At 46.4% G+C, this 57,671-nt stretch carries 48 protein-coding genes and 2 pseudogenes (2 of these 50 running past the window's edge); 20 read left to right on the top strand and 30 right to left on the bottom strand.

All coding sequences use genetic code 11. The features are described 5' to 3' along the window. From ACO0KW_RS05920 to ACO0KW_RS05885, 8 genes are all read right to left on the bottom strand, one after another. Nucleotides 1-53 carry the 5' portion of a hypothetical protein gene (locus ACO0KW_RS05920; protein ID WP_423051557.1) on the bottom strand. 340 nt of this gene lie to the left of the window's left edge, so 53 of the gene's 393 nt are visible here — the first part of the coding sequence; its start codon is at nucleotides 51-53; its stop codon lies off the left edge, out of view. Between the two features lie 146 nt (nucleotides 54-199). Then, a complete protein-coding gene (locus tag ACO0KW_RS05915) occupies nucleotides 200-550 on the bottom strand; it encodes a hypothetical protein (protein ID WP_423051555.1) in 351 nt (116 codons plus the stop codon). Further along, entirely contained in the window at nucleotides 543-962 is a 420-nt protein-coding gene (locus ACO0KW_RS05910) for a hypothetical protein (RefSeq protein WP_423051553.1), read from the bottom strand. The genes ACO0KW_RS05915 and ACO0KW_RS05910 overlap by 8 nt, the downstream gene beginning before the upstream one ends. 185 nt (nucleotides 963-1,147) lie before the next feature. After that, complete coding sequence (locus ACO0KW_RS05905) at nucleotides 1,148-2,680, bottom strand: hypothetical protein (RefSeq protein ID WP_423051551.1); 1,533 nt, start codon at nucleotides 2,678-2,680, stop codon at nucleotides 1,148-1,150. A 149-nt stretch (nucleotides 2,681-2,829) separates the two neighbouring features. Beyond that, nucleotides 2,830-3,054 carry a hypothetical protein gene (locus ACO0KW_RS05900; protein WP_423051549.1) on the bottom strand — a complete coding sequence of 75 codons (225 nt, stop codon included), beginning with the start codon at nucleotides 3,052-3,054 and terminating at the stop codon, nucleotides 2,830-2,832. A 315-nt stretch (nucleotides 3,055-3,369) separates the two neighbouring features. Beyond that, nucleotides 3,370-3,693, bottom strand: coding sequence for a hypothetical protein (locus tag ACO0KW_RS05895; protein WP_423051547.1), 324 nt, complete (start codon nucleotides 3,691-3,693; stop codon nucleotides 3,370-3,372). A gap of 192 nt (nucleotides 3,694-3,885) precedes the next feature. Further along, nucleotides 3,886-4,194, bottom strand: coding sequence for a hypothetical protein (locus ACO0KW_RS05890; RefSeq protein WP_423051545.1), 309 nt, complete (start codon nucleotides 4,192-4,194; stop codon nucleotides 3,886-3,888). 17 nt (nucleotides 4,195-4,211) lie between these two features. Beyond that, nucleotides 4,212-5,474, bottom strand: coding sequence for a replication initiation factor domain-containing protein (locus ACO0KW_RS05885; RefSeq protein ID WP_423051543.1), 1,263 nt, complete (start codon nucleotides 5,472-5,474; stop codon nucleotides 4,212-4,214). 653 nt (nucleotides 5,475-6,127) lie between these two features. On the opposite strand from ACO0KW_RS05885, the gene ACO0KW_RS05880 reads away from it, so the two are divergent. Next, the gene (locus tag ACO0KW_RS05880; protein WP_423051541.1) at nucleotides 6,128-6,571 is read left to right on the top strand and encodes a Cro/Cl family transcriptional regulator; all 444 of its coding nucleotides are present in this window, start codon (nucleotides 6,128-6,130) and stop codon (nucleotides 6,569-6,571) included. 317 nt (nucleotides 6,572-6,888) lie between these two features. Further along, nucleotides 6,889-7,486 (top strand): annotated as a pseudogene (locus ACO0KW_RS05875) (substrate binding domain-containing protein); the annotation flags it as partial. A gap of 119 nt (nucleotides 7,487-7,605) precedes the next feature. Here the strand turns inward: ACO0KW_RS05875 and ACO0KW_RS05870 are convergent. The 4 genes from ACO0KW_RS05870 to ACO0KW_RS05855 form a co-directional block, all read right to left on the bottom strand. After that, the gene (locus ACO0KW_RS05870; RefSeq protein ID WP_423051539.1) at nucleotides 7,606-9,987 is read right to left on the bottom strand and encodes a molybdopterin cofactor-binding domain-containing protein; all 2,382 of its coding nucleotides are present in this window, start codon (nucleotides 9,985-9,987) and stop codon (nucleotides 7,606-7,608) included. 4 nt (nucleotides 9,988-9,991) lie between these two features. After that, on the bottom strand, nucleotides 9,992-10,456 hold the full coding sequence (locus ACO0KW_RS05865) for a (2Fe-2S)-binding protein (protein ID WP_423051537.1): 465 nt from the start codon (nucleotides 10,454-10,456) through the stop codon (nucleotides 9,992-9,994). A gap of 66 nt (nucleotides 10,457-10,522) precedes the next feature. Then, nucleotides 10,523-11,875, bottom strand: a complete 1,353-nt coding sequence (locus ACO0KW_RS05860; protein WP_423051535.1) for a cytochrome c — start codon at nucleotides 11,873-11,875, stop codon at nucleotides 10,523-10,525. A gap of 165 nt (nucleotides 11,876-12,040) precedes the next feature. Next, a complete protein-coding gene (locus ACO0KW_RS05855) occupies nucleotides 12,041-14,647 on the bottom strand; it encodes a hypothetical protein (RefSeq protein ID WP_423051533.1) in 2,607 nt (868 codons plus the stop codon). Between the two features lie 702 nt (nucleotides 14,648-15,349). On the opposite strand from ACO0KW_RS05855, the gene ACO0KW_RS05850 reads away from it, so the two are divergent. Further along, on the top strand, nucleotides 15,350-16,747 hold the full coding sequence (locus ACO0KW_RS05850; protein ID WP_423051531.1) for a hypothetical protein: 1,398 nt from the start codon (nucleotides 15,350-15,352) through the stop codon (nucleotides 16,745-16,747). A gap of 24 nt (nucleotides 16,748-16,771) precedes the next feature. Here ACO0KW_RS05850 and ACO0KW_RS05845 read toward each other — a convergent pair whose 3' ends face one another. Together ACO0KW_RS05845 and ACO0KW_RS05840 are read right to left on the bottom strand one after the other, a co-directional pair. After that, a complete protein-coding gene (locus ACO0KW_RS05845) occupies nucleotides 16,772-19,036 on the bottom strand; it encodes a helicase C-terminal domain-containing protein (RefSeq protein WP_423051529.1) in 2,265 nt (754 codons plus the stop codon). Next, on the bottom strand, nucleotides 19,033-20,682 hold the full coding sequence (locus ACO0KW_RS05840; protein ID WP_423051527.1) for a VRR-NUC domain-containing protein: 1,650 nt from the start codon (nucleotides 20,680-20,682) through the stop codon (nucleotides 19,033-19,035). Before ACO0KW_RS05840 ends, ACO0KW_RS05845 begins: the two co-directional genes overlap by 4 nt. A gap of 1,088 nt (nucleotides 20,683-21,770) precedes the next feature. On the opposite strand from ACO0KW_RS05840, the gene ACO0KW_RS05835 reads away from it, so the two are divergent. The 3 genes from ACO0KW_RS05835 to ACO0KW_RS05825 all read left to right on the top strand — a co-directional run bounded on the left by ACO0KW_RS05835 (nucleotide 21,771) and on the right by ACO0KW_RS05825 (nucleotide 25,662). After that, complete coding sequence (locus ACO0KW_RS05835; RefSeq protein WP_423051525.1) at nucleotides 21,771-22,748, top strand: threo-3-hydroxy-L-aspartate ammonia-lyase; 978 nt, start codon at nucleotides 21,771-21,773, stop codon at nucleotides 22,746-22,748. A gap of 166 nt (nucleotides 22,749-22,914) precedes the next feature. Beyond that, nucleotides 22,915-23,373, top strand: a complete 459-nt coding sequence (locus ACO0KW_RS05830; protein ID WP_423051523.1) for a (2Fe-2S)-binding protein — start codon at nucleotides 22,915-22,917, stop codon at nucleotides 23,371-23,373. Nucleotides 23,374-23,403: 30 nt separating this feature from the next. Continuing rightward, a complete protein-coding gene (locus ACO0KW_RS05825) occupies nucleotides 23,404-25,662 on the top strand; it encodes a molybdopterin cofactor-binding domain-containing protein (protein ID WP_423051521.1) in 2,259 nt (752 codons plus the stop codon). Between the two features lie 179 nt (nucleotides 25,663-25,841). Here ACO0KW_RS05825 and ACO0KW_RS05820 read toward each other — a convergent pair whose 3' ends face one another. Further along, entirely contained in the window at nucleotides 25,842-26,273 is a 432-nt protein-coding gene (locus tag ACO0KW_RS05820; RefSeq protein WP_423051519.1) for a hypothetical protein, read from the bottom strand. A 289-nt stretch (nucleotides 26,274-26,562) separates the two neighbouring features. Between ACO0KW_RS05820 and ACO0KW_RS05815 the strand changes: the two genes are divergently transcribed. Then, nucleotides 26,563-27,249: a hypothetical protein gene (locus tag ACO0KW_RS05815; RefSeq protein WP_423051517.1), complete on the top strand. Its 687-nt coding sequence runs from the start codon at nucleotides 26,563-26,565 to the stop codon at nucleotides 27,247-27,249. A 69-nt stretch (nucleotides 27,250-27,318) separates the two neighbouring features. Here ACO0KW_RS05815 and ACO0KW_RS05810 read toward each other — a convergent pair whose 3' ends face one another. The 13 genes and pseudogenes from ACO0KW_RS05810 to mltG all read right to left on the bottom strand — a co-directional run bounded on the left by ACO0KW_RS05810 (nucleotide 27,319) and on the right by mltG (nucleotide 41,418). After that, on the bottom strand, nucleotides 27,319-28,920 hold the full coding sequence (locus ACO0KW_RS05810) for an ABC-F family ATPase (protein WP_186943385.1): 1,602 nt from the start codon (nucleotides 28,918-28,920) through the stop codon (nucleotides 27,319-27,321). 177 nt (nucleotides 28,921-29,097) lie between these two features. Further along, nucleotides 29,098-31,140, bottom strand: a complete 2,043-nt coding sequence (locus tag ACO0KW_RS05805; protein ID WP_423051514.1) for a 3-hydroxyacyl-CoA dehydrogenase NAD-binding domain-containing protein — start codon at nucleotides 31,138-31,140, stop codon at nucleotides 29,098-29,100. Between the two features lie 108 nt (nucleotides 31,141-31,248). Beyond that, nucleotides 31,249-31,968 carry an ABC transporter ATP-binding protein gene (locus tag ACO0KW_RS05800; protein ID WP_423051512.1) on the bottom strand — a complete coding sequence of 240 codons (720 nt, stop codon included), beginning with the start codon at nucleotides 31,966-31,968 and terminating at the stop codon, nucleotides 31,249-31,251. Beyond that, nucleotides 31,965-32,714: an ABC transporter ATP-binding protein gene (locus ACO0KW_RS05795; RefSeq protein WP_423051510.1), complete on the bottom strand. Its 750-nt coding sequence runs from the start codon at nucleotides 32,712-32,714 to the stop codon at nucleotides 31,965-31,967. Before ACO0KW_RS05795 ends, ACO0KW_RS05800 begins: the two co-directional genes overlap by 4 nt. Further along, nucleotides 32,711-33,940: a branched-chain amino acid ABC transporter permease gene (locus ACO0KW_RS05790; RefSeq protein ID WP_423051508.1), complete on the bottom strand. Its 1,230-nt coding sequence runs from the start codon at nucleotides 33,938-33,940 to the stop codon at nucleotides 32,711-32,713. The genes ACO0KW_RS05795 and ACO0KW_RS05790 overlap by 4 nt, the downstream gene beginning before the upstream one ends. 2 nt (nucleotides 33,941-33,942) lie before the next feature. Next, nucleotides 33,943-34,902 carry a branched-chain amino acid ABC transporter permease gene (locus tag ACO0KW_RS05785; protein ID WP_423051506.1) on the bottom strand — a complete coding sequence of 320 codons (960 nt, stop codon included), beginning with the start codon at nucleotides 34,900-34,902 and terminating at the stop codon, nucleotides 33,943-33,945. 7 nt (nucleotides 34,903-34,909) lie between these two features. Continuing rightward, the gene (locus tag ACO0KW_RS05780; protein ID WP_423051504.1) at nucleotides 34,910-36,124 is read right to left on the bottom strand and encodes a branched-chain amino acid ABC transporter substrate-binding protein; all 1,215 of its coding nucleotides are present in this window, start codon (nucleotides 36,122-36,124) and stop codon (nucleotides 34,910-34,912) included. 401 nt (nucleotides 36,125-36,525) lie between these two features. Further along, a pseudogene (locus tag ACO0KW_RS05775) lies at nucleotides 36,526-37,407 on the bottom strand (23S rRNA (adenine(2030)-N(6))-methyltransferase RlmJ); the annotation flags it as partial. 187 nt (nucleotides 37,408-37,594) lie between these two features. Further along, on the bottom strand, nucleotides 37,595-38,119 hold the full coding sequence (locus tag ACO0KW_RS05770; RefSeq protein WP_423051502.1) for a GNAT family N-acetyltransferase: 525 nt from the start codon (nucleotides 38,117-38,119) through the stop codon (nucleotides 37,595-37,597). An 89-nt stretch (nucleotides 38,120-38,208) separates the two neighbouring features. Further along, on the bottom strand, nucleotides 38,209-38,598 hold the full coding sequence (locus tag ACO0KW_RS05765; RefSeq protein ID WP_230408689.1) for a PilZ domain-containing protein: 390 nt from the start codon (nucleotides 38,596-38,598) through the stop codon (nucleotides 38,209-38,211). 60 nt (nucleotides 38,599-38,658) lie between these two features. Further along, nucleotides 38,659-39,702 (bottom strand): DNA polymerase III subunit delta', encoded by a 1,044-nt coding sequence (holB, locus tag ACO0KW_RS05760; RefSeq protein WP_423051498.1) that lies wholly within the window; start codon nucleotides 39,700-39,702, stop codon nucleotides 38,659-38,661. Continuing rightward, the gene (tmk, locus tag ACO0KW_RS05755) at nucleotides 39,699-40,388 is read right to left on the bottom strand and encodes a dTMP kinase (protein WP_423051496.1); all 690 of its coding nucleotides are present in this window, start codon (nucleotides 40,386-40,388) and stop codon (nucleotides 39,699-39,701) included. The genes holB and tmk overlap by 4 nt, the downstream gene beginning before the upstream one ends. A gap of 34 nt (nucleotides 40,389-40,422) precedes the next feature. Then, nucleotides 40,423-41,418 carry an endolytic transglycosylase MltG gene (gene mltG / locus ACO0KW_RS05750; protein ID WP_423051494.1) on the bottom strand — a complete coding sequence of 332 codons (996 nt, stop codon included), beginning with the start codon at nucleotides 41,416-41,418 and terminating at the stop codon, nucleotides 40,423-40,425. A gap of 103 nt (nucleotides 41,419-41,521) precedes the next feature. Here mltG and ACO0KW_RS05745 point away from each other — a divergent pair, with 103 nt between their 5' ends. From ACO0KW_RS05745 to ACO0KW_RS05735, 3 genes are all read left to right on the top strand, one after another. Then, entirely contained in the window at nucleotides 41,522-42,553 is a 1,032-nt protein-coding gene (locus ACO0KW_RS05745) for a YgfZ/GcvT domain-containing protein (RefSeq protein ID WP_423051492.1), read from the top strand. 9 nt (nucleotides 42,554-42,562) lie between these two features. Further along, a complete protein-coding gene (locus ACO0KW_RS05740) occupies nucleotides 42,563-42,853 on the top strand; it encodes a DUF4936 family protein (RefSeq protein WP_423051490.1) in 291 nt (96 codons plus the stop codon). 136 nt (nucleotides 42,854-42,989) lie between these two features. After that, nucleotides 42,990-43,253 carry a hypothetical protein gene (locus ACO0KW_RS05735; RefSeq protein WP_423051488.1) on the top strand — a complete coding sequence of 88 codons (264 nt, stop codon included), beginning with the start codon at nucleotides 42,990-42,992 and terminating at the stop codon, nucleotides 43,251-43,253. 87 nt (nucleotides 43,254-43,340) lie between these two features. Here ACO0KW_RS05735 and ACO0KW_RS05730 read toward each other — a convergent pair whose 3' ends face one another. Together ACO0KW_RS05730 and ACO0KW_RS05725 are read right to left on the bottom strand one after the other, a co-directional pair. After that, entirely contained in the window at nucleotides 43,341-44,651 is a 1,311-nt protein-coding gene (locus tag ACO0KW_RS05730) for a homoserine dehydrogenase (protein ID WP_423051486.1), read from the bottom strand. A gap of 36 nt (nucleotides 44,652-44,687) precedes the next feature. After that, a complete protein-coding gene (locus ACO0KW_RS05725) occupies nucleotides 44,688-45,944 on the bottom strand; it encodes a pyridoxal phosphate-dependent aminotransferase (RefSeq protein WP_423051484.1) in 1,257 nt (418 codons plus the stop codon). Nucleotides 45,945-46,235: 291 nt separating this feature from the next. Between ACO0KW_RS05725 and ACO0KW_RS05720 the strand changes: the two genes are divergently transcribed. From ACO0KW_RS05720 to ACO0KW_RS05675, 10 genes are all read left to right on the top strand, one after another. Continuing rightward, nucleotides 46,236-48,242, top strand: a complete 2,007-nt coding sequence (locus ACO0KW_RS05720) for a recombinase (protein WP_423051482.1) — start codon at nucleotides 46,236-46,238, stop codon at nucleotides 48,240-48,242. Nucleotides 48,243-48,362: 120 nt separating this feature from the next. Further along, entirely contained in the window at nucleotides 48,363-48,740 is a 378-nt protein-coding gene (locus ACO0KW_RS05715) for an Mth938-like domain-containing protein (RefSeq protein ID WP_423051481.1), read from the top strand. Beyond that, nucleotides 48,737-50,404 (top strand): glycosyltransferase family 39 protein, encoded by a 1,668-nt coding sequence (locus ACO0KW_RS05710; RefSeq protein ID WP_423051479.1) that lies wholly within the window; start codon nucleotides 48,737-48,739, stop codon nucleotides 50,402-50,404. The genes ACO0KW_RS05715 and ACO0KW_RS05710 overlap by 4 nt, the downstream gene beginning before the upstream one ends. A 58-nt stretch (nucleotides 50,405-50,462) precedes the next feature. Further along, nucleotides 50,463-51,590: a DegT/DnrJ/EryC1/StrS family aminotransferase gene (locus ACO0KW_RS05705; RefSeq protein WP_423051477.1), complete on the top strand. Its 1,128-nt coding sequence runs from the start codon at nucleotides 50,463-50,465 to the stop codon at nucleotides 51,588-51,590. Between the two features lie 20 nt (nucleotides 51,591-51,610). Next, the gene (locus ACO0KW_RS05700; protein ID WP_423051475.1) at nucleotides 51,611-52,567 is read left to right on the top strand and encodes a glycosyltransferase; all 957 of its coding nucleotides are present in this window, start codon (nucleotides 51,611-51,613) and stop codon (nucleotides 52,565-52,567) included. Nucleotide 52,568: 1 nt separating this feature from the next. Beyond that, nucleotides 52,569-53,519: a formyltransferase gene (locus ACO0KW_RS05695; protein ID WP_423051473.1), complete on the top strand. Its 951-nt coding sequence runs from the start codon at nucleotides 52,569-52,571 to the stop codon at nucleotides 53,517-53,519. Between the two features lie 115 nt (nucleotides 53,520-53,634). Next, nucleotides 53,635-54,675, top strand: coding sequence for a bifunctional UDP-4-keto-pentose/UDP-xylose synthase (locus tag ACO0KW_RS05690; protein ID WP_315481081.1), 1,041 nt, complete (start codon nucleotides 53,635-53,637; stop codon nucleotides 54,673-54,675). Between the two features lie 85 nt (nucleotides 54,676-54,760). Next, nucleotides 54,761-55,705, top strand: a complete 945-nt coding sequence (locus ACO0KW_RS05685) for a polysaccharide deacetylase family protein (protein ID WP_423051470.1) — start codon at nucleotides 54,761-54,763, stop codon at nucleotides 55,703-55,705. A 41-nt stretch (nucleotides 55,706-55,746) separates the two neighbouring features. Continuing rightward, a complete protein-coding gene (locus ACO0KW_RS05680; RefSeq protein WP_423051468.1) occupies nucleotides 55,747-56,256 on the top strand; it encodes a peroxiredoxin in 510 nt (169 codons plus the stop codon). Between the two features lie 116 nt (nucleotides 56,257-56,372). Continuing rightward, nucleotides 56,373-57,671, top strand: partial view of a PhoH family protein gene (locus ACO0KW_RS05675; RefSeq protein ID WP_423051466.1) — the 5' portion only. It continues 396 nt past the right edge of the window; 1,299 of the gene's 1,695 nt are visible here — the first part of the coding sequence; the start codon lies at nucleotides 56,373-56,375; its stop codon lies off the right edge, out of view.

Genomic DNA, 57,671 nt, shown 5'->3' with positions numbered 1-57,671 from the left:
TTAATTAAAAGGCAAAAGAAGTCTTTTAATGTGGGGTCGCCGCTGTTTGACATGTAAAGGAAAATGCTTACACGGAAACAAACCGCTTTCGACCTTCGAGGCTCGCGCTGAGACGCGACAACGAACACGGACAAAAAAAAGCCCCGCATTAACAGGGCTGGAATTAAGCGAAGGATCGACCGTGCCGGACAGCTTGAATTCAATGGATAATTTGACGACGATTTTGGACGGAGATATCTCCGCTAACGACCTTCCAAAAAGAACCAGAATCAAGAGCAGCAAGATAACCCGTAGCACGATAGGACATAGAGCCAAATTCAGGAAAAAATTCTCTAATCTTAATTCCTAAAATTTCCTCGTATTTGCGGAGCGTCCTTTTTTCATGCCAAACGACAAGTACCTTCCAACCGAAAAAATCACCAATGAACAACATGCCAAAAGCTTTTTGAAGTTCATCAATATTGCCAGCGTATTTATCAATAGCGATATTTGCGACATCAACTAACTCCTGAGAACGTTGCTCAGAATGTAATTTTACGTATTTAGACATTTGAATCCCCTTTAGTTAAATTTTCACGCTTCACCTTTTGAACTTTAAGAATAATTAAAAGTTCTGTGTTTCTTGAGTTGGCATTTTTTGCGGCGAAGCTGGAAAGCCAAGGGACAGGAAACGAAGACCGACCATTTGATTCCTTAGAGTCAGTCAAGCCACCCAAGACAAAAACTTCACCGTCAGTTAAATCAATATCACTTTTGGCTTCACGTTTGATTAATGTAGGACTGTTATTTATGCCCGTCTCTGTTTTAACAAAGCTGGAAATCGTTTGTTGAAAATTTACACGAATAACATCTCTAAACACTTGCGGTTTGAAATCAAGAATAACGCCTGAACTTTGCCGCCATATAAGACGCCTTCCTGACGATGTATTGAGCCGCACCACGTTGAAACGCTGTGCTACCAATGACAGCAATGCTATCAGCAGCAGCCCATCTAATCGCGCTCGTTGCCATAATTCTCGTGAGCACCATGCGACCGCCGACAGCGATAATTAGAGGTAGGACTGCTTTTGCTTCTTGCATCATCATAAAAGAGCTATTAAGAACGAAGGAAATGCAAAGCAACACAGAGATAAATTTTTTCTTCATATCATGCTTTCAGGACGACGAATAAAGAAATCAAAGAAAAACAAACCACCGATAAAGAGCCGACCAATTGACGGACATTTTCGGCTAATTGACAATGCTGATCGAAGACGAAGGTATGCCCCCAAAATTCCAAAGTCTCAAAACGTGGACACTGAACGGAACCATGAGAAAGTGACAGATTTTTGAATGTAGGAAGCAACCCGAAAACCTTCGTGATAACACTGTTAGCCGTCGGCGTATCTTCGAGCGTTGGCGCAGAAATGTTAGGATTACCGCCGAGCCATGCCGTAGAACCAGACCCGCCCACACTTCCACCAGACGAACCACCGGAACTAGGAGGCGAATAATAATTAGGCGTACCCGTAAAATCAGTTGCGACACTACCGCCGAACGGGGGAGGAGGAGTTTGAGAAGGCACAGTGCAAACACCGTTAACTTCCGTATTCGGTAAAACACAAAAACAAGCATTATTTTGTAAGACAGTCGGAGGCGTACAATTGACAAACAAACTGACGGGCTCAACGAGTGACCGAAATAAAACAGGAGTCGTAACGCTAGAAATATCACTATTCGTAATTGCCGACAAATAAGGAGCGCCGTCATAATTAGGCTGAATCCTTGTCACATTCCATAGCTGAGAAATCCAACTCGCAAAAGTTTGAATCGAAATGTATTCACCATCAAAACGATGATCTGCCAGAATTTCGGCCATCGTGCCATTTACAACAGCGCCAGCACCGCCGATAAAAGTCACGCTCGAATCAGTTGCGTAATCATTTAAAATCGATCCGTAGTAGTTCATATCTACCGAAAAAACATAATGAAAATAGTAGTTATTACCGGATACCACTAATTCACGCGTTGGAAATTTTACGTCATTAATTTTTGCTTGTTTCGCCGCGTTCCACATTAGATATTGCAGTTGAGCGTCCGCACATAAACGAACATCATTACAAGCGATGGTGATTTGCACATCAGGCTTAGACGCCTGTGTAAAGTCTTTCCCAGTAAAACTACGGGTAAAACGAGCAGATGCAGGAGCAACGGGAAATTGAGAACAACCGCTTATACACGCCTGCCCTATTTTTGACGAATATGTATTTGATGGTGGTGCAGGTGTCCAATATCCATCGGATTCGACTGTGTAATTAAACGTAAAAGTCCAAGACGAAAATGGAACCATAGGCTGTGAGTCAGGAACGCCCTGAATCGTCGCTAAAGCCAAATTAGGAGTAATGGAGAAATAAGACTCATTGGTTAAAATAATATAGGGAGACGCGACAGGAATCATCGCAAAAAAACCACGCAAAAAAGATGACCCAGCGAGTGAATAGTATGGATAGACAGAAGAACCAGCATCAATCAATTTTCTTTTAATAGCCATGACCGTGCGATTAACAACGAGGTCGCTAGAGTCCTGACCGCCCGCAATTAATTTAGCGCGAACAACAGACGCAGCAGCAGTATCCCAAGCAACTTGAGCGAGACTATTAAAAGAAAACAGAGCGAGAATTAATGCGAGAAAAATTTTCATGTTAGTCATTCATCCCGACGACAATAGCCCAAGCGCAAACAACGCCAAGCACCAGAGCAAACAATAAATACGCATCACCCATAATTTCCCCCTATTCGCAAGAAAAAAAAGCCGCTCACTGAACGGCTTTTCATTTGGACTTTCCGCGATTAGCGAATCATGCCCAAAACTGTCTTTACACCTTTGATAGTGACGCGCAAACCTACGAGCGCAACACCAACAGCCATAATTGCGACCAAGACATCTGTAAAGCTAATTGCAGATGTCAACGAAGACAGAGATGTCGCTGGAGGAGTAGCAGAAGCAATGCCAGCAGCTAAAGCCAAAGAAACACCCGCAACCAATTTACCCACAGAAAAATGTGCTTTTTTCATTTTGAAACTCCACAAAGTTAAATAAACGGAGAACCGCCCCGCAACGGATTAGCCACGACGGACTAAATCTATAATTGCCCCCACATACCGACCAGCAAGGAAGCAAGCTAAAACCAAGAAAAAACTATAATCAAATGCCTGTTTGAAATCGGCGGGAGCTGGCACATCACCGTCGAATTCTTCTTGAGTCACCAACTGATAAGCACAAGTGGATGACGAAGGAACAAAAACAAGTTCGTCGCCTCCGCTAGTTGTAATCGTTTTTGTAGCTACGCAAACAGGCATTTGATTAGCGCTTTCTTAAAAATAGAAAAATCATTTTCGAATTCGTTTAACTTCGTAAATATGAAAATGAAGAATGTTCATATCTTGCGGGCGATCCTCAATAAACTTCATCGGTTTTACCCAGCCAATTCCATCAACACCTAAAATACTTATGGCATTTTTCCAATACGATGGACTAGGCAACAACTTGCAAATAATTTCATCACCAACGGTGAAAAAATGTGCATAAGTTTGCCAAACGATGAAATCAAATTTAAATAATAAACAAGCGCAATCAACGCGCAAACGATCACCCACCACGGTGCAAGAAAGCACCTTTGCAACTATTGAACATGGTAAAGAAATCGCTTGCATGATTAGTCGTCCTCGAAAAACTCTGATACTTCGAAACCCTCTGAGCAGTGCACTGCCGCCGTCTCAACGGCTGAATCGTAATCATCAAAACGCCCTGCTTCTTTGAGCCTTGATGTGTACGAAACATCGCCGTAATGAGGGAATAAAAATAGCGCGCTTTCGTTGTCTTGGACGATGAAAACGCGACGCACTTTATGCTTTCGGTGCCTTTGCGACTTCTAACGGACGCAAGGCAACAAGTTGAGTTTTTTGAACTTTACCGCTCGTAACAATTTCAAAATCAGCGTCAGCTTCAAAAGGGAAATTTAAATGCTTATATTTTTCAAATTCGACAGAAGTACCAAAGCCATATTCAACAGACGCAGATCCTTTAGCGGTTCCTTTGGAGTCATCGAGACTGACCTCAACGAACACCTTTGTCGAATCGAAAGCCGTCCCATTGTCCATTTGACCCTTGTTGCACTTCATGCCTGTAACTTTTGCACGTGATGTAAATTTCATTTTGTACCCCTAAAAAATTAATGGCTGAATGAAAAGCCTTGACCCTCAGCACAGCCGAAGACTGAGGAAGCTAAATCTGTTAAATCTTGAAAAGGCGTGAAATTGCGCACTTCTTGACGATGTAAAGGAGTGAATCCTTGCGGGGCAATTTTGGCTAAACGCTTCGGGTAATCAGTGGAATCCGATTCGAGAAGGTCGAGCAATTCTTTGTCCGTGTCATATAAACCGCGCAGAACACGAAGATATTTCCCGAACTGTGTTTTGATGACTTCCATAGAAGCCTGTACGGTTATTTCTGCACGTTTTACTTTGGTTTCAAAACGATTGGCGTCAGAATTGCGTAAATTTTTAAGCCATTGATATTGGCAAAAAAACTGCTCAGGATTAATTAATACGTCGAGAGAAATCAAAGTGTCTTTACTCTTAATTTCTAGCTCTACACGTTGCCAGGAAGATGACTTATCGCCCAATTGCCTACCTTTGTCATAGCAACGAAGATAAAGATCAGAAGTCCTGACGCCGATAGCATGTGTAATGCCCGCTTCACGCCCGCGATTTGTGTGGATACACCCAATAATCTGATAACTAGACCAAGCATCTTTATTCTGCAAATGCTGTCTTTGTCTTACGAAGTCACCTCTGTGGTAAGCCTCTGCAAATTCTTCATGTGTACAAACGCCCTCGTAATAATCCGCAGCCAGATCTACGCGGGATAAACGTACATCCGCACCGTTCTTATTTAACAAAGTCAAATATTCATGTAATTTCACTGCTGAATCTGGAGAGGCATTTAGCCAACCATCGCCCGAAATTGTCACCAAAAAGCGGTTGTTTCTGTGACCTATACAGAAAAGACCCCATGATTCCCCGATCACGTATGAGTCACGGTGAAAATTCATTCCATGCGGATTTTTTTTAGAAATACCAAAGCCCTGACCGAATATTTCTTCCAACTTTGCCGACATAGCGCGAGCAATGTCATCGTCTGTAAAACATTTGTCACCGTCAGACTTGAGCCAGCCCGTAATATTTACGGAGAATGACAACCAATCTAAAAAAACAGCATTATTTGAACCGGAGCGCTTTAAAACTTGCTTCACTTCCCCGTCAGCTAAAGTAAGCGTCACGTAATCTGATAAATCATGTTCCCCTCTATTAGTACGGAGGGGTTGTTCTGACGCGCCCTTTTTCGGCTTGCGCTCCTCGCTTCGCTGCGGTGCGGAAGCCGAATCGTGTGCGATATATATGCGATCACCGATTTTTGATTTTGTGCAATACATTAGGATCACCGAGTTCTTAGTTAAATAATTTCCGTGACGCGTCACGAAAATTAAAGTTAAAATTTAAGAAATTTTTAACAGAGGTGTTCAGATGGACAGTGAAATCTTTTTTGCGAGCATCACGCTGAATTTTTTTCTTCTGATCGCAGTGATTGCGTACAAAATAAAATGCGACCGGATTCTCAGAGAATTTCACAGGCTCTTGAACACGAGGCCAAAACAACCGCCGCCAGACGAGCCTTACGCACACATACCGAAAAGCCCTCCTAACCCAAACGAACTGAGCCAGAACGCACTGGCAACATTGCAAGAGTTGGAAGAAGTCAATCCGAGACCAAAGCCCTACGATCCAAATACGGACGTTAGAAAGATTGGACGCTATGATCGACATTGGTAAAGTTTTCATAACTGTTCACCAACAGCCAAAAAATTAAATTTACGAGCCTTTACACGCGCTCTATACGCTTTTGCACGTTGCGCCGGAGTTTTCGCGTCAATTTTCGACGGGCGACCCCTGCGAGGTGTATCAAAAGCATCACGGGTAAACTTGTCATTTGGCTGTTTCATGATAAAGTTCTGTAAACTTCACGTCCGTTAATAATTAACTTTCGTTAAGTTAGATTAACGACTGTTAAGAGTCAAGGAGAATTTTTATGAAAAGCGCAAAATATTTAGATCTTGCAATGCAAAAATGCGGGTTTAGATTCGACAAAGAATTAGCTAAAAAACTAAATTTAACAGGCGCGGCAGTTTGTCAATATAGAAGCGGAAAACGCATAATGGACAACGAAACATGCGTTGCAGTAGCAATATTATTAGAAATTGATCCGCTAAAAGTGATCATGGATTGCGATATGGATAGAGCAGAAAGAAGCGGTCAAAAATCGCTATGGGAAGTTTTTATGACGAGGACACAGACAGTTAAAGAAGCTGGTGTTGCTGCTGCCCTCGCTTTGGTGTTTGTCACAAATATTTTGACACCAATCGAGGCGAAAGCCGCGCCAGCTATAGAAGTTAATCAGCAACAATTTATATTATGTCAAATTAATGATTTCAATTATGCGCAGATTATTAGCCAAATTTACCGCAGTATTTAGGTCGGCAAAAAGGACATTCCTTCCCAAGTTTACAGTGATCACGGCTGCAACTCAAAAATAATGAAATCTCTTCTTTTGAAACGACTGCTCACCACAGGCGATTTTTTGACTTCCACAATTCGATAATGCCGACGTCGGATTTTTTCGTTTGGTTTACATTTTCGCCGATTTCTAAGATGCCAGTATTCGCGCCTGATCGTTGAAAGGCAATTTTGTTTTTCCGTAACGCTCAAGGTCTCAAATTCAAACAATTCTAGTTGATGCAATTTATTTTGTAGTCGATACAATTTCCACATTAAAACAATTTTTTAAGATATAAAACATTTCTACTGCACCGGTCAACGCGCAAGCTTGCACTCACACCAGAGGTGGAACGCTACTATGCGGAAGTCCGACGCATCCTTGACGCCGTGAATGAGTCAGAATCGTCATTTAGGGAGAACGTCGATCCGTCTGGCTTGCTTCTCGTCGCCTGTCCAACTTTACTGGTCCATGCATTCGTGTTGCCGCATATCCCCCGTTTCCCTTGAACGCTATCGAGGATTGACACTGGATCTCTAGGTCAATGATCGCTTTGTGAGTCTGGTCAATGAGGGAGCTGAGCCGGCGATTTGGATTGACCATTTGGAAGACAGCGCACTACGCGCACGGCGCATCGGTTTGTTCTAGCGCGTGTTCGTAGCCAGTAGGGCCTATCTCGCTAAACGCGGCGTTCCCGTTACACCTGATGATCTACGTGGGCCCGATTGCGTGATCTACACCCTGCTGTCGTCAGGTACCACATGGCGTTTCCGGGATACCGAAGTTCCGGTATCCGGCAGACTCCGTGTCAACTCACCAGTGGCCGTACGCGAATCGGTCAATGCCGGATTAGGGATCGGACATGGGTCGGAAGGGCTTTTCGAGGAAGGGCTTTAAAAAGAAAGGCCTAAGAACGGCAACATGCAATTGCTTCTGACATCAAGCCATCTTCGATAAGCGGAAGGTAGGCTACGATAACGCTGAAGCTAAAAAAACCAATTTCAACAATTTTTTCAAACAGGAACGTGCTTCGCCAGGCTTATTAAAATCGCTTCGGGCCGTATCGGCAGATCGCGCAGGCGCGCGCCCACGGCGGCAAAAATGGCATTGCCTATGGCAGGCCCGACGACCGTGGTAGGCGGTTCTCCCATGCCGGTTGCCGCCAGCGTGCTCGCGACAAATTCAATCTCCATGTCTGGCACATCGGCCATCCGCAAGGGCTGGTAGGAATTCAAATTAGTGTCTTTGACTTCACCATTGATGAACTCTGTGCCTTCGTGCAGCGCCATGCTAACACCCCACAACGCGCCCCCTTCCGCTTGCGCCAACGCGCCATCGGGATGAATGATGGTGCCGGCATCGATAACCATAAATAGCTTTTCGACTTTGACCATGCCGCTATACCGATCTACCTTGACGCGCGCCACACAGGCTGTCCAGGTTGGCATGTCGCGCTCTTGGCCAAAGGTGCAGGCAATACCTAGACCGGTATCGGCTGACAAGGTGTTACCCAAACCGTTACCCCAACCAGCTTTATCAGCAACACGCTGCAAAACATTGGCCAGGCGCTTGGCACCGTCCACTGCGTTCGGTGTGCTGCCGGCATTTTTGCCAGTGGCATCGAGTAAAGAAAGACGGAATGCCAGCGGATCGGTTTTGCTAGCGATTGCCGCCTCGTCGATAAAACTTTCCACGGCCCAGTTAGTCCATCCTGGCGCGACTGATCGCAACCAGCCCGGGCGGAAAGTGCTATTGGCTAAATCATTTGAAATTGCCCGCACCTGATGCGCGCCCACGTTGTACCAATGATCAGCACCGGAGATCGAAAACGGATCGTAGGGTTGACCATTTTTACCCATGGGCATGAAGGCCGGGATCATCACCTGCGTTGGCCAGCCGGCGCAGGCATCGTGTTGCATCGCGGTCACCGCGCCAGTCTCGTTAAATGCCATGCGCAGGCGTTGCATCGAGGCTGAACGAGGCGAATCAAAACGTGCGTCGTCGGCGCGTGTGCACAGCATCTTGACCGGTCGCCCGATCGCCTTAGCAGCTAGCGCCGCGGGCACCGCATAATCACCGTTCAGCCTGCGGCCAAAGCCACCGCCGATCAGATAGGTATGCAGGATCACCTTGCTCTCGGCCACGCCCAAGGCCTTTGCCAGTACCGGCAAAATCAGCGACTGCCACTGGTTGCCGGTATGAATATGCCATATGCCGTTGTCTTCCAAAGCCAGGGCATTCACCGGCTCCAGCTGAAAATGCAAAACGGTCGCAGTACTATAACTGTGTTCAATCGTGCGTTTGGCTGCACTAAAGGCTGCGGCAACGCCGTCATCGGCCACCACAAGAGAGCCGAGTGCCGGATCATCAATCAGCTTGGTTGCATGCGCCTGAATATCTTTCTCGGAAACCTTGGCGCTCTCCCCCGCTTGCCACTCAATGTGCACTAGATCCGCCGCCAAGCTGGCTGCAGCGTAAGAGTCTGCGTACACCATCACCCACCCTGGCACCGTGCCGGATGGATCTTCTAGCGCGATGGTTTTGAGATAGCCTTTTATTTTTTTTGCCGCGCTGTCATCAATCGATAATACCTTGGCGCCATACCGTGTCGGCGGAATGCGCGGGCGGGCGTAGAGCATGCCATCGACCACTGCATCGATCCCATAAACAGCACGGCCATTGACCTTGTCAGGCACATCCAGTGCCTGCACGTTTTGCCCTATCAGTCGCCGTTCTTCCGGCGCCTTCAAGACCAATGCTTTTAATTGTTCCGATGAGTATTTGCGTGTGAGATTGCCCTTGCTGACGATATTGGCGTAAGAGATCATCTGACTGCCTGAACTGACCACGCCATTGCGCGCCTGGCAGCTACTCGCAGCAACACCCAAAAGCTTTGCGCCCTCTTCGATCAAGGCGATGCGACCGGCAGCGCCGGCGCGGCTTAAGGCATCAAAACTTTGCCACACCGACCAGCTGCCGCCGGTGACCATCGTGCCCCACTTGGGATCGCTGTCAACGTAACGCAAACGCACTGAGGCCCAATCGGCTTCCAACTCATCCGCCAAAATACGTGCCAGCGCGGTACCTATATGCTGGCCCATCTCGGCTTTGGCTATATTAATCGTCACCAGCCCTGTGCGATCAATCTCGAACCAGATGGTCGGATTAAATATTTTATGAGTATTTTCTTGCGTTGCCGCTGCTGCTGTGGCTGCTGCGAACGAGATATCGGTGCGCAAAAACGCCAGCGAAAAGCCGCTACTCACCGCGGCAATCATAAAGCCACGGCGCGCCAGCGATACCTGGCCAGCATCGTTCCCTAGTTTCTTCTTCGCAGCAGTAGTGAGCCGGTCACCGAGCTTGGGTGTTGTTGATTTTTCGTCAGAATTGCGCATTAATTTATGCCCCCCGCAGTTCTTGTGCAGCCAGCTTGATAGCTTGACGAATACGCACATACGCCATGCAACGACACAGGTTGCCGCTCATGACAGCATCAATATTGGCATCATTAGGATCAGGGTAATCCTTCAGCAAGCTAGCTGCCTGCATGATCTGCCCCGATTGGCAGTAACCGCATTGCGGCGCTTGCGTGGCGATCCAGGCTTTTTGTAAGGGGTGCTGGTCGTTCAGATCCAGTCCCTCTATCGTCAAGATGTCGGCATTCTCGACAGCGCTTACCGGCGTCATGCAGGAACGAATTGCGCGACCATCGAGGTGTACGGTACAGGCGCCGCACAGCCCGATGCCGCAGCCAAACTTAGTTCCTTTCAGGCCGATCTCATCACGAATTACCCAAAGCAGGGGTGTCTCAGGAGAGACATTGACTGAAATCGATTTACCGTTGAGCTTAAATTTGTTCATCATTTTTACCTGAATGGATGGTCCTCAAATACGACACGTTGATGAATATTTTTAGTTCTGGCGACACCATCATGGCGCACTGGCCTTACGTGCCGCGACAACACTTGCCTCAAGCCTGTCCCAAGGTGGTAAGTCGGTACGGCTGCGGCGCAGGTAGCTCGCCAATTGAACCAGATCTTCATTGGTCAGCGATGCGGCAAAGCCCGGCATGTAGGAACCGGGCGCAATAGCGACCATGTCGGGCGCCGCATCGAAGGTACCGCCAGCTCGTCTGGCTGCACCGGTTAAGATTACGCGCAACAGATTGCTAGGGTCAGCGGCAGTGAGTGCACTGTTGAGCCCTAGTTCTGGCCGGACACCGGTGGGAATGCCGTTACTATTGGAGTGGCATGAGGCACAGGCTGCTAGATATAAGTTGGCGCCACGCTGGGTATAGAGGCCATTGACTTGTGCTGATTTACCCATGATTTTGGCCAAATTCGTGGCTGCGATGGCATCTGCCGATGCAGTCGATGTGGTGGCGACCGGACTGCCATTGATATTAACAAAGTAGGTTGCGAGCGCATGGATATCGGCATCCGGTGACAGTGCCAAACCCTGATGCACGACCTCCGACATAGGGCCGCTGGCGACCCCATGAAACTGCGAGACTCCGCTACGCAAATAGGCGAATAGCTCTGCTTGTGTCCATGGCAAAGGCGAAGTATTGGCGGCGGTCAGTGCAGGCGCGAACCAGCCATCGATCTGGGCACCTAAATAGGCCGAATTTTTCTTTTCTGCACCGAGGAAGTTGCGCGGCGTATGGCATGCCGCGCAATGCGCTATGCCTTCGGCCAGGTAACGCCCACGATTCCAGTCAACACTTTGCGATACATTGGTCTGATAAGGCTTTTGGTCGAAATACAGTAACTTCCATCCCGCCTGTAGCGAGCGGATGTTCAAGGGAAACGGAAGGGTATTGACCGGGGTGAGCGCATGCACTGCAGGGCGCGTCATCAGAAAGGCATACAGCGCGCTTAAATCTTCATCATTGATGACCGTGAAATGGGTGTATGGAAAGGCTGGGAATAAATGCGCACCATCCTGCCGCACGCCTTCGCGCATCGCTCGCTTAAACGCGTCTTGCGACCAGTGGCCAATGCCGGTATCTGGGTCGGGCGTAATGTTGCTGGAATAAATGATGCCAAACGGCGTTGCGATCGGTAAGCCGCCAGCCAAAGGCGCACCGCCTTTGGTGGTATGACAGGCGGCGCAGTTTCCCATACCAGCTAGCACTTGGCCTTTTTGCACCAATTGAACCGAAAAAGCACTCGCTGGCGGTGGTGTAACCGCCGCCAAGGCGAAGCGCCAAAAGAAGCCGACCACGCCCAGCGTAACCACGAGCAACAGGCCGACCAAACTGAGCAGAAGACGAAAGAGCAAGGCGCACCCCAGACAAGATTAGGTTAAACAAACTCTGTTCGCTGCCCGTGAATTTGTTGATCAACCTAGTCTAGAACGAAGTGCTTCCCTTTTATGTTCGCTAGGGCACTTAAGAAAAAATGATTGCACTGAACATGAAAAATTCTGGCATTAACTCAGTACCCACTAAGCCAAAACATCCACACTATCGAGCGGTGGTGACTGCCCGTGTGCGGCCTTTATCTCTGCTCTTTGTGCCGATGTTTTGACTTCGTTCAGCGCGGCCGCAATGCGTGCATCGTCACTGTTGCCGTCATGCGGGTCCAATTCAAGCGAATCGATACGAGGGATGACGGAGACATCCGGAACGATTTCGGTCGTGACACTCGCTAGCTCATCGCTTTTTTTATCGACGACTATTTCGCCGAGGCGGTATGCCGCGACTGCCGCTGCAACTGAGGGATTTATTGAGGGACTTATTGAGGGACTTATTGAGGGATTCACTGGCGTCGCCTGCGGTTGCACTGTGGCATACTCAAACGCGGCTTGCGCGCTAGCAGGTATGGCTTGACTGGTGTTGGTCCTTAATACATTGCCGACAGAAGCCGAGGTAGTGTGTGGGCTCACATCTTCAACAGGAAATGCATTAGGTTTCGCAACTATTGACGGGTTATTCGTTACAACATCCTCATTTGTTACCCTCTCCTTATTCGTTACCACATCCTTATTGGTCACCACACTCTTATTAGTTAACTTCGCCTCGCCTTGCACAGTTGGCGCTTCTTTAGTACCCGAAGTTTCAGAATCAATTAGATTCGCAGGCTGCTGTATTGGCTGTATATGTGGTCGGGCGGCGTTGGAAATCCGCGATTTTTTGTCGATCTCGATGGAATTTCCAGCAAGTTTCACGTCATCGTTAGTAGACCCAGCAGGCACAACAGAAGCGGCGGCTGGTTGCTTGAGCTGATTGCTGGCCGACTCAGCGATAAAGGCTCTAGTCGCCCCCCCTGATTTCGTATTGCTCTCGACGCTCTTGCTTCTAGGCGCATCCACCTTATCGTCACTGTTTAGATCGGTTTGTGTGGCGATAGTGCGACTCGCTGCCACGATTGGCCTCACTCGGTCAGCTTGCGCAGAGGCGGCTGTGACGCCTTGGCGAGTTGGTGCAGCTTGAGCATTTGAATCTATAGCACTCGATACTATGCGAGTTTGCCTCGTTTGGATTTTGGCACTTGTGCGTGGCTTTGTGTTGGATTGCACTTTAGCATTCAGGGAGGTGTTGTCCTGCCTATTACCGAGATTGTCGCCCTGCCCGGTTTGCGTGACAGCATTTTCTGCCGTCGCGATTTTTGCACTACTTCGAGCTAAATTAGCGGAATTAAGACCTACTTCAATCGAGGAATTGGGAAGCGTGGGTGAGCTATCAAAATTACTTACCACCGCAGGCTGTGTCGCTCTTGCAGCAATTAAATCGGGCACAACCGCGACTGGCGCAAGCACAGCATCACGCTTTGTGTTTGTGTTGGTCTCCGCGTTCGTGTTGAGTTGCACTTTAGCATTCAAGGAGGTGTTGTCCTGCCCGGTTTGCGTGACAGCATTTTCTACCGTCGAGATTTTTGCATTACTCTGCGCTAAATTAGCGGATTTGAGACCGAATTCAATCGAAGAATAAGGAAGCGTGGGCGATTTATCAAAATTACTTACCGACACAGGCTGTGTCGCTTTTGCAGCAATTGAATCGGGCACAACCACGATTGGCGCAAGCACAGCGTCACGCACAGACGTGGGAACTTCGGTCAACAATTTCTCGACCGATGCCGCCGCGCTAGAGCTAGTTGTATCAAGCTTATTGGCAACGTTATTGGCAACGTTTTTGGCAACGCCGCTGTTAGCGTTGGTGCTGGTGCTGGCGTTACCAACAAGCTCGACCGCACCCGCCTGCGTGCTTGTCGCACTCGATGTAATCGGCGTCGCGTCTATCGCAGCGCCAAGTGATTCATCGGCCAGCAAGCGTTGCAATGCGCTATTAACCTCCTGTACATCTGCGCTACTGAGCTTAGAAAGGTTTGCATCGACCATGTCCAGATCAAATCGGCTCGCTGGCACCGCTCCTGAAAGCGCTGGAGTAAAGTCACTCGTAAACAAATCTAACTTAGGTTCGCTTACGAGCAGTTTTGCCTCAATCACCACCAGCCCCTTTAAAGCCTTATCTAGCAAGTTTGTCGTTTGCGCGGGATTCGCCTTAAAAGCTTTTTCCAGTGCCTGCGAATCTATCTTGAACTGATTTGGATTAGTCTTCTCAGTCGCTTCGTTAAAATTAATCCCTACTTGCGCCAAACTATCTATGAACGACTGCGTATGCTCTGATCCTATCTGGACATTTTGCGTGTGTATGGCCAGCAAAAAGCCAGTATCAAAAGACGAGTCGAATGAATTCGTCAAAGCACCAACGCTGGTTTGAAATCGATTGAACGCCTCGACAAAAAATGATGCAGTCGCAACGAGCTTGCTAAAATCGCTGTTGGTAGTGGTGCCGCTAGCAATCGCTTTCGCTTGCTGTGCTTCTTGGGTCTGAAATACCACGGTGGCAGCGAGTAACTGTGCCAGTGTGGAAAAATCAATGACGGTGGCGCTCGCATCGGCCACGTTTGAGGTACTTAGCAGGCTGCGCGTGGTGGTATCCACATCTAGTGCCGCCAGCGCTTCAAGCTTAATAGCAGGAACAAGAGTAGTTGCGACCGGTGCAAGGGCGGCAACGGCAGCAGGACCAATAGCGGCGATATTTATACTCATACAATCCACTCCAGTTTTCATACCAATAGGCGAGCGCATGTCGTACCCAAGATCACTCATCTTAAACCTTTGGAAGGAGTAGAGGAAGCGCTAATGGTGAATCGGCATGTCAGTTGCAGATTGATACGATGTAGCTCTAGTGTCTGTTCGCGAGAGCACGTTGAATGCAGAAATGGAGAGGCTGGAGGCACGCGCGACGGATAGAAAATTCAATAGTTCTGTCAGGTTAAAAACGGCAAGTCAAAATTCTGGAAGGTTTTGTATTCGTTTTCACACTGCGCCCACGTCACCGTAGGGGATCGAAAGCGCGGTTTTCACTTCGCGTTTGAACAAGGTCGTTGGTCGATAGCTGCTTTTTGGAATATTTCGTTTCTTAACGAATGTATTACACCAAGTTTTTTCAATTTCATACTCATTGACATGTAAAACGTTAGAAACTACATGCCAAATGGATGTCGTTCTCGTAAAAAGTGATGTTTTTGACTGGCATGATGTTTGCTCGGATTGCAATGACGGGATTGGCAGATTTTACTTATTTAGATTTAAGACCTGCTAGCTGTTAAGTTTTTTGGCGAAACATGGGTAAGACATTTTTGCAGCGCAAAGCAGTTTGAAATTTGGCGTGGGCATGTTGTTCGCTTTAATCCTGTTCCTCGTTCCACCATCTCATTCATTGACTGTAAGACTAGGAGGAAACAAATTATGCATCTACCTAATTTCAATCGCAACTCTAAGCGAAATGTGTTCTCAACACTTATCGTTGGCCTAGCTTTTGGTTATGCGGCGCTTACCAGCGCGACCGCACAAAATACGGCACCTGTCGCTCCAAAAGCGCCTGCGGTACCGAGTTTTCCTTGTGGTGGTGTAAACCCGATTGGGGTTCAACTGAAACCAGTCCCTAAACTGAGTAATGGTGAATTCACAAATCCAGGCGCAGATTGCGCGATGTGGCAAACTTTTATCTATCTCAATTGGCCAGCTAAATCGGGTCAACGTGGCATCCCCGATACCTCTGCCCTATTCGGCGCGCCAGGAACAACCGTTTGGGAAAGTTTCCTCACTGAAGAGCAGGTATTTTTGCCTAATGGAGCTAAGCCACAGCCTTGGAATAACAGTGTAGTCAATGCTGCGCTTCCAAAAGAAGTTGCCAGTGAAGTCGCTGTAGGTAGTGTGCGAATGTTGACCCGTACGGCAAAGGTATCTCCTACCGTGGCCAACCTTCAGGCAACGCTGAAGGCAAATAAGAGCCTGGTTGCGAACACGACCATTCCACTCGATGAGATCACTCAATCGGATGGCAATATTCTTTATGACCAACAGAAAAACCCTGTGTACTACGATGTAGCCATGAATAAGGCTCAGTATGACTACATCACTCAAAACAGTTTATACAACGCAACGACACAAGCTACATTTGCCAAGACCACGAATATTGTGTTGCCTTCGGGATCAATCGAAGTGAAAGCGGCTTGGAAAGTGTTGACGACGACAGAAGCAAGCTCTGGGCGTTTTCACGTTGCAAAGGGATATATTCCTGGGGCTTCTGGTGGCAAATCGGTCACTATCGGCTTAGTTGGATTTCATATTTTCGCGAGCGGTGGAAAACAAAATGCGGGTCTGTGGGCGACCTTTTATCAGGTCGATAATGCGCCGTTAATGGGGGCAACGCCTAAGCAAAACTACAGCTTCAATAATCCTGCTAGCAAAACTCCTGTTAATACCAAGGGCACCAATCCAACTCAGGTCGTACAGGTATTTCCGGATGACGTGAATGCGGCGCAAGTCAATACGCAAGCGCAAAAAATTATCGTAGAAGGCTTCGCAAAATCGCCGTGGCAATACTACGCGATGATCGATACACAATGGTCCAAGACCGTGCTCAACCTCGCGACTCCTGTTCCGCTGTCGGTACCACTATCTCCAGGTAAGGCTGGCGACATTAGTACCAATACGCTAATCAATCCGGTGCTAGAAACTTTTATGCAGACCAAAGGGAATAGCTGCATGGGTTGTCATTCTTTTGCGACTACAGCGCAAAAAGGCAGCAAAACCGCGACAGGCTTCAGTTTTATGTTTGGTAATGCGCAAGCACCCAAGTAGAAGGTTGTTATACGAAGTTCAAGTCTAATGCTGCCACCACCGTGGCAGCAATTTTTGAATTTGTGATTGTTTAAACCGATCATCAATTAAGTAAATCACGCCGCGATCAGACGTTGTGCGAATGACTCTTCCCGCGGCTTGAACCACTTTTTGTAATCCCGGATACAAGTAAGTGTAATCATATCCCGCACCAAAAAGTTGTTGCATGCGTTGTTTGATTTGTTCATTGATCGGATTCAACTGCGGCAATCCTAAAGTTGCGATAAATGCGCCTATCAAACGAGTACCGGGTAGATCAATTCCTTCGCTAAACGCACCTCCTAAAACCGCAAAGCCGATTCCTTGGCTGCTTTCAGTAAAGTTCGCGAGAAAATTATTTTTCGCGGATTCATCCATGCGTCTCGTTTGCGTCCAAGCTGTAATCTCCGGAAAACGCTCCTGAAACAAGTTAGCTACCTGCTCCATATACTCAAAGCTGCTAAAGAAAGCGAGGTATGCGCCGGGCATTTCTTTGAATTGTTTTGCCATTAGTTCAGCGATGGGTGCCAAGGATTGCTGACGATCAGCGTAACGAGTTGATACAGATCCAACGACATGTACAGTCAATTGTGCTGCGTTGAATGGCGATTCAACATCGACCCAGGCGGTGTTATCTGGCATGCCTAGAAGATCGTTATAGTAATTCCAAGGGCTTAAGGTCGCCGAGAATAAGGCACTGGTGTGAGTTGCCTTAAAACGTGGTTGCAAAAACGGTGCAGGAACGATATTACGAATACAAAGCACCGATCCGAACTTTGAAGTGGTGATATCGAAAATCGAATGTTCACCAAAACTCTCACTTAGTCGAATGAAGAGCAATGCATCAAAATAGAAATCTTGTAGTAGTCGATTGATCGTTGATGGATGCTCAGCAAAATACGCACCAATTTCGCCGCACAGCGATACCAATGCCTTAGTGAATTTGTCTGGCAACGTGGCGCGTACTAAATATCGATTTTCGTGCTTGTTACTGACGCCATCAGATTTTTCTAACGTCAGCCATTGTCGATGTAGTCGGTCTAGCGCTTTCTTTAAGCTTGTGGGTGCTTGTTTACGCATTTCTTTAAAACGCGCATGACTCAATTCAGTGGTGTACATAGCACGAGCCCGCGACACCATATTGTGTGCTTCGTCGACGAGCAAACCAATCTTCCAGCCGTTGCTCACCGTCAAACCATACAACATCGCATTGAGATCAAAGTAATAGTTATAGTCACCAATAATGACGTCACTCCATTTCGCCATTTCCGTGCTTAGATAATACGGACATAATTGGTGAATCAATGCGACCTCTCGCAGTTGGGCCTGATCGAGAATGGCTACTTGCGCAGCCGCCGCGCGTGCAGCAGGTAGACGATCATAGAAGCCTTTGGCCAATGGGCAGGAATCACCATGGCAGGCGTTTTCTGGGTATTCGCAGGCATTGTTTTTAGAGACAAGCTCCAGTGTTCTTAGCGATGTACTTGGCAAGTTTTCCTGCAAGATTTCAATTGCATTGAGCGCCAATTCACGACCTGAAGTTTTGGCAGCTAAAAAGAAAATTTTATCGACTTGATGTTCAGAACTGGCTTTCAGCATGGGAAAAAGACTACCAATCGTCTTGCCTATGCCGGTCGGCGCTTGTGCCAATAGGCAGCAAGCACGATTGCTCGCTTTATACATCGCCTCGGCCAGAGCCCGCTGTCCTACCCTAAAGCTTGGATGCGGAAAGGACATTTCACGCAGCACCAGATCACGTTGCTCGCGATGAACTATTTCTTGTTTCGCCCAAGTGAGAAACTGCTCGCATAACTGCTTGAAGAAACTTGCTAACAACATCGCGTCGTGTGATTCGACCATCGGCGTCTCTGTCTGCTTATCGACGTCGTAGTAAATTAGGGCGACTTTAATTTCAGGTAATGCTAATTTTTGACAAAGCAAGTAAGCATATATTTTCGCTTGTGCCCAATGAAGCTGGCGTTGATTATTCGGTATCGCATGAAAGTCGCCACGATAGGTTTTAATTTCCTCGATCTGCACGAGATCGGGATCATAGCCATCTGCACGACCTTTAAGGCATAGCTCTTCAAAGCGTCCTTCAAGTCGCACTTCACGTTGATAGCTGGCTTTTCGGCGGGATGTGACTTGATTATGCCCTTCGATACCTTCTAAACCTGAAGGTGAAGGGGTAAAACGAAAGTCCAAATCCCCCTGCTTGGCAGCAAACTCAACCAAACTCCTCACGGACACGATGTATGGATCTTTGCTCACTGGCTATCCTCAGACCATTCGAGATAACAGACGGAGATCGGCATCTGATGTAAAGCGCAGTAGTCGATCAAGCGCTTCTGATTGTCTTGAAGGCGGTCACCTGGGCCTTTAACTTCGATCATGTTGTAACGTTTTTCGCCCGGCCAGAACTGGATGAGGTCTGGGAAGCCATTTCGGTTGGCTTTGATGTCAGACAAGATGCGATTGAACCAATGTTTCAGATGTGCGGGCGGAATACAATTTAATGCAAGATCAAGCAAGGTCTCGTCAAGCGCGGCCCAAAATACAAAGGGTGATTGAATGCCGTTCTTGACTTCGAAGGTTTGGCGGATGCTTGTGATATACGCATCTGTATCAAGTTGCGCTAGGCAGCGAGCGAAATCCTCTTGCCGTCGAGTATGAAAATCTGCGCTCATTAAATCAACGGGGCCGCGATGAAATGGATGAAAAAAAGCACCGGGTATCGGTTTAAAAATCACACTCCAGCACAACAAGCCAAACAAGGAATTGATGAGGGTGTTTTCTACATAAAACACTGGCGTATCTTCACTATGCAAAAAATCTCTCACTACACCTTCTACATAAAACGAACCTGTTGGATAGGGTAACTGGAGATCGATCACATCCACTTCTGTGGCGCTGGGTGCTGATAGCTTTTGATGCCCAAGCTTACGATTCAAACGTGGCGCGCTGCGTTGTAACTGCTGCAATTCTGCTTCACTTTCTGGTGCCGCTAAGGCTTCATTGAGTAACTGCAATGCTTGTGCGCTTTGCCCTATTTTCTCAAGCACCCGGATTTTACGTAGTCGTACGCCAACATACGGCGTCTGTCCGTAGATCTTTAAAGCCAAGTCCCATTCTTTGAGCTTTTCCGCCTCCTGTCCTAGCTGGAATAAGAACTTGTGGCGGCGTCGGGCTATCCAGCCGTTGTCGATATGTAGCCCCGCAACTTCTTCAAAAACGATATCAATGGGCTCTTCTTGTTCAAATAGGTCGCGGCACTGCTGCAAGGCGATGTAGTCCTCGATGTCACGCCGGGTTTGAAAGCCACGCGACTCACGGGAAATATCGATGGATTCATAGCGATAAATACCAAGATCCGACAGGACAAATTCCGACCAATCCTGATGCCAGTTACCAAAGAAGATCAAGCGCAGGCGATCACACAGTGCTTTGTTCGTGATATGAATGACCGTTTCTTGCGAACTTGGATGCCAGGCCGAGTACTGTTTTATCTCGGGCTCCAGTTCGCGCAGGTAGGCCAACTGTTCAGCCTTGTTCAATTGCTTGTAGGGCGCCGTGAGGGCAAAGGCTGATACGATTTCCGGCTTCTGCAAAATATCAAAAAGTTGGTCAATCGATAGCGCCGGATCTAGACCTATCCATCCGGCATTAAGCAGCGGCGCCGATGCAGCTTGCACATCGCCGATCTCTGCATAGCTCAATTTGCTTTGGCGGAAAAACTCCCCTTTGCGCATGACCATACGGACAAATAAGGCACGAGCATTTTGTGGCATCGTGGAAAAGCGCGTAATCAACTCCCGTTCTTCGTCAATCAGCACGTCATCATATCGCTCGCTCACCCAGTCGAGAACCAACTGAAAGTTTTCAAGGTAATACAGAGGATTCTCTAAGACTGGTTTCATGGGGGAAAGGCGATGTTTTAATTTGCCGCTGAATTTTCTACAATTTTTGCTAAGCGTTTGGGAAAAGAACAAATTAGTGCAAAATAAATCAAGTAAATTTGTTCTCGAATTGAAATCTATCGATAGGAGAAAATAAAAAATAAAAGAACAAAATTATGCAAATCAACGATATCGAAGGGCAACCGGCTTGCTAAGTCTGCCTCATCTCAAGTAATTCGCTGTTGTGTTCAGCGCAGTTGGACAACCTATCCGGGATAAAAAATCGAGAATACATTTTAATTGTGTCGGTCATCACAAACTCCCGCAAAAAAAACACCTAAGATAAGTCCATTAATCTTATTCATTATTAACCTTAAGGGATGTTATCGTGTTGGACGCAATTAAAGAATACAAAGAATGGCGTAGTTATAAGGTACCTGTACGACAAGCGCTTCGTTTGACGTGGAAAAGCAAGCTAGCTTTACATTTCAAATAGCTGCTTCAATAACCACAGTGAGTTTTTTGCGTGATTTTGACATTAAATACGAAAAATTAGCTCAGACTTTTGGTCGATTGCTGCAATAAATTCTAGCTTCAAAATTGAGAACCTTGATATGGTTCTCGGTTTTGAAAGCAATTATCTGCGAAGTGTACTTTTGAATGTCAAAAAATTTTTAGCTCTGCCCAAATCGCTCTACCGCAAAAGTATTAAATTTCAAACAGAAAACCACTCAAGTTGTATCTAGTGTAACGGCGCTTCACCGGCGTTATGGGACACAATTCGGACAATGAAACTCCGTGAGGCAGCGTCGATATCTGTTGGTATTTACATGTTCTTCAGTCGAATATCGCAATAGGGAAACTTTTGAGTTCGATTTACAATCCTTATCAATATGCGACGCAATTGGTAGTGATGCAATTGGTAATAATGCAACCAAGGCGTACTGCTTCGTAAAATATCCTTGAAAACGCATAATTAAGTGAATGCTTCTAATTTCTCTCGGATCGAATAAATCTTCCATTTATGCTTTGAGAGATGTTAAGACTTGAGGTATTTTTCGTGTCTATTTTTATTGTTGCCATCCTCCACATTGCTTAAGTGTCAATTTATGTTAAATTTTGAAAATTTCTCCTTTGAAGACGTACAAAAAGCGCATCAACGCATCGCTCCCTTCGTAAAAAAAACACCGGTACTCAGTTCGCAAACAGCGAATCAATTGACTGCCGCAAAACTATTCTTTAAGTGTGAAAGTTTTCAAGACACAGGTGCCTTTAAATTTCGAGGTGCTTGCAATGCCTTGCTGCAATTTACTGCTGAACAAAAAGCACGTGGTGTTGTGACTTTTTCATCTGGGAATCACGCACAGGCAATTGCAAAAGCTGCGCAGAAATTTGGAATGCGTGCGGTGATTGTGATGCCGAAAGATGCACCTGAGATCAAAGTGGCCGCAACACGTGGATACGGCGGCGAAGTTGTTTTATATGACCGATATACTGAGGACCGAGAAGAAATTGGACGTCAGTTAGCACACGATCAGGGTCTTACTCTAATTCCACCGTATGATCACCCTCATGTTATGGCTGGTCAGGGAACCAGTGCGAAGGAGCTGATCGAAGAAGTAGGCGAGCTCGATTACCTGTTTGTCCCCTTGGGTGGCGGGGGGCTCTTATCTGGATGTGCCACGGCAGCCAAAGCTCTAAACCCTAATTGCATCGTGGTTGGTGTCGAACCTGAAGCCGGCAATGACGGACAACGTAGCTTTCTTAGTGGCAGTATTGTGCATATCGAGACACCGAACACCATCGCCGATGGTGCGCAGACCCAGCACCTCGGGCTTCACACTTTTCCGGTGATTCAACGCTATGTGGATGATGTGTTGACGGTGAGCGATACTCAATTGATCGACGCGATGAAATTTTTTGCGAGTCGTATGAAACTATTGGTAGAGCCGACAGGTTGTCTAGGGGCTGCATTGGCATTTAGCGGAAAAATAGCGATGGACAACAAAAAGGTGGGCGTTATTATTTCTGGTGGCAATGTCGATTTAATACGATTTGCCAAATTTGTACAAGAATCAAATGGTTGATTGCGCAATTTGATTCTTATTCTCCGTTTATATGAGCTCTCAGCATTAATAGTGCCCCAAGATTATTGAGAAATTATCTTGCTAGTGAAGTCGATATTCACTAGTCTAGTGAAACTTCAAATGAAATGCCCCCTGCCTTTGCTGCATCTTAAAAAGGATTGCTGACATGTTAAAACTTAATGTAAATACCAAAGAAAGCGCACTTAATCTAGCCCCCGATACACCTGTGTTGTGGGCAATTCGTGATGGATTAGGATTAAGTGGAACCAAGTATGGCTGTGGTGTTGCCCAATGTGGAGCTTGTACTGTGCACTTAGATGGTCAGGCGATTCGATCTTGTGTGACGCCCATATCAGCTGTGACTGGCAGGAAGATCACGACTATTGAGGCGATGGTCAACGACAAAGTTGGCAAAGCCGTACAAACTGCTTGGGTTGCACATGACGTGGCGCAATGCGGTTACTGTCAGAGCGGTCAGATCATGAGTGCGACGGCATTATTGAAGTCAAATAAGAAACCTAGCGATGCTGAAATTGACGCGGCGATGTCTGGCAATATTTGTCGCTGTGGAACTTATCAGCGCATACGTAGTGCGATCAAGGCGGCCGCTGCCGCTTTGGCTTAATTCAATGTTTGCTAGATAAAGGACATCAATATGCATTTTCATCCAAAAAATAGCGATCTGAGCCACTTCCAGTTACCTAAAGGAATTGCTGCACGCATTCAAAAACAAAATCGCAGCACCGTCGATGGCGCCCCGCTCTCCCGCCGGCATTTCTTAAAAATGAGTGTGGCAAGTGGCTTTGCTCTAGGTATGTTTCCTGTGATGGCACAAACGGAAAAGCCATTGGCGGGGCTGAAACCCTATGAACAGCCTGCAGCATTTGTTCAGATCGGGAAAGATGGCGCGATTAATATTACGATTAATCGACTCGAGTTTGGTCAAGGTGTGCATACAGCTTTACCTATGATTCTGGCGGAAGAATTAGATGCCGACTGGAGCAAAGTCAGTGCGCAGCATGGTAGCGCCGATCCAGCCTATGCAGATCCAGTTTTTGGTATGCACATTACTGGCGGTTCCGGATCCATTAAGCACTCATACGCGCAGTATCGTGAGTTAGGTGCCCGTGCCCGGTCGATGCTTATTCGTGCTGCCGCAGCTCAGTGGAATGTGAACCCTGATATTTTGCGTACGGACCGCAGCACGGTGATACGGGCTGACGGAAAAACATTAAGCTACGGTGAATTAGCTGAAGCCGCGATGAAGTTGCCAGTCCCGGAAAAAGTAACTTTAAAAGACCCGAAGAATTTTAAAATTATTGGGAAACACGTCGGTCGTCTGGATGCAAAAGATAAATCCAGTGGCAAACAAGATTTTGGGATCGATGTACATTTGCCAGGAATGTTGACAGCGCTTATCGCACATCCACCCGTATTTGGCGCCAAGCTCAAATCTTTCGATGACAGCGCGGCGAAACAAATTCAGGGTGTACGCGCAGTTGTAAAAGTCGCTGTAGACCGCGGTGGCGAAGGTGTGGCCGTTATTGCTGATGGATTTTGGCCCGCGAAGCAAGGACGCGCAGCGCTAAAATTGGAATGGGACAGCAGCGCCGTAGAAAAAGTCGATAGCGTCAAACAGCTAGAACAGTATCAGGCGATGGCAAGGACTTCGGGCAAACAGCATTTCAAAGCAGACGTGAGTATGCTCGCAAGTGCACCTAAGAAAATCAGTGCGGAGTACCATTTTCCCTATTTAGCCCATGCGCCTATGGAACCCCTCAATTGCACCGTCAATATTAATGCAGATGCCAGCAAAGCAGAGTTATGGGTAGGGACACAAATGCCTGGTATTGAAACCATGGCCGCAGCACAAGCTTTGGGAGTGCCCCCACAAAATGTGAATTTGCATGTACAGATGGCTGGTGGCGGTTTTGGCCGCCGTGCCGTACCGAGTTGTGATTACGTGACAGAGTCTTGCAATGTCGCAAAGGCAGCGCATGGTATAGGCTTGCGTGCACCAATCCGCACTATCTGGAGTCGTGAAGACGATATCAAAGGCGGATACTACCGACCTATGCACCTGCATAAGGCAGAAGTCGGGTTTGACGAACAAGGCAAAGTGCATGCCTGGGATCATGTCATTGTTGGGCAATCTATCGTGGCGGGCACCCCGTTCGAAGGATTCTTGATGAAAGATGGAATAGATGGCACATCGGTAGAAGGGATGCGTGACCCCTACCCTATTCCGATGCGTTTAACGGTACATCACCCTAAGGTGAATGTCCCTGTGTTGTGGTGGCGTAGTGTCGGTTCAACCCACACTGCATATGTGATGGAAACCTTAATCGACGAAATCGCCCGTAGTGCAAAACTTGATCCTGTTGCCTATCGCCTCAAGCAATTTGGCGATAAGCATCCACGTCATACAGCAGCACTACAATTAGCTGTGGAAAAGGCTGGATACAACAAGCGCCGGTTACCAAAGGGGCATGCTTGGGGTGTCGCTGTACACGAATCGTTTGAAACCGTTGTCGCCTACGTTGTTACTGCCTCTATAAAAGATGGACGAGCGAAATTGCATACCGCCACGGCTGGAGTACATTGCAATTTGGCGGTGAATCCAAAAACGATAGAAGCACAGGTACAAGGTGGCGCCTTAATGGGCCTAGGAATGTGTTTGGAAAATGCTGCGATTACTTTTAAGGACGGAGAGGTTGAGCAAAATAACTTTGGCGAATATGCAGTTGCCAGGATTACAGATATGCCACAGATGACTGTACATATTGTACCGAGCGCAGATCCGCCGACCGGTATGGGTGAACCCGGTTTGCCACCGTTAGCGCCCGCGTTTGCGAACGCTATCGCCAAATTGACTGGCAAAGTACAACGCAGTTTACCGTTTAAGCTCAGTTGAACCGGTCAAAATAAGACGTAAATAAGGTCAAAATAAGGCACAAAATAAAAAGCTCCTGAAATTTTTTCAGGAGCTTTTTTAAATTTTGCTGATATCACATAAACTTAGACTGATACCTTCGCGAATGGTCAGGTGTCGATCAATCAGGCATCGATCAATCAGCCGTACATGAATAAGTACTAATCACGCGTAAGTTTTGCATGATGTGCTTTAAAGAAGCGTATGAAGATCAGACAAAATAAGGTCGCGGTACCTGTCAACATAATCAGCAAGAAGTAAAGCACTGGCTTTTCCAGTGGCAATTCACTGTCCATATAGATTTGACCTGGCTTGGTGACGAACTTACCGTCCGAGCTCATCATTCCCCCACCTTGCACGACTTTCGGGCCATTTTCTTTTTTCGGCAAGATGACGGCCGCACTGATTGCTTGCCCTGCAACGACAGGAAACTCATTACTTGCACTTTTTAAACCCTTTTTACTGCAAGCTTCGCTTGAAAACGATTTTTTTCCTTGGCTATCAACACAAACAAAAGCATCCGCATGCGCATGCGCAACATTATTAGCTAACACTACACAAAATATAAAGAACAAAATAAGAGATCGCAACATAGAAATACAGTGCAGAAAAGACAAACAATTAAGTGAAAATGACCAAGGACGTCATAAATAAGCGGCGATGTTATCAGAGCGTGGCTCGCTTAGGGAATTTTTAGCGGAATTTCAGGTCACACGACATGATGACACGCACTCAAACTTTTATAAAAAGATACAAAAACTGGCCAGTAGACTTATTTCGTCTGTGAATGCGGGGAAACGTTTCAACTTATAGTATATTTTCAGAAGTGCAGCAAATTACCAATAAAACGATAGATCAATTCGACTGGCGAAATTAAGTCTCATGCAAATCACAATTTACGATAAAACAGATAAAGGGCGCGAAGAAATTGCCACTCGCAAATGGCATTTAGCCTCCCGTATGCGCTCGCTGTTGGTGCTGATAGATGGTAAAAAAACCGACGCAGATATTGTGCAAAAAATTGGTGGATTGGGATTGAATTTGCAGAGTCTTCAAGAATTGCAGGATGACGGTTTTATTCAGCGAGTTTCGGTTGAATCGGATCAAGTTAACACCGTCCTCGATATGCAATCAAATGATTTGGATTTGACGGTATCGATAGAGTCAACGCAGTCACATCTGGAGGGGAACACCTTAGGTTCTATCGATGCCTTGGAAGAGTCGCAAACGATCTTTGAGCCTTCAGAGAGTCAAGATCCTGCATGGAGTCAAGATCTAGATGCCTTGCTGGCGAAATACGACAATGACAATACCGAATCGCGTGTTGATATGATGAAGCGTTATTTATCCGAATTGATTAAGGAAAATCTGGGATTAAAAGGCTTTTTTCTGCAGAGAAAACTGCAAAAAGCGCATAATTTGCTGGATATCCATACCTTTCGTCAGCCTTATATTTCTGCGATTTTGCACTCGAAAGGTAAAGATAAAGCCATAGAATTACGTGACCAGTTTGATGAACGCATGTATGTTCGGTTTTCGATTGATGATCCAGAGTTCCTAGAAAATTAATCGGCAATAGCACAAACAAAAAAGACCAGAAAGTTTCTGGTCTTTTTTTATTTTGAAACTAAAGAGTAATTACTCAATACCCTGACTAGTCAAATACTCTTCATACGTCCCACGGAAGTCGATGATTTTGCCATCTTTCACTTCTAACACGCGAGTCGCTAAAGAAGAGACGAATTCACGATCATGTGACACAAAAACTAAAGTGCCCGCATATTTTTCCAATGCGATATTCAGGGATTCAATCGATTCCATGTCCATGTGATTGGTTGGCTCATCCATCAATAAAACGTTATGGCGACCAAGCATCAATTTGCCGTAAGTCATACGACCTTTTTCACCACCAGATAAGACTTTGACGGACTTTTTAACATCATCACCACTGAACAATAAACGACCAAGAATGGAGCGTACCGCCTGATCATCGTCGCCCTCCTGCGTGTACATGCCCATCCAGTCGGTCAAATTTTTATCCGACGCAAAGTTCTCTGCAGGATCTTGTGGCATATAGCCTGGGTTGGCATTTTCCGCCCACTTCACTTCACCGCGATCTGCGGTTAAGCCACACAGATCCGCGCCGCCAATACAACGCAATAAAGTCGTCTTACCTGCGCCGTTCGCACCAATAATAGCGATACGTTCGCCTGCTTCGATCATGATGTCAAAACTGTCGAACAATTTTTGATCATAGGCTTTCGACAAATGTTTAACTTCGACAGCCAAACGATGCAATTTTTTCTCGCCATCGAAACGGATAAAAGGATTTTGACGGCTGGAAGGTTTGACGTCTTCAATCTTGATTTTTTCGATCTGTTTAGCCCGTGATGTCGCCTGACGTGCTTTAGATTTATTCGCAGAGAAACGGCGTACGAAATCTTGCAACTCTAAAACTTTATCTTTTGCCTTGGCGTTGTTGGCTAATTGTTGCGCGCGCGCTTGTGAAGACGCCAGCATGTATTCATCGTAATTGCCTGGGTAGACCTTCAAGGTACCGTAATCCATGTCAGCCATGTGGGTACAAACTTGATTCAAAAAGTGACGATCATGGGAAATGATAATCATGGTCGAATTACGTTGATTCAAAATATCTTCTAACCAACGAATCGTATTGATGTCCAAGTTATTGGTTGGTTCATCGAGCAAGAGAATATCAGGATTGGAGAACAAAGCTTGCGCCAACAAAACGCGCAATTTCCAACCTGGCGCTACGGAACTCATCAAGCCTTGATGCTGATCGGTAGGAATGCCTACACCCAATAACAACTCACCAGCACGTGCTTCGGCCGTATAGCCATCGTATTCTGCAAATTTTGCTTCCAGATCTGCGGCCTTCATGTAGTCGTCGTCAGTCGCTTCGGGATTCGCATAAATCGCATCACGTTCAGCCATTGCTGCCCACATTTCAGTGTGTCCCATCATCACGACGTCAAGCACGCGCATATCTTCAAATGCAAATTGATCCTGGCGCAATTTACCCAAACGCTCATTTTGGTCGAGCATGACGGTACCGGAGGATTGATCCAGATCGCCACCCAAGATTTTCATGAAAGTGGATTTGCCGCAACCATTGGCGCCGATCAAACCGTAACGATTCCCTTCGCCGAACTTAACTGAGATGTTTTCAAACAGTGGCTTTGGGCCAAACTGCATGGTGATATTTGCTGTTGCTAACACGTTGAAACCTTTTGCATGGAATTAAATTAACCGCGCATTATATCATCGTGCTAAGGTGCTAAGCGATTTTTCACCGTTGCCCCACTGAAGACTCTGAAAATTTTGCAATACTCCTCCACGTCTTCCCAGCCTCTGCAGCAAAATTTTTCGCTATCTAAATTGCAAGTTTCATAATGGCTATTCAAGGATCCAAGTATTTCCCTGGTGTCCTTGTTGAAAATGATGCAAAAGAATATCCACTTTATCCCAACCAATATTTTCCGCATAAACCATAGGCCCACCTCGATGCAATGGGAAACCATAGCCTTTTAAATACACAATATCGATATCCGAGGAGCGCGCTGCGATGCCGTCGCGCAGGATTTTTCTACCTTCGTTAGCTAAAGATAAAACCAATCTTTGTACGATTTCTTCATCACTGATATGTCTTTGTACGACGCCCAGTGCTTGCGCATGTGCGCATATCATCTGCATCACTAAGTCGGATGGATGCGCAGTTCTGTCGCCGACTTGATAGTCATACCAACCAGCTTGCGTTTTTTGCCCGAATCGTCCTTGTTCGCATAATAAGTCACCGAGCTTGGAATAAATCGCACTGGGATTGGCGGCTAGTCGGCGTTTGCGGATTGCCCAACTAATGTCGTTGCCAGCCAAATCATTCATACGGAAGGGGCCCATCGCAAAGCCGAATACCTCGATTGCACGATCAACTTGTTGTGGTGTACAGCCCTCTTCCAGCAAGAATGCGGCTTGCTTCGTGTATTGCTCTAACATGCGATTGCCGATAAATCCATCGCAGACACCCGCGACAACGGCGGTTTTTTTGATTTTCTTCGCGAGTGCAGAACACGTTGCTAAGACATCGGCTGCGGTATGTTCGGCACGAACGATTTCTAATAATTCCATGATGTTGGCGGGGCTGAAAAAATGTAGGCCAATCACATCTTGCGGACGTTTGGTGAAGCCTGCGATTTGATTCAAATCTAATGTTGAGGTGTTTGACGCCAAAATCGCTCCAGCTTTCATTACCTGATCGAGCTGTTCAAACACGCTTTGCTTGACTTGCATGTCTTCGAACACGGCTTCGATGACCAGATCAGCATTCTCAATCGCCGCATAATTATCCACACCTATGATCAACCCACAGCGTTGTTCACATTGCTCCTGCGTGAGCTTGCCTTTGTTGACTGCGCCCTGATAATTGTGGCGAATTCTTTCTAAGCCCTTTGCTAAGGAGGCTGATTGCAAATCGAGAATGTGGACAGGGATGCCAGCACTGGCAAAATTCATGGCAATTCCAGCACCCATGGTGCCAGCACCAATCACTGCAACGGATTTGATACTGCGTATTGGTGTATTCGCGTCTACGCCGGCAATCTTTCCTGCAGCACGTTCTGCCATGAAAATATGGCGCAAGGCTTTCGACTCTTCGCTTTGCAATAGATGTTGAAAAATTGCTCGTTCAGTTTTGATGCCGTTATCGAAGTCTTGCGTCATGCTCGCTTCTAAAGCATCCAGGCAAGCGAAAGGTGCAGGGAAGTGGCTAGATTTTTTCATCAATGCTGCACGTGTGTTCGAAAAAAAACCTGCTTCCACTTTTTGTTTTACAGAAAGGTCGCGCACTCTGGGAATCGGACGTAGTGCAGCAACACTGTGCGCAAAATTAGCAGCAGTCTGCAGAAGAACTTGCGGATTAATTTCAAAGGCGTCAAATAACGCGCTGTCAGCCAATTGATCCGACTGTATTGCTTGGCCTATGCTAATCATAGTGGTGCAGATGTCCATACTGAGTAGTCGCGGCAACCGTTGCGTACCGCCAGCACCTGGCAATAGGCCTAGTTTCACCTCAGGCAGCGCAAGTTGTACTCCACTAGTGCCAACGCGATAATGACAGGCCAAAGCGAGTTCCAATCCGCCTCCCATACAAACCCCATTGATAGCAGCAATGATGGGTTTACTGCAGACATCCATTTGTTCAATCAAAGTCGGCAATGAAGGTTGGGCGAATGTTTTATCAGTGCCAAATTCCTTGATGTCAGCACCGCCTGAGAAGGCTTTTCCGGCGCCGGTGAGGATGATTGCGATGATACTGGGATTGGTTTCTGCGGCACGTAGATGTTCGGCGATCGCTGTGCGTGTTGCGTGACCAAGGCCGTTCACAGGTGGGTTATTGATCGTGATGATGGCGAGGTTATTCTGAAGTTCTAAGGATGCACTCATGTTTTGTCTCGTTATGGCTATTTTTATTGGGCTACTGATTTATATCGTTGAAGAATTTTAATGCAAATAGTACGTTCTTCTGCAAGCGAATTTACACTCTCCATTACATTAAACCTCCAACCACTCTTTACGCAATTCGATATTGTTCTGCAAGTCTTCACGACTACCTTCAAATACTGCTTGTCCGTGTCCAAGAATGACGAATCGATCTGCGAGTTGCAGCGCCAAATTGAGTTTTTGTTCAACAAGCAGAATTGCCACACCGCTTTGTTTGATGGTCTGAAAAACATCGAGCAATTGCTTAATGATTTGTGGTGCTAATCCTTCGGTCGGCTCATCGACGAGCAATAAGTCAGGATTGCCTAACAGACTACGCGCCAACGCGAGCATTTGTTGCTCGCCCCCCGACAAAACACCGGCTAGCGTATGGCGACGTTCTTTGAGTATGGGAAATAATGAGTACACATCATCGAGTTGCCATTTTTTTTCACTTGAAATTTGTTTTGTTTTGCCTGGTTTTATTCCCAATCGAAGATTTTGCTCTACACTTAAATTTGCAAAGATTTCTCGATCTTCGGGCACATACGCGATACCAGCCTGCGCAATCATAAAGGAAGGCCTCCTCGAAATTAATTTTCCGAGAAAGTGAATCTCACCTTCTGCCCGTACCAAGCCCATGATCGCTTTCAAGCAAGTGCTGCGCCCTGCACCATTTCTGCCAAGCAGCGCGACAACTTCTGATTGATTGATATTCAAATTCACGCCACGCAAGATATGACTCTGTCCATAATAGGCGTGCAGATTATTAATTTCTAAAAGGGAGTTCATGTTACTGCCCAATCTGACAGATACGCGGCCTGTACTTGTGGATCGCGGCGGATACGTTCGGGCGTATCGCAAGCAATGATTTGTCCCTGTACCATAACAGCGATCCGGTCAGCTAATTCAAAGACGACTCTCATATCGTGTTCGACCATCAGCAAACTTTTACCAACACTAATTTGACGCAGCAATCCCATCATTTTATCGGCCTCGGTCCGATTCATGCCTGCCGTAGGTTCATCCAATAAGATGCAGTGTGCATCGCCAGCGATACTCATGCCAACTTCTAGCGTTCTTTGCTCTGCATACGTCAGCGTTCCGGCTAGACTATTTCTTTGTTGCTGTAAGTCGAGCAAGGACATTATGTGTTCGGCGGTTTCCGTCACCTGCCTTTTACGGGATAAGCTTCGCCAAAATGCATAAACTGAGCCCTCTCGCCACATCGCCGCACAGCACAAATTATCAAATACACTCAGCCCGGAAAAAAGATGGCTGCTCTGAAAGCTGCGACTTAAACCGTGCCGAGCGATCTTGTGCGGTGACAGCCCTACAATGGGCCTATTATCCAAATAGATCTGCCCGCTACTACACTGCTGGCGACCAGAAATGATGTTAAACAAACTCGATTTCCCTGCACCATTCGGACCGATTAGCGCGAGGCGTTCGCCCGCGTTGAGTTCCAGGTTCACACCACGTAGAACTTCGGTAGGCCCAATGCTGAGCTTGACTTGATCGAGCCTTAGTACGTTCATCGCTGCGTCTTTCGCAAAACAATGAGGGCAAAAATTCCCAGCCCAAACAAGCCAAATGAGCTTGTCCAGCTCCATGTGTTTTGTGGTGAAAAATGGAGGCCAAAAAAGACAATTTCTTTGAATGATTCAGTTGGGAAGCTCCAGCGATATAGTAGTTCGATCAGGATTACAGTGCCGCAGCAAAGGAGTCCTACTGCTGCAAGATATGCAAGACTTCGTTTGACAAAAAACTGAAGTCTGCCTTGATTGCGCGCGATTTTCATGACATCCAAATAGGTCGTAAGTAATCCGCTTATTCCTTGCGGTGCAAACGATACTATCAGCATAAATAGGAGGCCCAGATAGAGTTGCCAGGCTGGCGTAACCTCAGATAAGAAGACCGACATTGCAATCGCTAATGCCGCGCCCAAGATCGGGCCAAAAAACAGACCGACACCACCTATATAAGTGAACAATAAAACCGACCCAGAACGAAACATACTTAAATTGTCAGTTGTGGCAATTTCAAAATGCAAGGCTGACAGCCCGCCTGCTATTCCTGCAAAGAAGCAAGAAAAACACATCATTAGAAAGCGTACCCAGCGTGGATCACAGCCTAGAAAGGCTAAGCGCTCTGCATTCTCGCGTACTGCAGATGCCAGCTTGCCCAGCGGAGTCAATGTCAAAAAGTACATCGCGCTTGCCGCTAACAGTGTCCAGACGATGATCAAATAGGTGACTTCGATTTGTGGTCCAAAGGTGAGCCCCAACCAGACTGTACCAGTGACACGGTTTGCGCTGATGCCGCCTTCCCCACCGAAGATGTTCGGAAACATGGCTGCGCCAGCAAACACAAGCTCGCCGATGCCAAGGCTAATCATCGAAAAAGTTAAACCAGACTTCTTGCTGGATAGCCATCCAAATAGTGCGCCGAAAAATAGTCCGGCTAAACCAGCGACTAAGGGTACTAAACTGATCCGCAGTACCCAATTTCCCTCACTAATTTTATTCATCGCGTGGATCGCAGCAAATGCGCCCAAGCCAGAATATACGGCATGCCCGAACGACAGCAGACCAGTTTGTCCTAGCAAGAGATTAAACGACAAGGCGAATACTGCCGTGATACAGATTTGCGTGATGATGTTCAATGCTGCATTCGATGAAAATACCAAAGGTGCCAATAGCATCAGCGCACTGATAGTGATTGAGAAGACGGCGACTGTCGAAATCGGAAATTTAAATCGCATGCTTAATTCGCTTCTGATTTTGCACCGAACAAGCCACGTGGACGCCAAATCAACATCAGTAATAAGATAATAAACGGCAAAACAGGCGCCATCTGCGAGACTCGAATTCGCAATAGTCCCGAAGCGTCTAGCTCCTCGGCCGTTAAGGATATATGGATGAAAAGCTGGAGAACGTCGAGCAAAGATAGATCCGAAGTCACCGCCAATGTTTGCAAAAGTGCGATCAACATGGACGCCAAGAAAGAACCCGAGAGGGAACCCATGCCACCAAGTACGATCACTACAAAAATAATACTACCTATATTCGCGGCCATACCCGGTTCGGTGACTAAGAGATTGCCACCGACGGCCCCCGCTAAACCAGCGAGACCACAACCAAGTCCAAATACCCACATAAAAATACGCGGAACATTGTGGCCTAAGGCTTCTACCATGTGAGATTGCGTTAAAGCGGCTTGAATTATTAACCCGATTCGCGTACGACGTAGCACCAAATACATCAACCCCAGTGTAGTCAACGCCACCCCGGCAATAAAGCCACGGTAAATCGTAAATGGAGTGGAATGCACGCTAAATAGAGTGCCTTGCAAAACCTCTGGTATGCGATAGGGAACCGCCAATTTCCCCCAAATTAATTGCACGATTTCCAACATCACATAAGCGAGGCCAAAGGTGAATAAGAGTTCAGCAAGCTGTCCCTGTGCATGCAAACGCCGTAAGCCGAAGCGTTCGACCAGCATACCCAAGCCGCCAGTGATCAATGGTGCAAATACCAAACCATACCAATAGCCCCATAATCCGCCGCATGTATAGCCGAGATAAGCGCCTAGCATATAGAAACTGGCATGCGCAAAATTGAGTACACCCAACATACTGAAAATGAGTGTAAGCCCTGCTGATAACATGAATAGCAAGAGCCCATAACTAAGACCATTGAGCAGATTGACGAAGTAAAATTCCACGGCGCGACTATGGTCGTTTCATCTGACAGGACGTCGCCTGGTTTGCAACATACGGCTCAAATTTTTGTAACGTCTTCCAGCCTAAACCCGTGTTTTCCTGATCAAAACGAACCTCTTTGCCATTCACTTTTACCCAGTTAGACACATACAGTGTTTGTTGAAATTGGTGATCGGTTTTTCGCATCGAGGCAGGAGTGCCAAAGAAATCGATTTGCACGTCTTCTAAAGCAAAAGCAATTTTAACCGGATCGAGATCCGCACTTTGTTTACTGACAATCGTCATCGCTTTCGCGAGACTGGCAATCATTGCGTAGGTTGAGGTTGATGAAAAATCGTCTTTATATTGTTCTTTATAACCAAGCGTAATCGTACTGCCGAGCTTAGAAAAATTATTCGGATGCCAGTAACCTATCAGCTTTACTTTGTCGATGCCAGCTTCTCCCATCGCTGTTGGAACACCCGTTGAGCTTGCATAATAGGTGTAAAAATTGGCGCCTAGATTCATTTCTTTGCCTGCTTTTATTAGCAGAGCCAGATCTGTTCCCCAGTTACCCGTGATGACAGCATCCGCACCCGACGCTTTGATTTTATTGATATAGGGAGAAAAATCCTTGACGCTGGCGATAGGATGTAAATCCTCGCCGACGATTTGAATATCGGGACGCTTACGAGCGAGATAAGCTTTTGCCGCTCGGGCGACTTGTTGCCCATGCGAGTAGTTTTGCCCGATCAGATACACTTTCTTGATGTTTTTATCGGTGGCCATAAAGCTGCTCAAGGCTTCCATCTTCATGTCCGAATTCGCATCAAAACGAAAGTGCCAAAAACTGCATTTGCTATTCGTCATATCGGGATCAATCGAGCCGTGATTGAGGTAAATAATTTCTTTGCCCGGATTGCGTTGATTATGTTTGTTGATCGCATCAATTAGCGCTAATCCCACTGCAGAGCCGGTGCCTTGTGTCACAAAACGATAGCCTTTATCAGCCACCGTTTTTAACAGGCTCAAGCTCTCTTGCACCCCAGCCTTGTTATCGAAAGCATCGAAGATGATGCGATGTTCACCTGCCCATTTCTCGGCATTTGCTCGTTCGGCGATGAATTTAAATGAGTTGAATGTGTTAAGTCCGACCGGCGCAAAAGGACCAGACATGGGATCGATGACCGCTATTTTGATGGTGTCGGCATGAGCGGCTTGATCACCAATGGTAAGCAGAGACATGACACTGAAAACAAGTTTGATCAGTGTGCGCAGAGGTGTATACATCAGATTTTTCGCATGAAAGATAGAACAAGCATATCAAATTGGAGTTTAAACTCTGGATAATATGCCTGTTTATTTCGAGATCGCTGAAAAGCTTAGCGTGAGCGCGTTTTAGACAAGTTGGCTGGACGTGCAGTGCGTTTGCCTTGCCCGAGATCGCGACTTGGCGCAACAGCGCCTGAAGTGCTTCCGGTTCTTGCGCCAGTTCTATTTGCACTGTTCGTGCGCAAACTACCAACTTGTGGGCGGCCACCACCCGCTCCCGCACCCGTCGCTGCAGGATTGCCTGCGCGGCCAGTGCCACGCGCACCGCGATCAATTGGCGCACGTACCGGGCTCTTTATTTTTACTGTTTCCGTTTCACCCGATTCAATCTCAAATTTAGCACTCACATCTTTGCCCAAAACACGCACAAGATACGGCATGACTTCACGCAAAGTTGCTTCCAAAGTCCATGGTGGATTGATGATAAACATCCCGCTGCTATGTAAACCAAAACCGTCTGGCGTAGGACCACTGATACTCAAAGTGACGTTCAACCAACCATTCGCAGGAATACGTTTTAGGCGCTCTGGCAATTGCTTGGATTCGATGCGTGACAAAACCGGATACCAGACGGCGTAGGTGCCAGTTGGAAAACGCACTAATGCATCTTCCAGACAAACTTTGACGCGACGATAATCGTCTTTGACTTCATAGGGTGGATCAATCAACACCACGCCGCGCCGGGAAGGTGGCGGCAAGATTGCTTTCAAACCTTCGAAACCGTCACCCGCATTAATCATGATGCGCTTGCCGCGCACAGTTTGACGTTCGCCCTGCTCTGCTTTGTGTGCCTCTAATTTGCGGAAATTTTCACTGAGGATTTTGATTTCACTTGGATGCAATTCAAACAGACGCAAGCGATCTTGTGAGCGCATGACTTCATTTGCGCAGTAAGGTGAACCCGGGTAATAACGCATCTTGCCACTGGGGTTCATGCCCTTCACTAAATTCAAGTACTCTTGTAAAGCAGCGGGAACATCGTCTCTATCCCACAATGGTGCAATCCCCGTTTCATACTCCGCGTTTTTCATCGCATAGCCAGTATCCAAAGAATACAGACCAGCACCGGAATGCGTATCAACGTATGTGTAAGCCGTGTCTTTTTGGCCGAGATAATTGAGTAACTCAATCAAAACAAAGTGTTTGAGAACGTCAGCATGATTGCCAGCGTGAAAACCATGGCGATAGCTCAGCATAGTGGGGATTCCTGATAGATTGATCCTGACTTATCTAAGATGAGCCAGTCGTGAAGATGGTAATTAGCGCGAATTTTACTCTGTTTGTTGTGTAAGCGCTTGATTTTGCTGAAATTTAGGCGAGCGCATGCCAGATTATTTCAAATCATTGAAGACGGTTTTGTCGAAGATGCAGTAAAAAAAGCGTTTATAACCCGTCAACCCGCTTCCCAAAAATAATCAAATCACGCTCTATCCCGTCCAAGGTAGCGACCCTTGGCATATTCGCCCAGATTTCGAAATTAAATGAGGCAAATAAATTCATACTCGGCACGTTGTGTCCAAAGATGAATCCCAAAAGTGTATGCACTTCAATCTGCGGTGCAAATTGAATGGCTTGCTCCAGCAGGTAGCGCCCTAAACCGAGGCGGCGTGTGGATTCGTGTAAGTAAATTGAGAGTTCTGCCGTGCCAGAATACGCTGGCCGTCCGTAGAAATTTGAAAATGAGAGCCAGCCGATAATTTGAGCTTGCTCGTTTTCGACGACCCACAAAGGGCGTTTTTCCGGGGTGTGCTCATGAAACCAGTTCAAGCGCGATTCGACGGAAATTTCTTCGGTATCGGCGGTGACCATACGCGAGGCTACAGTGGAATTATAAATGGCGACAATCGCGCTCAAGTCTTCTAAGCGAGCGAGTCGGTGACTGAAACTTGTAGAAATATTCTTAGACATTTGAATTTAAGGATCAAAATAAAAGCGCTGAACTCATGAAGGAAGTTTCAGCGCCTCGAACAAATTGGTAGGTAAAACAATATTGTGTTTTATAAGGTGTGAGTAGCACGTGAAGATCGTATCGTTGCGCCTAACACTTCTTCTACCCGCGTTTTGACACGTATGCCGCTCTCATCTTGCGGAAAATGTACACCAATCCCTTGCGATTTATTATTGCCAGCACCGGCCGGAGTTACCCAGGCGACTTTGCCGGCGATTGGATATTTGCTAGGGTCATCGAGCAAAGTTAAAATCACGTAGATTTCCTCACCCAACTTATAAGACTTGTTGGTTGGCACAAAGATGCCGCCATTTTTTAAGAATGGCATATATGCAGAAAATAGCGCGGACTTTTCTTTAATCGCTAAAGAAAGCACTGAAGGACGCGATGGCGATGGCATGTTCAATGGTATGCCGGGGTCTTGTGGTAACTCAGCCATAATTTTTCCTATTGATCACTTCTCGATCCTGTTTACGAGGGAAAAGAGATCCAAAAATACTTAGATAAAAGCAGAAGAATATTCTAACAGCATATCTTCTAAAAATAACTTTCCTGACAAGGGATGACTCGCAATTGCCTGTCTATCTTGCACGTTTTTTATTAAATGCATCACCTTTTCGAGGCTAATACGCTCCGCAAGTTTGGCAATCTCATTCTGATGTTTAGGATAATAGCGAATAAAACCAGTTTGCTGATACGAGAAAATATCATACAACCAACGTTGCATCCAAGACACGGTACGCGGCATATCCATTTTTTGCATCTTATCGGCAGTTTTTAAGCTGGTTTCAACGTCGGGTTTAGCCAACGTGCGCAATAACTCATCGAGCTCTTTTAAATCTTCAGATTGCGCCATTTCTAAGGCTAGCAGCGGTGCTCCTCCTTGTTGTGCCAACCAAATTTCTGCGTCCTTTACGCCTTGAGCCTTCAGCCAAGCTAAACCCTGCTCCTTACTCGGCATAGTTAACGCGAGTTTGTGGCAACGTGACAAAATTGTCGGCAATAGTCGATCAACTTTATGCGAAACTAAAATGAACACCGTATTCGGATTCGGCTCCTCTAGGGACTTCAATAAAGCATTCGCCGCTGGTATATTCAACGCTTCGGCGGGATACATTACAACTACGCGTCGACCTTGACGGTGCGTAGAAATATTCATGAAATTAGCGAGCGCCCGCACTTGATCGATCACAATTTCTTTAGATGGTGCTTTAGTCGATTTGGCGGTCTTCTTCTCCGGTTCATCGCCACCCTCGCCTCCTTCGGCTTCTGCAGCATCTTCTTCATCGAGCAATCCTGGGCGCACGCGACGATAATCTGGATGGCTGTATTGGTCAAACCAATTACACGATAAGCATTGCGTGCAAGCATGCCCACCTTCTGCTGGCGATTCGCAAAGCAATGATTTGGCGAGGTGTTCGGCAAATTGTGCTTTGCCTATTCCTTCTGAACCATACAGCAAAAAAGCATGCGGCATACGTTCGCGCATCGCCATAATTTGATGCCAAGTGTCTTGCTGCCAATCGAATAAAGTGTTGCTCATTGGTTGATTTCTGATTCGTCTGATCTGTCTGATATGGAAACTCGCTTACCATTAGCTTTGGTGCACAGCGCGTCAATTATTGCTGACAATTCTAGTTGTATGTCTTCTATGCTGCGGCTTGAATCAATTACCTTAAAGCGCTCCGGAAATTCAGTAACGCGGCGTAGGTATTCATTGCGCGTGTCATTGAAGAAGTCGCTCTTCTCTTGTTCAAACTTATCTAAAGTGCGCGTCGCATCCAGACGCGCACGGGCAACTTCCACAGGCACGTCAAACAATAAAGTTAAATCAGGTTGCAAGTGTGGATGTACCCATTGTTCTAAAGCGTTCAACTTGTTGATATCCAACTTTCGACCACCACCCTGATACGCAAACGTCGCATCGCTAAAACGATCTGAAATTACCCAAGTCCCATCATCCAATGCTGGTTGTATCACTTGTGCAATATGCTCGCGACGTGATGCGAACATCAGCAAGGCCTCCGTTTCCAAATGCATTTTTTCCTTTAGTAACAAGGCACGTAAGGCTTCACCTAAGGGCGTCCCGCCTGGCTCTCTGGTTGTAATTACTTTGATGCCATGTTGCGCCAATAGGTCTTGTACGAAGCTGATATGAGTCGACTTTCCAGCGCCATCAATGCCTTCAAAACTGATAAATAATCCCAGTTTATGCTCTTTGTTGGTCATACTTTTTTTCTCGTTCTTATAGGGATAGAAATACTTAACGTTGATATTTATTGACAGCTCTATTGTGATCGTTCAAATTCTCCGAAAACTGACTGGTGCCGTTTCCGCGTGCTACAAAATAATAGGCATTACTAGGTTCAGGATTGAGCGCCGCTTTCAAAGCGTCTAAGCCAGGCAGCGCAATCGGTGTGGGTGGCAAGCCAGCACGCATATAGGTATTGTAAGGGGTATCGGTGGTCAAATCGCGTCTGCGAATATTTCCCTGAAACTTATCGCCCATACCGTAAATCACGGTGGGATCGGTTTGCAGCAACATACCTGAACGTAAGCGATTGACGAACACACTGGCGATCATGCCGCGTTCGGAAGCTTGCCCTGTTTCTTTTTCTATGATCGAGGCCATGATCAACGCTTGATAGGGCTCCTTGTAAGGTAAATTCTGGGCCCGATTTTTCCAAGCTTCATCTAATCGATTGAGCATCGCTTGATGGGCTTGCTGATAGACCTGGATGTCACTGCTATTTTTAGCAAATAGGTAGGTGTCGGGAAAAAACAAACCTTCTGGGTGTGTATACTTACTACCAATTTTGGTCAGCAAGTCCCGATCAGAAAGCCCGGTTGTGTCGTGCTTAATCGAATGATGCGCATCAATTGCGCTGCGCATCTGTTTGAAATTCCAGCCTTCAATAATGCTCAAATTGGTGAGGCTAAATTTACCTTCAACGATTTTCCTTAACAGTTGCTGCGGTGTCTCTTGTGCCTGCAATTCAAATGATCCGGCTTTTAGACTCCCTGCCTTTCCCATAATGCGCGCTAAAGCTTCAAACAAATAGGGATGCACTGGTACACCTGCATCGACCAATTGGCGTGATGCACTGCGGATATTGCTGCCGGGTTTAATCGTGAAATCGATGCTCTTACCTACCTCCAATGGTGCGTCGATCCAACGCATAAATGTCCAGCCTGCGCCTGCTGCAATCAAGATCAGGAGCAAAGTACAAAAAACAAAGAATTTTTTCAAAGAAGCCATGTGAACACTAATCTCAATTTGCTGCGATAATCACGAAAAATCGTTGCCATTGTAAATGGAAGCATTCTGCATTGGCATAAAAACCGGAAAAAATGAGCATAACATGAGCACAACTAAGCAATTTTTGAACACCACAGAAATCTCGGCAGAAATTTTGAATGTCAATCAAGTCAGTATCGCGCAGTTACAAGATGGTTATATTTGCCAATTAAGTGATCAAAGCTTGATACAAGCCAGTGGTGACGATGCAACCAATTTTCTGCACAATCAATTAAGCAATGATGTTGAACATCTCGATGCGACTCACGCGCGCTATGCCGCTTATTGCACGCCTAAGGGGCGCATGCTAGCCAGTTTTCAATACTGGAAAATGGATGGCAATATCATGCTGCAGTGTTCTGCCAGCTTGCAACCAGCACTGCAAAAACGATTGCAGATGTTTGTTATGCGTTCCAAAGTGAAGTTGGATGACGTCACCGAACAATTTGCCTTGTTTGGTCTCAGCGGCAAAGCGGCTGAAGTATTTTTATTGACGCAATTCGATCAATTGCCAAGCGCAATCAACGACAAAATTAGTAGCGACAACGGGACTTTGATCCGCTTGCACGATGCCTTCGACATGGCTCGTTATCAATGGATTGTCGAGCCGGGAAAATTTGCAGCTGTTTCTGCAAACATCCATGCAAGTTTATTGAAAATTGATGCCGGCATCTGGCGATTAGGGAATATTCATGCGGGTTTGCCACAAGTAGTCGAGAAAAGCAAAGAACAATTCGTGCCACAGATGATTAACTTTGAATTAATCGGTGGTGTGAATTTTAGAAAAGGCTGTTACCCAGGTCAAGAAATTGTGGCGCGCAGTCAGTATCTGGGTAAGCTCAAACGCCGCATGGCAATTGCCACTGTCAAAGCCGAGCTTGTCGACGTGGCAATGGAAGTTTATTCCGATAATGATCCGATTCAACCTTGCGGTATGATTGTTAGCACAGAGCGCGATTTTGGCGGGGACTTCGCTTGTTTGGTCGAGATTAAATTGGCAGATCAGGAACAAGATAAAGTGCATTTAGGGTCTAGCACGGGACCAATTTTGACATTTTTTTCCTTGCCTTATGCCTATCTCGATGTGACTGAATAAGTCGTTACGATGGATTGCTATATCTACTACAAAAGCAATAGTGAACACGCGATGGAAGTTCGCCGTTGTGTGGAAATTTTGCGTTCAGAATTATCGGGAACATTAGAACATCTACCACGCTTGCAAAGACGTCCCGCAAGCAATAACGGGATTATCACTTGGATGGAAATTTATCAGGAAGTGCCGGAAAATTTTGAAGCTGTCCTCTATGCGGCGATAGAGCGATCTGGCATCCAAACATGGATTAGTGGTGAGCGTAGGCTAGAATATTTTATTGCGCCTGACGAGTTGATTGCTTAAACAGCTTCTCGGCAGAAACTACTGATTTGCATCAAAAAAACTAGTATCCATGAATTTGCAGACTTTTCCGCCATTGCCACGATTCAAATCGCTGTTATTGCATACATGATGGTTGCCGCAACCTAGTGACCACGCCTTGATTTCCGCAACACTTTCACCTTCAATTATGCTGATTGTGCGTGGCGGTGCTGAGCTGATGCATGCAGATGGACGACGAGAAAGCGCACCATGCTTCATTTTACGCGGCCCGTTTACTGAAACAGTCTATGTTGAGTATGCACCAGAGACCGTCACCATGACGGTATGTTTTGTGCCCGGCATGCTATCGAAAATATGTTCGAAGGAAGTTGCTGATTTGCTTAACGCAGCGATTGAGATAGATAAAGTTATTTTGCGATGAGGAAGGAAACACAGCCGGAACGAAAAAAGGGAAGCGACTAGCTTCCCTTTTTTTCATCCAATTAGACCTTGTTTGGACTAATCACACTTAGCTCAATTCTTCTAAACGTAACTTAGTCACTTTACCGGTCACTGATGTCAAGGCCTCAATCCGCGCAATCGCCGCATCCACATTTTTCTCTTGGGTTTGATGCGTAAGCATAATGATATCGGTACGCGATTCACCTTCTGCCGGTTCTTTTTGCAGCATCGCATCGATAGAAATCGAAAACTCGGCGAGTATCTTTGTCACGTCAGCTAAAACGCCTGGTTTGTCTTCTACACGCATACGCAGGTAGTAGCTGGTGAAAACTTCGGAAATTGGCAGTACTTTTAAATCGCTTAAGGCGTTCGGTTGAAAGGCCAAATACGGTACCCGATGCTCAGGATCAGCTGTTGCCAAACGCGTGATATCAACCACATCCGCAATCACAGAAGACGCTGTCGGTTCTGATCCTGCGCCTTTACCGTAATACAACGTGGCACCCACGGCATCGCCTTGTACCAATACCGCATTCATTGCACCTTCGACGTTGGCAATCAAGCGTTTTTCCGGGATCAGGGTTGGATGTACGCGTAACTCTATGCCTGCCTCACTGCGTTTGGTGATCCCCAACAGTTTGATGCGATAGCCAAGTTGTTCTGCGTACTCGATATCGGTCGCTTCTAATTTCGTGATGCCTTCGATATAGGCCTTATCGAATTGCGTTGGTATACCAAAGGCAATAGAGGCCATAATAGTCAACTTATGAGCCGCATCAATCCCTTCAATATCGAAAGTCGGATCGGCTTCGGCGTAACCGAGTGCCTGGGCTTGTTTCAGGACAGTGGCGAAATCTAAGCCTTTATCTCGCATTTCAGACAGAATGAAATTGGTGGTGCCATTGATGATGCCAGCGATCCATTGGATGCGATTTGCTGTTAAGCCTTCGCGCAACGCTTTGATGATAGGAATCCCGCCCGCCACCGCTGCTTCGAATGCGACCATCACGCCTTTGTCTTGCGCTGCTTTGAAAACTTCATTGCCATGTTTAGCAATTAATGCTTTATTCGCAGTCACGACATGCTTGCCATTGGCGATGGCTTTTAACACCAAATCTTTAGCGATGTCATTACCACCGATCAGTTCTACGACGATATCGATGTCTGGATGATTTACGACCAAGTTAGCATCAGCGACAATTTCGACCTCGCCCTTCACTATTTCATTGGCACGTTCTACATTGCGTACCGCCACCATCGTAATTTCAATCGCACGACCTGCACGGCGCATAATCTCTTCTTGATTACGCTTGAGAACATTGAAGGTGCCGGAGCCGACTGTGCCTAATCCTAATAGGCCTACTTTGATGGGTTTCATATTTGCTTAAATTAATTAAAAAAGATTGATTATAGATTATTCATTTGCGTGCTTGGGCGCGAATTCGCCTGTCCCATGGCGACGGCGATAGCCTTCGAGGAAACGAGCGATACGACTAATAGCATCGGTCAAGTCGTCCGTATTGGGTAAAAATACGACGCGGAAATGATCTGGTGCGATCCAGTTAAAACCAGTGCCTTGCACCAATAAAACGCGTTGTTCAACCAAGAGATCTTGGATGAAAGCCTGATCGTCTTCTATTGGGTAAATAGCGGGATCAAGTTTGGGGAACATATACAGTGCCGCTTTTGGCTTAACGCAAGTAACCCCGGGGATTGCCGTTAACAGTTTGTGCGCGAGATCGCGCTGTTTTAATAGCCGGCCGCCAGAGCCGACTAAATCTTTAATACTTTGATAGCCGCCTAATGCCGTCTGAATCGCGAATTGCCCCGGCGCATTCGAGCATAAGCGCATTGATGCCAGCATATTCAGGCCTTCGATATAATCTTTGGCATGACGTTTTTCACCGGAAATCACCATCCAGCCAGCACGATACCCACAGGAACGATAGTTCTTGGAAATACCATTTAGCGTCAAAAACAAAACATCGTCAGCCAATGAAGCGATGGAAGTATGTTCCGCTTCATCATATAAAGTTTTATCGTAAATTTCGTCAGCAAACACAATCAATTGTTTTTCGCGCGCGATATCCACAATCTTTTGCAATAAGTCGACAGGATACAAAGCGCCGGTCGGATTATTGGGATTGATGACGACGATGGCTTTTGTATTCGCCGTGATCTTGCGTTTGATATCCTCAATATCCGGCATCCAATCAGCGCTTTCATCGCAGATATAATGCACGGGTTTTCCACCAGAGAGGCTGACGGCCGCAGTCCAAAGGGGATAATCTGGCGCAGGCACTAAAACTTCATCGCCAGGATTTAGCAGCGCGTTCATCCCCATTACGATCAATTCAGAGGCGCCATTGCCGATGTAAATGTCATCAATCGTCACGCCAGGTATCTTTTTTTCCTGGGTGTAATGCATGATGGCCTTGCGTGGCGCAAACATCCCTTTCGAATCCGTATAGCCCGCGGCGCCTTGCATGTTCAAAATCATATCCTGGACGATCTCGTCCGGTGGACCAAAATTAAACACGGCCAGATTGCCAATATTTAACTTGATGATTTTCTGACCTTCTTCTTCCATCTGTTTGGCCTTTTCTAATACTGGGCCGCGGATGTCATAACAAACGTCTGCAAGTTTTTGGGATTTTTGGATGGGGCGCACGAGACTGCTTTCAAAAAGTGAATTAAAAAATGCTGCACTGCCGAATGATCCATTCTGCCCAAAGCGCCCTATTTTATCAATGTGTTTTACCAAATTATTTAAGGAGTTTTGCGTTGAGACGGGGTTTTAGTCTTGGCTTTTACGCTTTAGACACAATTTAATGGATTAAATGTGTTAAATCTCCGCAGGAAATCTGCGCTTAAAGCCCGTTCTCTAAATGCATCAAAGTCGGAGATATCCCGTATCTATGATAAAAGTGCAAGACTGCTTTCCACCTCACATTGAAATGTTATGTTAAAAACACTGTTAACTGAACTAAATCAAACTGCTTTCGCTGAAATTAATTCCTTACCAATTTTAGTCAGGTTGTTTGCGGCTATACGTCCAACAACACGCCATAGTTCGCATCAATTGCCAGCCTTGATCTCGCTGCTGGAATCGGAGCCAGAATTAGCGGAAGGACTTCGACAAGCATTGCTGCAGCAATTTTCACAGCGACATGCAGTATTGTTGCTTGCCACTTCTGGAATTTACCCAGCGACAGGTGTTTTTTCTGAGACTTTACGCAGAATTTCCCATAAATTACTCCCGGAAGTCGATGATGCTACGCAGCTTAAAGATGGATTGCGAGAGCTATTACAAGCGCGTGATGCAGGCTGGTTGGCTGAAAGTGCCTTGGAAGATTGGCAGCAGTTGATTGCTTTGTTGAAATTCGAGGGGACGGGAGCGGCGCTTGGTAGTACGTCTTTATTAGCGGATACGCTAGAAGCGTTACGTGTCGTCGCTCATAGGATTGCCGCCGCTGGTCTTGAAACCGAAATGTTACGTCTCGATCCTTCATTGGAAAATCATGGCTCGCCATTCTTAGGCGTGTGTGAAGAAGCTTTGGAGTTAGTGAAGGCCATCGATTTGCAATTGAGTACAGGTGAATTCAAGGCCGATAGTGTTGATACCGATATCGCGCAATTAGAGGTTCTTATTGCACAAGCGCGATCCACCATTGCTAGAATTCGCAAACGCGCGCAGCAACAAGGTGCCAGTTTTTATCTTACTTTTCATTTGCGACGCTTACAGCAACATTTGGATCGATTGGGAACATTGACTAACTTGGTGGCAAGCCATGTTAGTCAGAATCGACAAACTTGGATAGTGCAGATTGCGGCTTTGTGGCAGGAGCTAGCCGTGGCAGAGTGCCGTCAAAATAATATTCGTGATTTTTGGAGAAAAAATGCCGAATTGGTCGCTTTACGGGTGACAGAAAATGCCGGACGCAGTGGCGAGCACTACATTACTGAAACACGAAAAGACTATTTCGCGATGCTAAGAGCCGCGGCAGGTGGTGGTATGGCAGTCGCTCTCATCGCTGCATTCAAGATTAATATTGGCTCTCGTGGATTGGCGCCATTGGCTGAAGTGCTGGCGAATTGCTTAAATTATGGTATCGGATTTGTGCTGATTCACTTGTTGCATTTTTCAGTGGCCACCAAACAACCCGCGATGACTGCCAACGCGATCGCCGCCGCCATTGGAGAGATTCAAGATAATCCTCGCGAACGCAAGCATGATCTAGAACCTTTGGTCAGTTTGGTCGCCCGCACTATGCGCACTCAACTTGCGGCAATTGTCGGCAACATAGGCTTGGCCATACCCGTCGCTCTGCTGATCGCTTATCTGGTGCAACAGTTGAGTGGAACACACTTTATTTCACCAACGAAAGCGCAACATCTGCTGCAAGATATTAATCTTTTTAGTCCCGGCACTTTGATTTTTGGTGGTGTCGCTGGTGTCTGCTTATTTTTGGCGGGATTGATCGCGGGTTATTACGACAATCTTTGCAGCTACAGCCGGATTCCAGAGAGGCTCAACCAATTGCAGTGGGCACAAAATCTGTTTGGTAAAGAACGCTGGCTGCGCGTGAGCGACTATATTCGAAATAACCTCGGCGTGTTGGCTGGTAATTTCTTTTTAGGTTTTTTACTTGGTGGCGCGGCTGGTTTAGGAGCATTGCTTGGTTTGCCATTGGATGTGCGGCATACAACCTTATCTTCTGCCATGTGGGGATATTCTCTATTCGCGCTTAATTTTCAAGTCCCATGGCAGTTGATCTTGACCACGGCACTTGGTTTTCTTGGCATTGGGATAATGAATTTAGGGGTGAGTTTTTACCTTGCATTGTCAGTGGCTTTGCGTGCACGTGGTGTCGATTTCACCCAGCGTTTAGCATTGTTACGGGCGATTAGTCGACGCTTTAGAACTCATCCGCGTGAGTTCTTGTTGCCTCCTAAGAAAGAAAAATAGCGATTACTGCAGGACTTTTTCCTCATTTCCTTTGAGGAAAAAGTCGAAAAAAGCTACAATGCGCCAGCTTTCTCCCATAGCTAGCTGGCTATGCTTTTCAAAAATCCAAATAAAATTGATATGAAGCTCCACGCCACCAACACACAACAATATCAAACCGTTACCGCCTACGACGATCAAGGCGTGGAATTTAATCTAAAACGCTACGAGCATAGCCTCGTTGTGTTACCCGAAACTGCACCAGTTGTCTGGAACGTGGCGCACTTTGATGGCTTAACAGCCGAACATTTTGAGCAAATTGCCGGGACTGCACCAGATGTGGTGATTCTTGGCACTGGTAAGAAGCAGCGTTTTATTCACCCGAAACTGATTGCAAGCTTGAGTGCGCAACATAAAGGCGTCGAATGCATGGACAATCAGGCTGCCTGCCGGACCTACAATATTTTGATGACGGAAGGCCGTAAAGTGGCACTCGCATTGATATTGGAGGGGACATGAATCCTTCCTATTTGAAGACGCCGTATGATTCTCCTCGTACATTGTGGGCGATACTGATCGGTTTTTTGGTGGTGTGGTTTTACATGCTAGGAGCGCGCACACTTGTTCCCACCGATGAAGGTCGTTACGCTGAAATGGCGCGTGAAATGGTCGCCACGGGCGATTGGATTACATTACGTTTAAACGGCATTAAATACTTCGAAAAGCCACCACTGCAAAACTGGATGAATGCATTGACCTTCAGTCTATTTGGTTTGGGCGACTGGCAAGCGCGTTTGTGGACGGGTTTATGTGGCTTGATTGGCGTCTGGACGTCCGCTCATACTGCATTTAAAATCTATGGACGTCGTGTAGCGATCAGTACAGCGTTAATTTTAGGATCGAGCTTTTATTGGGCCGCGATGGGACATATCAATACTTTAGATATGGGTTTGTCGGGCATGATGACCTTGGCTTTGTGCGGATTATTATTGGCGCAACGTGACGGCGCTAGCGATAAAGAACAAAGAAATGGCATGCTGTTGTGCTGGGCAGGTATGGCCCTGGCCACGATGTCCAAAGGCCTTATCGGCTTTGTGTTGCCCGGTGCTGTGCTGGTTTTGTATACGATCTGGACGCGTGATTTTGGTTTGTGGTTGCGCCTACATATGGGTAAAGGCTTAATGCTGTTTTTTGCAATTACCGTGCCGTGGTTTATCTTGGTGTGGCAAGCCAATCCAGAACATCCACAGTTCTTTTTTATCCATGAACATTTTCAACGATTCACTAGCACCGTGCATAAACGCGGTGGCGCTTGGTATTACTTCTTTCCTCTGCTAATTATTGGTATCGTGCCTTGGCTGGGTTTGCTTTTGCAAAGCTTGTTGGCATCTGTACGTAGAGAACAAAGTCAGTTTCAAGCTAAGAAAATGTTGATAATCTGGGCAGTTTTTATTTTCTTCTTTTTTAGTATTTCTGGTTCAAAACTGCCGTCCTATATTTTGCCCGTATTCCCGGCATTAGCGATATTAATTGCCTGCGAGTTAGAGAAAATTTCTGTCACAAGCTTACGCATTAATGCAGGTATGTTGATCTTGATTGGCTGTGCCTCTCTCGCATTCACACCCAAAATCGCGGGCATTGCTAAGAGCGCTTACGAGTTGCCATTGTACGAAGCAATGATTCCATGGGCCTATGCTGCTGCTGTAATTGCTTTGGCAGGCGGCTTAGTTGGCATCGTGTTTGCGAAACGGAATAAAGATATCGCTGTATTAGCAATGGCAATTGGCGGTTATCTCGGTGGTCAGATCGTTTTTATCGGTCATGATCAATGGGGCAAATACAGCGCTGGCGTTTATCATTTGCCGGCGATTGAAGCCGAATTAAAAGCGGATACACCTATTTTTGCGGTCGGTCGTTATGAACAATCACTACCTTTCTACCTTCGTCGTACAACTATTCTCGTCGAGCATCCAGACGAAATGGAATTTGGCGTTGGCATACAACCAGAGCTATGGATCCCGAAACGTGCTGACTTCATCCTCAAGTGGCGAGCAATGCATGCAAAAGGTGAAAAGGCGGTGGCTTTCCTAAATCCTGCTGTTTATAAAGCTATGCAAGATGAAGCGGTACCGATGAAACTTATCGGTGAAGACCCTAAGCGGATTATCGTCGCAATTCCTTAATCCAAGCTGTCTTTCACGTCCACACTGATCAACACTATTTGTTTTACGAAAGAATACTATGAGCGCTAACCAGACATTTCTTCCATTTACCAAGCCAACAATAGACGAAGAGACGATCAGTGCAGTGGCTGAAGTGCTGCGCTCAGGCTGGCTCACGAGTGGACCAAATGTAAAAGCCTTGGAAGCACAATTGTCGACTTACTTTGGCGGTCGTCCGGTACGCACTTTTAATTCCGGCACCTGCACGATGGAGATCGCTTTGCGTATCGCTGGGATCGGCGCTGGTGATGAGGTAATTACGACACCCAATTCCTGGGTTGCCACCGCCAACGTGATTATCGAAGTTGGTGCTACGCCAGTGTTTGTGGATATTGATCCGAAAACCCACAATATTGATTTGAATAAAGTCGAGGCAGCGATTACACCGCGTACCAAAGGTATTATCCCAGTACACATGTGCGGCCTCCCGTGCGATATGGATCAGTTGTACGCAATTGCAAAGAAACACAATTTGCGTGTAGTCGAAGACGCTGCGCAAGCTATCGGTTCAACTTGGAAAGGCCAACGGATTGGCGCTTTCGGTGATTTCGCCTCCTTCAGTTTTCAAGTGAATAAAAACGTGATGACCGCCGAAGGTGGTTGCCTGGTATTGAACAACGAAGACGAAGCAAAATTAGCTGAAAAATATCGACTGCAAGGTGTTTCACGAACTGGACTTGATGGCATTGACGTCGATGTCTTAGGTGGCAAATACAATATGACGGATATTTCAGCCGTGATAGGTCTGGGGCAAATGAAGCGCTTGGAAGAATTCAATGCGAAGCGCAAAGCACTCGCGCATCACTACTTCACGAGCTTCGGTACCGATTTTGAAAAGCAGACTGGCGCAGAATTACCAGTCGCTGATTTTACGAATTCAAATTGGCACATGTTTCATATTGTCTTGCCAGAACGCGTCAATCGCGCCGAATTTATGCAAAAGATGCTGGACCTTGGCATTGGACTTGGTTACCACTATCGCGCTATTCATTTGTTCACCTTGTACCGTCAACGCGGTTTCACCGATGGCATGTTCCCCATCGCCGAGCGTGTTGGCAAGCAAATTGTGACACTGCCACTTTTTCCAGTCATGAGCGAAAGTGATGTCGAACGCGTGGTGTCTGCGGTAAAATCTTGCCTACAATAATTTCTTAGCAGAAAGACACAATGCATCCTGAACTTTCCGTTGTTATTCCTGTATATAACGAAGAAGCTGGCCTTGCCAAGCTATATGAGCGACTATATCCCGCTTTAGATAAATTAGCCGAGCGTGGCGTCAGCTACGAAATCGTTTTTGTGAATGATGGTAGTCGTGATCGTTCTGCTGAAATCTTGGCTGATCAATTTCGCTTGCGCCCGGATGTGACACGTGTGGTGTTATTTAATGGTAATTATGGGCAGCACATGGCGATCTTGGCTGGTTTTCAAGCGACGCATGGTGACATCGTGATTACCTTAGACGCAGATCTGCAAAATCCACCAGAAGAAATCGGTGCATTAGTCGATAAAATGCGCGAGGGTTACGACTATGTCGGCTCGATTCGTCGCAAACGCCAAGATGCTGCGTGGCGCACGTATTTGTCGAAGGCGATGAATCGCATTCGCGAAAAAATCACCCGAATCAAAATTACCGATCAAGGCAATATGTTGCGTGCTTATGGTCGGAATGTGATTAATCTGATCAATCAATGTACCGAGGTAAACACCTTTGTCCCTGCCCTTGCCTACACTTTTGCGCGCAAACCGACAGAAATCGTGGTCGAGCATGAAGAACGCACCGCCGGCGAATCCAAGTATTCGTTCTATAGTCTGATCCGTTTGAATTTCGACTTGATGACGGGCTTTTCCATTATGCCTTTGCAGTTGTTCTCGATGATGGGCATGGTTTTGTCTGGCTTGTCAGGTGGCTTAGTGGTCCTCTTGTTGATTCGCCGCTTTTTCCTCGGTGCAGAAGCGGAAGGATTGTTTACATTATTCGCGATCGCCTTCTTTATGATGGGAGTGATTTTGTTCGGCATTGGCTTACTAGGCGAATACGTTGGACGTATTTACCAACAAGTACAAGGTCGTCCGCGTTTTGTGGTGCAAACAATATTGGAAGAAAAATCCGGGGATCAAGACTAAGATGAGTCATTCTGGAATCGATACGCCCGAAAATATGCATGCTCCGTCTGCAGTTGTCTTCGCCTATCACAGCGTTGGTGTACGCAGCATCAAAACCTTGCTGGCACGAGGGATCGATATCAAATTGGTCGTCAGTCATGAAGACAGTGCGACGGAAACCATTTGGTTTGAGTCGGTCGCAGCTTTGTGCGAAGAGCGTGGCATTCCACGCATTACGCCGGACAATCCAAACATACCCGAAGTGATTGCACAAATCGCGGTATTGCAGCCGGATTTTATCTTCAGCTTTTATTATCGCAATATGTTGTCCAATGAAATTTTGGCACTCGCAAAACGCGGCGCTTACAACTTACACGGTTCTTTATTGCCGAAGTACCGTGGGCGTGTACCGGTAAACTGGGCGGTTTTGCATGGTGAAACAGAAACCGGCGCAACATTGCATGAAATGACTATCAAGCCAGATGCGGGAGCGATTATTGCCCAAACTGCGGTTCCTATTTTGCCGGACGATACAGCATTTGAGGTATTTGGAAAATTAACCGTCGCAGCTGAACAAACTCTATGGAACGCTTTGCCGGCAATGATCGCAGGGAACGCACCATCTATCCCAAACGATTTAAGCAAAGGAAGCTACTTCGGAGGACGCAAACCTGAAGATGGTCGTATAGACTGGAGCAAATCCGCACAGGAAGTTTATAACCTCCATCGCGCAGTCGCCCCACCCTACCCTGGTGCTTTTACCGATATCAACGGCAAACGTTTCATTATAGAAAAGGCACGTCTAATTAATCATTTCATCACTAAAATACCAGCAAATTTGCCGCAAGGACTATCTGTAGTGGATAATGTCGTTTTTGGCGTCTGCGGTGATGGTAAGGCAATTGAGATACTGGCCTTACAGTACGAAGGTAAAACGCTGGATAAATCAGCATTGGCCTTATTGTTTCCCTAACCTATTAGGTTTTGGTGCAACAGTTTGTGCTTCGCTTGACTGCGGTTTGTCTGTGACGACGCTAACCAAATCCAATATCCGAATCTACTAAATTTAACTTCTTAGAGAAACTACTATGAAAAAAGTCCTCATCCTTGGCGTGAATGGTTTTATCGGTCATCACCTTTCCAAACGCATTCTCGAAACAACGGATTGGGAAGTTTATGGTATGGATATGCAAACAGAACGTCTGGGTGATTTGCTCAATCACCCGCGTATGCATTTCTTTGAGGGTGATATAACCATCAATAAAGAATGGGTTGAATACCATGTGAAGAAGTGTGATGTCATCTTGCCGTTGGTCGCAATTGCAACACCATCGACTTATGTAAAACAACCTTTGCGCGTGTTCGAACTCGATTTTGAAGCAAATTTACCAATCGTCCGCTCCGCAGCAAAATACGGCAAGCATCTGGTATTTCCATCGACTTCAGAGGTGTATGGCATGTGTCATGACGAAGAATTCGATCCTGAAAATTCCGAATTGATTTGCGGCCCTATCAATAAACCACGCTGGATTTATTCTTGCGCCAAGCAATTGATGGATCGCGTGATCTGGGGTTATGGCATGGAAGGTTTGAACTTCACTCTGTTCCGTCCATTTAACTGGATCGGTGCAGGCTTGGATTCTATTCACACACCAAAAGAAGGTTCTTCACGTGTGGTAACACAATTCTTCGGCCACATCGTCCGTGGTGAGAACATTTCTCTGGTTGATGGCGGCGCGCAAAAACGTGCGTTCACCTACATCGATGACGGTATTGATGCCTTGGTGCGTATCATTGCGAATAAAGATGGCGTCGCTTCTGGCAAAATCTACAATATCGGCAATCCGACCAATAATCACTCCATCCGTGAATTGGCGCACATGATGTTGGACTTGGCTGCTGAATATCCAGAATATGCCGAATCAGCTAAAAAAGTACAGTTGACAGAAACAACCTCTGCCGCTTATTACGGTGGTGGTTATCAGGATGTGCAAAATCGAGTGCCAAAAATCACGAATACTTGTGAAGAATTAGGTTGGGCACCAACGACAACGATGGCAGATTCTATGCGTCATATTTTTGATGCTTACCGAAGCCAAGTTGCTCAAGCGCGCGCCTTGATGGACTAAGATTCCATCTTTATCAGGACTAGCAAAATAAGCTAGTCCTGACGGTTTTTGTATTCGAATTCTCTCTTCAACAAAAAAGTCACTGATGCCCACTATCGTATTAAAGATTGATGTGGACACCTACCGAGGCACCCGCGAGGGAGTGCCAAACTTGGTGCGCATCCTCAAGCAACATCAAGCCAATGCCACATTCTTGTTTTCCTTAGGTAAGGATCACACTGGATGGGCTTTGCGCCGCGCTTTTCGCCCAGGTTTTTTCAAAAAAGTGTCGCGTACTTCGGTGCTCGAACATTACGGTCCTAAGACGTTAATGTATGGCGTATTTTTACCAGCGCCGGACATTGGCAAAGAATGTGTAGAAGAAATGCGGGCTGCAAAGCGTGCCGGTTTTGAATGTGGTATCCACTGCTGGGATCATGTGGTCTGGCAAGACAATGTCCGTCGTCGTGGCGAGGCATGGACACAAAAACAAATGCAGGCTGCCTACGAACGTTACAATGAAATTTTTGGCGCCCCACCTAAAACTTATGGTGCGGCTGGCTGGCAAATGAATCCCCATGCGTTTGCGCAACTGGATCAATTCGGCATGCATTACTCTTCCGATACACGCGCAATGTTAAAGGAAGATGGTTCACTAGCGAACCCGGCTGCGGGACCGTATCGTCTAAGCCATGGCGATCAGGTTTTTGACTGTGTGCAATTGCCGACTACCCTACCGACCCTAGACGAATTACTCGGCGTAGAAATTGATGGTCACGTCGTTACCGAATCAAATATTGCCTCCGTTATTTTAGGTTTGACGGCTGAACCGAAAAATCATGTGTTTACTATGCATGCAGAGCTTGAAGGGCAAAAACTTGCCCCCATATTAATTGAATTGCTCAATGGTTGGAGCGAACAAGGTTATCTTTGCATATCGATGGGGCAATATTTTGCCAACATCCGTGAGCAGGAACTGCCGGTTCATCCATTGACATGGGCTGAGCTCCCCGGACGCTCAGGAGAATTGCTCGCGCTAGATGCCAAATAGGCGAATAGATTTCTCCACAAATCATTTTCCAGGAGAACCTTGTGTCAGAAAATCTCAGTATCCTCAATAACATCAACAATGAAGCCGTCAGTGCTTTAGGTTGTGAGGTTCCGCAATTTTCCGCAGTGATGACTGGTGCTACAGAATTTAAGTTAAGCGCTCACACCGGCAAAAAAGTCATTCTTTATTTCTATCCGAAAGACAATACGCCTGGCTGCACAACAGAAAGTATTGCTTTCCGAGATATTCATTCTCAATTGCTGGCGAACAATGCAGTGATTTTTGGCATTAGTCGCGACAGTTTGCGTTCCCATGAAGGCTTTAAGAATAAATTGGAATTGCCGTTTGAACTTATCTCCGATCCAGATGAAACCCTTTGCCTGATGTTTAATGTGATGAAAATGAAAAACATGTACGGTAAACAAGTACGTGGTATCGAACGGAGCACGTTTGTTATTGACGAATCTGGCAAATTGGTGAAAGAATGGCGTGGAGTGAAGGTCGCCGACCACGCTCAAGCTGTCTTAGACTTTGTGAGTAGCCAAACCTAATTGAAATCTCATCATTACCAATCGGAAGCCGTTTCAGAAGACCAGATTGTCTTCTTAAGCGGCTTTTATTTTTGTTATTTTCCTTTTGTAATATTATTTTTTTCTAAGAGGTTCTAATGCCCCTGCCAAAAATGCCGACTAAACCAGCGGCCCTGCTTGCTCCTAAAGATTACCCGAAAGCAGATAAAGGAAAATTGAATCAGCCTGCAGTATTAGAAGCAAAAGCTTCGCATTCGCAAAAAACACACATTCAGGCAACACCGAAAACAATACCAGTAAAAGCGAAACCTCTACCTCCTAATAAAGCGGTAACACCTAAGACAAGTTCGAAGGAGAATAACGCATCGCATAAACCAAAAGATAATCCTGCCAAATCTCCGGTCAGCAAAGCAGCTGATAAAAAAGGGATTACAAAACTATTTGTATTAGACACCAATGTGTTGATGCATGACCCGACTTCGTTATTCCGATTTGAAGAACATGATGTTTACCTTCCGATGATCACGCTGGAAGAATTGGATGATCATAAAAAAGGTATGTCGGAAGTTGCGCGTAATGCACGTCAAATTTCTCGTTCACTCGATGCATTAGTCGGTGAAATTGGAAATGAAGATATAGAAAAAGGTGTAGCGCTGTCTAAGTTAGGCAATAAAGACGCTAAAGGTCGCTTATTTTTCCAAACGAAATTACAAGGTGGTACCTTGCCGCAAGGTCTGCCACAGGGAAAAGCAGACAATCAAATCCTAGGTGTTGTTAGAGCTCTAGAGGCAGAATTTCCTGGGCGCCCGATTGTTTTGGTGTCGAAAGATATCAATATGCGCATCAAGGCACGCGCGATGGGTCTGCCTGCGGAAGACTACTTCAACGATCACGTGTTGGAAGATTCCGATCTTTTATACACTGGCATTGTGCAATTGCCCAATGATTTTTGGAGTAAGCACGGTAAGGGGATAGAAACCTGGCAAGAAAACAAGAATGGTTTAAGTACGACTTTTTATCGCATCACCGGCCCTGTAATCCCCTCTTTGTTAGTCAATCAATTCGTCTATTTGGAGCCAAATAACGGCGAGGCTTCGTTCTATGGTCAGGTACGCCAAATTAATGGTAAGACCGCTGTTTTGCAAACTTTACGCGACTATGGACATTCCAAGCATAGTGTGTGGGGTGTCACGTCTCGCAATCGTGAGCAAAACTTTGCTTTGAACTTACTAATGGACCCTGAATGTGATTTTGTGACATTGTTAGGTCAAGCGGGCACTGGCAAAACCCTCTTGGCATTAGCCGCAGGTCTAGCGCAGGTACTTGAGACCAAAACATATAACGAAATTATTGTAACCCGCGTGACTGTTCCAGTTGGTGAAGATATCGGTTTCTTGCCAGGAACAGAAGAAGAAAAAATGTCGCCGTGGATGGGT

Source organism: Undibacterium sp. Ji22W (assembly GCF_049340305.1).
Classification (GTDB): Bacteria; Pseudomonadota; Gammaproteobacteria; order Burkholderiales; family Burkholderiaceae_D; genus Undibacterium.
This window is presented reverse-complemented; position numbering and strand designations above follow the sequence as displayed.

Coding starts and splice junctions, on each gene's coding strand:
- ACO0KW_RS05915 (WP_423051555.1), bottom strand. CDS start 550: ATGTCTAAATACGTAAAATTACATTCTGAGCAACGTTCTCAGGAGTTA.
- ACO0KW_RS05905 (WP_423051551.1), bottom strand. CDS start 2,680: ATGAAAATTTTTCTCGCATTAATTCTCGCTCTGTTTTCTTTTAATAGT.
- ACO0KW_RS05900 (WP_423051549.1), bottom strand. CDS start 3,054: ATGAAAAAAGCACATTTTTCTGTGGGTAAATTGGTTGCGGGTGTTTCT.
- ACO0KW_RS05895 (WP_423051547.1), bottom strand. CDS start 3,693: ATGCAAGCGATTTCTTTACCATGTTCAATAGTTGCAAAGGTGCTTTCT.
- ACO0KW_RS05890 (WP_423051545.1), bottom strand. CDS start 4,194: ATGAAATTTACATCACGTGCAAAAGTTACAGGCATGAAGTGCAACAAG.
- ACO0KW_RS05885 (WP_423051543.1), bottom strand. CDS start 5,474: ATGTATTGCACAAAATCAAAAATCGGTGATCGCATATATATCGCACAC.
- ACO0KW_RS05880 (WP_423051541.1), top strand. CDS start 6,128: ATGAAAAGCGCAAAATATTTAGATCTTGCAATGCAAAAATGCGGGTTT.
- ACO0KW_RS05870 (WP_423051539.1), bottom strand. CDS start 9,987: ATGCGCAATTCTGACGAAAAATCAACAACACCCAAGCTCGGTGACCGG.
- ACO0KW_RS05865 (WP_423051537.1), bottom strand. CDS start 10,456: ATGATGAACAAATTTAAGCTCAACGGTAAATCGATTTCAGTCAATGTC.
- ACO0KW_RS05855 (WP_423051533.1), bottom strand. CDS start 14,647: ATGAGTATAAATATCGCCGCTATTGGTCCTGCTGCCGTTGCCGCCCTT.
- ACO0KW_RS05850 (WP_423051531.1), top strand. CDS start 15,350: ATGCATCTACCTAATTTCAATCGCAACTCTAAGCGAAATGTGTTCTCA.
- ACO0KW_RS05840 (WP_423051527.1), bottom strand. CDS start 20,682: ATGAAACCAGTCTTAGAGAATCCTCTGTATTACCTTGAAAACTTTCAG.
- ACO0KW_RS05835 (WP_423051525.1), top strand. CDS start 21,771: ATGTTAAATTTTGAAAATTTCTCCTTTGAAGACGTACAAAAAGCGCAT.
- ACO0KW_RS05830 (WP_423051523.1), top strand. CDS start 22,915: ATGTTAAAACTTAATGTAAATACCAAAGAAAGCGCACTTAATCTAGCC.
- ACO0KW_RS05825 (WP_423051521.1), top strand. CDS start 23,404: ATGCATTTTCATCCAAAAAATAGCGATCTGAGCCACTTCCAGTTACCT.
- ACO0KW_RS05820 (WP_423051519.1), bottom strand. CDS start 26,273: ATGTTGCGATCTCTTATTTTGTTCTTTATATTTTGTGTAGTGTTAGCT.
- ACO0KW_RS05815 (WP_423051517.1), top strand. CDS start 26,563: ATGCAAATCACAATTTACGATAAAACAGATAAAGGGCGCGAAGAAATT.
- ACO0KW_RS05805 (WP_423051514.1), bottom strand. CDS start 31,140: ATGAGTGCATCCTTAGAACTTCAGAATAACCTCGCCATCATCACGATC.
- ACO0KW_RS05800 (WP_423051512.1), bottom strand. CDS start 31,968: ATGAACTCCCTTTTAGAAATTAATAATCTGCACGCCTATTATGGACAG.
- ACO0KW_RS05795 (WP_423051510.1), bottom strand. CDS start 32,714: ATGAACGTACTAAGGCTCGATCAAGTCAAGCTCAGCATTGGGCCTACC.
- ACO0KW_RS05790 (WP_423051508.1), bottom strand. CDS start 33,940: ATGCGATTTAAATTTCCGATTTCGACAGTCGCCGTCTTCTCAATCACT.
- ACO0KW_RS05780 (WP_423051504.1), bottom strand. CDS start 36,124: ATGTCTCTGCTTACCATTGGTGATCAAGCCGCTCATGCCGACACCATC.
- ACO0KW_RS05770 (WP_423051502.1), bottom strand. CDS start 38,119: ATGTCTAAGAATATTTCTACAAGTTTCAGTCACCGACTCGCTCGCTTA.
- ACO0KW_RS05765 (WP_230408689.1), bottom strand. CDS start 38,598: ATGGCTGAGTTACCACAAGACCCCGGCATACCATTGAACATGCCATCG.
- holB (WP_423051498.1), bottom strand. CDS start 39,702: ATGAGCAACACTTTATTCGATTGGCAGCAAGACACTTGGCATCAAATT.
- tmk (WP_423051496.1), bottom strand. CDS start 40,388: ATGACCAACAAAGAGCATAAACTGGGATTATTTATCAGTTTTGAAGGC.
- mltG (WP_423051494.1), bottom strand. CDS start 41,418: ATGGCTTCTTTGAAAAAATTCTTTGTTTTTTGTACTTTGCTCCTGATC.
- ACO0KW_RS05745 (WP_423051492.1), top strand. CDS start 41,522: ATGAGCACAACTAAGCAATTTTTGAACACCACAGAAATCTCGGCAGAA.
- ACO0KW_RS05740 (WP_423051490.1), top strand. CDS start 42,563: ATGGATTGCTATATCTACTACAAAAGCAATAGTGAACACGCGATGGAA.
- ACO0KW_RS05730 (WP_423051486.1), bottom strand. CDS start 44,651: ATGAAACCCATCAAAGTAGGCCTATTAGGATTAGGCACAGTCGGCTCC.
- ACO0KW_RS05720 (WP_423051482.1), top strand. CDS start 46,236: ATGTTAAAAACACTGTTAACTGAACTAAATCAAACTGCTTTCGCTGAA.
- ACO0KW_RS05715 (WP_423051481.1), top strand. CDS start 48,363: ATGAAGCTCCACGCCACCAACACACAACAATATCAAACCGTTACCGCC.
- ACO0KW_RS05710 (WP_423051479.1), top strand. CDS start 48,737: ATGAATCCTTCCTATTTGAAGACGCCGTATGATTCTCCTCGTACATTG.
- ACO0KW_RS05705 (WP_423051477.1), top strand. CDS start 50,463: ATGAGCGCTAACCAGACATTTCTTCCATTTACCAAGCCAACAATAGAC.
- ACO0KW_RS05700 (WP_423051475.1), top strand. CDS start 51,611: ATGCATCCTGAACTTTCCGTTGTTATTCCTGTATATAACGAAGAAGCT.
- ACO0KW_RS05695 (WP_423051473.1), top strand. CDS start 52,569: ATGAGTCATTCTGGAATCGATACGCCCGAAAATATGCATGCTCCGTCT.
- ACO0KW_RS05690 (WP_315481081.1), top strand. CDS start 53,635: ATGAAAAAAGTCCTCATCCTTGGCGTGAATGGTTTTATCGGTCATCAC.
- ACO0KW_RS05685 (WP_423051470.1), top strand. CDS start 54,761: ATGCCCACTATCGTATTAAAGATTGATGTGGACACCTACCGAGGCACC.